Genomic DNA, 56884 nt, shown 5'->3' on the forward strand with positions numbered 1-56884 from the left:
GCGATGGTTTCAGCGGTCATACATCACATCACCTTCTGCCGCGTCGCCGTCGACGCGCGACCCGAATCGGTGCCGGGTTACGGGCTGATCTGGCACGTCGGTTGATCTGGTCTGTCGAGAGGGGCGGGACTCAACGAATGGTTAGCTGAGATAATTTCCCACTCAGACTCTCAGTGATGAGGGTAGACCGGACGGCGAAGCGGGCACAACAGCCGGAAGTCCGAACCGGACCATGCGGTGCCGGTCCGGACCCCACTACTCCCGGGACGATTGGTCCCGCAGCCGAGCCAATGTTTTCGTGAGAATGCGCGAGACATGCATCTGGGAAATCCCCATCTGCTGCGCGATCTGCGTCTGCGTCATCGACTCGAAGAACCGCATGGTCAAGATCCGGCGCTCCCGCTCCGGCAGCCCGGCCAGCAGCGGCCGGATCGCCACATACTCCTCGACCCGGTCGAACTGCGCTTCCTCCTCGCCGAGGGTGTCGAGCAGCGACGCGTCGGTATCGCGGCCGACCGACGCCGCGTCGATCGACGTCGGCTGGTAGGCATTCCCGGCGATCACCGCCTGGGTCACCTCGTCCGGATCGACATCGAGTTCGGCCGCGATTTCCTTGGCCGTCGGGGAACGGCCCAGCGATTGCGACAGCGAATCCACTGCCGCCCCGATCCGCAGATGGGTTTCCTTCACCCGGCGCGGCACCCGCATCGCCCAGGTGTTGTCCCGGAAGTACCGGCGCACCTCGCCCATGATGGTGGGCACCGCGAACGACAGGAAATTCGAGCCACGCGACACATCGAAACGGTCCACCGCGTGCACCAGTCCCACCCGGGCCACCTGGGTCAGATCGTCGAACGGCTCCCCGCGGCCACTGAACTTACGGGCGATATGGTCGGCCAGCGGGATGCAGCGACCGATCAGCTGGTTCCGGAGGGTGACGTGCTCGGCCGAATCCGGTTCCGCGGCCGCCAACTGGACGAACAGCCCCGCGACATCGTCGTACCCGCTGACCTGTGGAGCGTCCTCGAGCTCGTCCTCGGAATCGGTATCCGCGGCCGTACCCGGATCGCCACCGCCGTCACCGTCCCGGTCGACAGCGGTCTCCTTATCCGCACCGTCACCCGGGTCGGGCACGGCATCGGGAGATTCGAGCGGTTTATCCTGTTCGGTCACGCTTTCCCCCGGACCCGACGGAATTCGACCGCTGTCGGATATCCGGAAACCTGCTGGTCGAAGGACTCCTGCCGGGCGTCCACGGCATCGGTGAGGGTACGCAGAACATGCCAGCCGAAGCTGTGCGAATCGGGCAGACCCTCGCGCCCGGCCACCCCGGCGACGCGCACCCGCAGATCGGTCTCACCGATGGTGAACACACAATCCAGGCTGGTATCGGGCGCGGCCAAACCGATCAGGGTGGAACAGGCCTCGTCCACCGCCAGCCGGATATCGGCGACCTCGTCCAGGGTGAAATCGCTGAGTAGGACCAGAGTTTCGGCGAGACCGCGAACGATCGGCAGCTGCGTCACCGTAGCCGCCACCCGAATCTCCACCGGGGAGCCGTGAATCCCCTCTTCCGCCGAAGTATTGATCACGCCTGGCAGGCTACTGTGTTTTTGGCGCGCTGGCGCGCGCGGGGGTTTTGGCCCCCTTGGGCCCTACCGGGCCAAAACCTTCAAGGGCCTCGCTGAACTCGGCGCCGCCGCTGGGCACGTTCGAGCGGGACTGGTCCAGAACCTCGGGCGCCACCTGGGGACGTTCTGTCCGGCGGGTGCTGCAATCCGTCGACGGCCCACCGGTCTCGGTGGTGCGCTGGGTGCATTCAAGGGAGCCGACGGCGGCCATTAGACTGCGGCGCTGTGACTGCGTCCGAGCCCACGTTCACCCGTCCGGCTGCCCCGATGATCGCTCCGTCCATTCTTTCCGCGGATTTCGCGCGGCTGGCCGAGGAGGCCGGGGCAGTGGCGAGTGCGGATTGGCTGCATGTCGATGTCATGGACGCGCATTTCGTACCGAATCTGACCCTGGGGCTCCCGGTCGTGCAGAGCCTGCTGAAGGCCACCGATATTCCGCTGGACTGCCACCTGATGATCGAGGATCCGGCCCGGTGGGCGCCGCCGTACGCCGAGGCGGGCGCCTACAACGTGACATTCCATGCCGAGGCCACCGACGATCCGGTGGCGGTGGCGCGGGATATCCGGGCGGCCGGGGCCAAGGCCGGGTTGTCGGTGAAGCCGAATACCCCGATCGAGCCGTATCTGGAGATCCTCCGGAATTTCGACACGTTGCTGGTGATGAGTGTCGAGCCCGGCTTCGGTGGTCAGTCGTTCATTCCCGACGTGCTGGAGAAGGCGCGCGTCGTACGCCGGCTGGTCGATGCCGGGGAGTTGCGGCTGGTGGTGGAGATCGACGGCGGGATCAATGCCGAAACGATCGAACAGGCCGCGGAGGCCGGGATCGACTGTTTCGTGGCCGGGTCGGCCGTGTACAACACCGCCGACCCCGGCGCGACCGTGGAGACACTGCGCAGCCAGGCGGCTGCCGCGCGGTCGGCGCACCACGCCGCGCACTGACGCGGGCTGCAGCGACTCCGGGCACCGGGCCGCGCGTTCAGCGGCCGCGGCGCCCCGCCTCGCATACCGCGTCGATCACCGCCTGTTGCGGCGGCCGCGTGCCGAGCGCGTCCGGCCCGGCCACCCACAGGCGATACCCGCTGAGTTCGTCCTCGGCCGAGGGCAGCACGATCTGGCTCCCGGTGCCGGCCACGGTGGTATAGCGGCGGAACAGTTCGGCCGCGGCGGTGGCCGGGAATTCATCGTGCCGGGTGGGGCCGGTGAGGAACGTCCAGCGCAGCGCCCGCGGATGGGCGAAGACGGGACCGGCGATCCCGGCGACCCGCAATCGTTGCAGTACCGACTCGCCGAGTTCGGTGGGCATGGTGACGGCGCCATAGGCGGCGCCGATATGCAGCATGATCCGCCGCGACAGTGGATCGACCACGGCAGGTAACAGATCCTTCTCCCGGTACCGCCGGCAGTGCCGCTCCAAGGTGGACTCGGTGAATGTGGTCATTGAGGGGGTTCGGCTTCCTCGAGTGAATGGACGTGCCTGGCGGGGGCGCGGACTTCCGGGGCAGGTGGAGGTCGCACGGATCCGTTCGCGCTGTCACCGCGGGATCCGATGCCCGGACAACACTGTCGCTGGGCCGAGGGACACCGGATCGCCGACCCGCCGCGGACCCGGGCGGCCCTCGGCGTAGGTCTGATCCAGTTGTTCGTGAAGGCTTGTGGCGCACGGTCTTCCGCGGCGGTGGCCGTCATCGTGGGAACGCTGCGCCCGGCTGCGCCGCCCGCTGTCGAGGTCGGTGAACCGGTCACCTCACAATATTGCGTTAGCCGGTGTGAGCGTGCAAATCGAGCAACATTTCGGGTTTCGATGCGATCTCGGCCGGGAAAAGCGGAGGTTTCCTGGACTGGTCCGTACCAGGTACGGGCCGGTCGGAGGGTGTTCTGCCGGTTTTTGCGGGAATGTGATGACAATCGCCTGATCGGAAAATTTCCGGATCGATGCGGATCGTGACGGCCTCCGGCGAGGCGGGCCGGGTTGCCGGAGCCAGCCGTGTTCCACACACCGGGTGACGGCGTGGTTGTGCGCCGCGGGCGCCCACTAGTCTGGCTGTGGACGGCGAACTGGGAATATTCGGTACCGCTCCCGCCGTTCCGGATGCGGAACACCGATGCGAACGGGAGAAGGCATGTTCACAGGCATTGTCGAGGAACTGGGTGAGATCGTCGCCTGCGAACAGTTGACCGACGCGGCTCGGCTGACGATCCGCGGCAAGCTGGTCACCTCCGATGCGGGGCACGGCGATTCGATCGCGGTCAACGGGGTGTGCCTGACAGTTGTCGATGTTGTCGACGATGCTTTCACCGTCGATGTGATGGGGGAAACGCTGCGCCGGTCGAGCATCGGGGGCCTCGGTCCGGGCGCGCGGGTCAATCTCGAACGTGCCGCCGCCGTGAACAGCCGTCTCGGCGGCCATATCGTCCAGGGACATGTGGACGGCACCGGCATCATCCTCACCCGGACGCCCGGCGAGAACTGGGAAGTGGTCCGGGTCTCGCTGCCCGATGCGATCGCCAAGTATGTGGTGGAGAAGGGTTCCATCACGGTCAACGGCATCTCACTGACCGTGTCCGGGCTCGGCCGCGCCGAAACACCGGCCGCCGACGGTACCCGTGACTGGTTCGAGATCTCGCTCATCCCGACCACGCTGAGCCTCACCGACCTGGGTGCGGCCACCCCGGGGGCCGTCGTCAACCTCGAAGTCGATGTGATCGCCAAGTACGTCGAGCGCCTCCGGCAACGCGGCTGATACCTCCGGCCGCGCCCGGACGGGACGGGCCTACCCAGTAGTGTGATCAGGACCAATCGAGATGGAGCAGTGCAGACGTGACCAGGTTCGACAGCATCGAGCGCGCGGTCGCCGATATCGCGGCCGGTAAACCGGTCGTCGTGGTCGACGACGAGGACCGGGAGAACGAGGGCGACCTCATCTTCGCCGCGGAGAAAGCCACCCCGGAACTCGTGGCCTTCATGATCCGCTACACCTCGGGTTACATCTGCGCACCGCTCACCGGCGACGACTGCGACCGTCTGGGCCTCCCCCCGATGTACGCGGTGAACCAGGACAAACACGGTACCGCCTACACCGTCTCGGTCGATGCCAGAGAAGGCGTCACCACCGGTATCTCCGGCGCCGACCGCGCCACCACGATCCGCCTGCTCGCCGATATGGACGCCAAACCCAACGATTTCACCCGGCCGGGGCATGTGGTGCCGCTGCGCGCCAAGGACGGCGGAGTGCTGCGCCGCCCCGGGCATACCGAAGCCGCGGTGGACCTGGCCAGAATGGCCGGGCTGCGCCCCGCGGGCGTGATCTGCGAGATCGTCAGTCAGAAGGAAGACGGGCATATGGCCCGCACCGATGAGCTGCGGGTCTTCGCCGACGAACACGAACTGGCGCTGATCTCGATTGCCGAGATGATCGCCTGGCGGCGTAAGCACGAGAAGCATGTGGTGCGGGTCGCGCAGGCGCGTATCCCCACCGTGCACGGCGAGTTCACCGCTGTCGGCTATCAGAGCATCTACGACGACGTCGAACATGTCGCGCTGGTCCGCGGCGATATCGGCGAGGGCGAGGACGTTCTGGTGCGGGTGCATTCGGAATGCCTGACCGGCGATGTCTTCGGATCGCTGCGCTGCGATTGCGGGCCGCAACTGGATGCCGCCATGGAAATGGTGGCCGCCGAGGGCCGGGGCGTGGTGCTGTACATGCGCGGGCATGAGGGTCGCGGTATCGGCCTGATGCACAAGCTGCAGGCCTACCAGCTGCAGGATTCCGGACACGATACGGTCGACGCCAATATCGAGCTCGGTCTGCCCGCCGATGCCCGCGACTACGGCACCGGGGCCCAGATCCTGGTCGATCTCGGACTGCGGTCGATGCGGCTGCTCACCAACAACCCGGCGAAGCGGGTCGGGCTCGACGGTTACGGACTGCGGATCACCGAACGGGTGCCGATGCCGGTCCGGGCCAACGCCGAAAACTTGCGTTATCTGCGCACCAAACGCGATCGGATGGGCCACGACCTGGTGGGGTTGGACGATCTGGACCTCGGGGAGACGGCGCAATGACCGTGGCCGTATCGAAAGGCGGAAACCGATGAGCGGCACCGGAGTACCGGATTTCGCGCTGGCCGACGCTCAGGGCCTGCGCCTGGCGATCGTCGCCTCCCGCTGGCATACCGAGATCTGCGACACCCTGGTCGCCAATGCCGAACGGGTGGCCGCGGGCGCCGGGGTGCGGCACGTCACCGTCGCGCGCTGTGCCGGTGCCATGGAATTGCCGGTGCTGGCGCAGGAGTTGGCCCGCACCCATGACGCGGTGGTGGCGCTCGGTGTGGTGATCCGCGGTGACACCCCGCACTTCGAGTACGTCTGTGACGCGGTGACCGCGGGCTTGACCAGGGTGTCTCTGGACGAGAGCACACCGGTCGCGAACGGCGTGCTCACCACGAACAACGAGCAGCAAGCGCTGGACCGGGCGGGCCTGCCGGATTCGGTGGAGAACAAAGGCGAACAGGCGGCCGCGGCCGCGCTGGACGCCGCCCTGACCTTGCGCGGGCTCCGCGCGGCGGGCTGAGTCATGCCGGTGGGACGGATCCTGCGGCGCGGGGCGAGCCCCGCGCCGGCGAAGCGGGCCGAATCCGCGGTGCCGGAGCCGGCCGGGTGGGAGTTCGAGGTCCGGCCGCGTAAGGCGCGCCGGACCGCGGTGATCGTGGCCATCTTCCTGGTGGTGTCGTTCGTCCTGCTCGGGGTGTTCCTGCGGGTGGACTACACCGGGGTGAATTTCCGGGTGGTGGACCAGTTCGCGATGGCGGCCATCGGTATCTTCGGCGCCGCGGCGGTCCTGCTGCTCACCCGGCCGCGGGTGCGCGCCGGTGAGCGGGGCGTGGTGGTGCGTAATGTGCTCGGGGACAACGAATTCGAGTGGAAACATGTTCGGGGCGTGTCCTTTCCGGACCACAAGGCCTGGGCCCGGCTGGAACTGGTGAACGACGATTACGTGCCCATGCTGGCCATCCGCTCCAACGACGGTGACCGCGCCGCGGCAGCGCTCGACCGGCTCCGCGAACTGGGCGCGAAATATACCGAAAGCGACTGAACCCTTCTCGCCCGGAACGCGTCGACAAGGGCGCGCTGTCGGCCGAGCCCGAGATCCGGGAGCGCACCGGGCGGCCACCGCCCAGCCGCGCTTCCCGGCACGACGGTACACGGCGGAAGCACCGGGCGAGGCCGCCGGAGCGGTGCTTCCGGCGGCCCCGGGCGATCAGTGCGCGAGTTTGAGCCCGACCACTCCCGCGATGATCATCACCAGGAAGACGGCTTTGAGAACGGTGACCGGTTCTTCCCCGGTGGCCATGGCGTAGACAACGGTAAGCACCGCGCCGATACCCACCCATACCGAGTACGCGGTGCCCACCGGAAGATCGCGCATGGCGTAGGCGAGCCCGGCCATACTGGCGATCAGCGCGCCGACGAACAGGACGGTGGGCGGCCATTTGGAAAAGCCCTCGGTCTTTCCCAGGGCGGTGGCCCAAACTGCTTCCAGAACCCCGGACACGATGAGCACGACCCACGAGAACGACATGACGACCTCCGTGGGTCGTCTTGTCGCACGCCGGGTACGACCCTCTCGTCCGGAAGCCCGCCGCATCGCGGGCTCTGATTCCAAAATCGCACACCCGCTACCGCGTGGCAACTTTCCCTGCGTCTCCGGCGAGGTAGGTCACAACCGGCCGGCGGTCTCCGTAGCCGAGCCGAGTCCCCAGGTCACCGGGTGTCGCCGAGTACCTCGCCTTCGCGCCGCGGATCGGCGCCGCCCACCCAGCCGATTTCGCCGTCGCGGGCCAGCACGCTGAGCCCACTGGTCTGTGGGGCCACCGATACCTGATGGCCCCGTTCCCGTAGTCCGGTGACCAGCGGGTCGTGGGCGCCGTCGTCGCTCGTATCGATCGCCGGATGCTCGCCGCCGACGCCCGTGACCGGGGTGTTCGCGGCACCGAACGACACCGCGGACACCGCCTGCTGCGGATCCAGGCCCCAATCCAGCATGCCGACAAGGGTTTTCACCACGAACTGGATGATCACCGACCCGCCGGGGGAGCCGACCACATGGGTGAGCGCGCCCGGCCCGGTGCCGTCACCGCGTTCGAAGACCAGGGTCGGGCTCATGGAACTGCGCGGGCGTTTGCCCGGTTCGACCCGATTGGCCACCGGCGCGCCGTCGGCGCCGAGCGGGTCGGCGGCGAAATCGGTGAGCTGATTGTTCAGCAGGAAACCGTCGACCATATGGAACGAACCGAATGCCGATTCCACAGTGGTGGTCATGGCCGCGGCATTGCCGTACGAGTCGACCACCGAAATATGGCTGGTGCCGTGCTCGGGTTGCTGCGGCCCGGCACCCAGCGGAGACGTTCCGAAATCACCGGGCTGCGCGGTGCCCATACTGCGACCGGGATCGATCAGACCGGCCCGCTCCCGCAAGTACTGCGGATCGACGAGCGTATCCGGCGAATTACCCGGCAGCGGCACATAATCCGGGTCGGCGATGTACTTGTCCCGGTCGGCGTAGGCGAGCCGCTCGGCCTCCGCGATCAGATGCGCGGCCTCGGCGGGCGGGACTCCGCCGTTGCGGTCCACCCGCTCCGGGGGCAGGGCGGGGATATCGAAATTCGCCAGAATGCCCAGGGTCGCGGCCACCGTGATACCACCGGACGACGGTCCGGGCATTCCGCAGATCTCGTGCTCGCGGTAATCGGTGCACAGCGGCGTCCGCTTCACCGCTCGATAGGCATCGAGATCGGCGGCCGTCAGCGCGCCGGGAGTGCGCCCGCCGGTGCTCGTACCGGCCGCGGCGACGATGTCCTGGGCGAGTGGGCCGGTGTAGAACGCGTCGGCTCCCTCGGTGGCGAGGGTGCCGAGGGTTTTGGACAGCGCCGGGTTCGTGAGCATTGTGCCCGCGGCCCGGGGGGAGCCGTCCGGGTTCAGGAAGTACTCGGCGGCGCCCGGATCCCGCGCCAGCTCCGACGCGGATTCGGCGATCTGGCCGGCCAGCCGGGGACTGATCTCGAAACCCTGGTCCGCCAGCGCGACGGCGGCGTCGAACAGCTCACGCCACTCGGTGTGGCCGTGGTCGGCATGCACCATGCCGAGCATGCGCACCACCCCCGGGACTCCGATGGACCGCCCGCTGGCCCGTGCGTCCGGGCGCGGTTCCGTGCGGTCGGTATCGCTGATCCAGCGCAGATAGTTCTCCGTCGCGGCGGCCGGGGCGGTCTCCCGGCCGTCGTAGGCCTCGACCGTCTCGTTCTCCGCGTTGTAGTACAGCAGGAACGCCCCGCCGCCGAGACCGGACGCCTGCGGTTCGGTGAGCCCGAGCACCGTCTGCGCGGTGATCAGCGCGTCCGCCGCCGTACCGCCCGCGCGCAGCACCTCGCAGGCGGCCCGGGTCGCGTGCGAGTTCGCGGTGGATACCGCGTATCCGGTGGTGCGCACGGCGGCCATATCGCTGCGGTAGCCCGAGGCGATCTCCGGGTTGGTCGCCAGATCGCGAGTGGCGGGTGCCGCGGTGCCGGGCCCCGGGGCCGTGGTGACCGGGGTTCCGTTCGGCGCCGGTACGCACGGCCCGGCGGCGCCGGTTTCGTCCCCGCATCCGCTGAGTGAACCTGCCACGAGCAGCGCCGAAACCGCCAGCGCGTACCGAATCCGTTGTATCGGGCGCATATTCCGCACTGTAGCGGTCCGGGGCGACATATGAAGGCGAACCACCGGGCGCGGTTTCGCTGGTACCCCTGGCCTGTGATCCGGGCCTGTTCCGGTCGCCGCGACCACCGGAACAGGCCGGGCGCTGCGCAGCGCGACCACAGGCGACCCTGGTGCTCCTTGCCATCGACGAGTGCTCGACGAGGCGTCCGTTGACCGGGCGCCGGCCGTATCCGCCGGTACGGAGTACCCACAGCCTGTCCGAACTACAAGCCGGAGCCGCGCGCCGTCGTGTTGTCCGGCTCGGTCGCCGCGGGCGCAGCCCGCCAGTGGTGGACCTGTTGTGGGGAGGGCGGGAAGCCGCCGGGGGCACGCTGCGGGCCGTCCCGGCCGGCAGGAACCGCACCGACCGCCGACCGGCGGCGGAGTCTGTCCGAGGCCGCTACTACGCTGGATGCGTGGCAGATCCCGCGACGTACCGGCCGCAGCCGGGCAGTATTCCGCTCGAACCCGGCGTCTACAAATTCCGGGACTCCTACGGGCAGGTCATCTACGTCGGCAAGGCGAAAAGTCTGCGCAACCGGCTCAACTCGTATTTCGCCGATGTGGCCGCATTGCATCCGCGGACGCGGCAGATGGTCACCACCGCCGGGAGTGTGGAATGGACCGTGGTCTCCACCGAGGTGGAAGCGCTACAGCTGGAATACAACTGGATCAAGGAATTCGATCCCCGGTTCAATGTGCGCTATCGCGACGATAAGTCCTATCCGGTGCTGGCCGTCACGCTGAACGAGGAATATCCGCGGCTTTTCGTCTATCGGGGCGCGCGCAAGAAAGGGGTCCGCTATTTCGGGCCCTATGCGCATGCCTGGGCGATCCGGGAGACGCTCGATCTGCTGCTCCGGGTCTTCCCGGCCCGCACCTGTTCGGCCGGGGTGTTCAAACGGCACGGGCAGATCGGCCGCCCCTGCCTGCTCGGCTATATCGACAAATGTTCGGCGCCCTGTGTGGACCGGGTATCGGCGGCCGAGCACCGGCGCATCGTCGACGATTTCTGCGACTTTCTGGCCGGGCGCACCGACCGGCTGGTCAAGGAACTGGAACGCCGGATGCACGTCGCGTCCGGGGACCTGGATTTCGAGACCGCGGCGCGGCTGCGCGACGATGTGCAGGCCCTGCGCCGGGCGCTGGAGAAACAGGCCGTCGTCCTCGGTGACGGGACCGATGCCGATGTGATCGCCTTCGCCGGTGACGACCTGGAGGTCGCGGTGCAGGTTTTCCATGTGCGCGACGGCCGGGTACGCGGTCAGCGCGGCTGGGTGGTGGACAAATCCGGCGATGCGGCGGATACCCCGGAACCGGGGGGTGAACTCGCCGCGCTGGTCGAGCAGTTCCTCACCCAGTTCTACGGCGAGCAGGCCGCGGTCGCCGCGCAGACCGCCGGGGATCAGCCGGCGGCGGTGGTACCGCGGGAGGTCCTGGTTCCGGAACTGCCCGCCGATGCCGACGAGGTGCAGCGCTGGCTGTCGCAGCTGCGGGGTGGTTCCGTGCGGCTGCGGGTCCCGCAGCGCGGCGACAAGAAAGCCCTCGCCGATACCGTCACCCGCAATGCTGCGGAGGCCCTCGCCCAGCACAAACTCCGCCGGGCCGGCGATCTCACCTCGCGGTCGGTGGCCTTGCAGGATATCCAGGACGCGCTCGATCTCGATACCGCTCCGCTGCGGATCGAATGTGTCGATATCAGTCATGTGCAGGGCACCGATGTGGTGGCGTCGCTGGTGGTGTTCGAGGACGGTCTGCCCAAGAAATCCGACTACCGGCACTATGCGATCAAGGAGGCCGCGGGCGAGGGCCGTTCCGATGATGTCGCCAGTATCGCCGAGGTGACCAGGCGCCGGTTCCTGCGGTTGCGCCGGGAACGGGATGCCGCCGAACAGGCCGATCTCGCCGGGACGGCGCCGGTGCCGGACTTCGAGGTCGCGGGAGTCGCGGCGGATCTCGGGGAGGAGGAGGAGCTCATCTCGCGTCCCGGGATCGACCCGAGGACCGGACGGCCCCGGAAATTCGCCTACCCGCCGAACTTGTATGTCGTCGACGGCGGCGCGCCGCAGGTGGCGGCCGCGGCGGAGGTGCTCGACGAACTGGGCATCACCGATGTCGCCGTCGTGGGCCTGGCCAAACGACTCGAAGAGGTCTGGGTGCCGGGCGAACCGGACCCGGTGGTGTTACCGCGCACCAGCGAGGCTCTCTACCTGCTGCAACGGGTACGTGACGAAGCCCACCGATTCGCCATCACCTTCCATCGCAGTAAGCGATCCCGCCGGATGACCGCATCGGCGCTGGACTCGGTGCGCGGGCTCGGCGCGGCCCGGCGGACCGCGCTGGTCACGCATTTCGGCTCGGTGGCCCGGCTGAAAGAGGCCACCGTCGACCAGATCATCGAGGTGCCCGGGATCGGCCGGGCGACCGCGGAGGCGGTACTGGCCGCCCTGCACGACCGATAGCGTCCGGCGCGGCGTTCGGTGCAACGGCGCGGTGATCGGCCCGGGTCACGTACGTTTGTTCCTGCGCCCCCGTGGCAGCGAGCGGGTGCAGGCCTACAGCTGGGTGACCGACAACGCATTCCCGAACAAGATCCGGGTGGTACATGACTCGCGTCGAATCGAACAACAGTACGAAAGTGGTGCCGGGTGGGGACCCGGGCTCGGCAACCCCGGTCGAGGTTGTGCTGGTGACCGGACTCTCCGGTGCCGGGCGGGGGACCGCCGCGCGGGTCTTGGAGGATCTCGGCTGGTACGTGACCGACAATCTGCCGCCCGAGCTGATCGGCCGGATGGTGGAGCTCGGGGCCTCGGCGGATCCGCCGATCCGGCGGCTGGCGATCGTGATGGATGTGCGGAGCCGTTTCTTCACCGGCGATCTGCCCGCGGTCACCGAACAGTTGCGGACCCGCGGTGTGCCCACCCGGATCCTGTTCCTGGAAGCGTCCGACGATGTGCTGATCCGCCGTTTCGGCTTCGCCCGGCGGCGCCACCCCTTGCAGAACGACAGCGCCGACGGAACCCTGTCCGCGGGGATCGCCGCCGAACGGGTCCGGCTCGCCGGGGTGAAATCCGCGGCCGATGTGGTCATCGACACCACGGAGCTGTCGATCCACCAGTTGCACCGCAAACTCGAAGAGGTCTACGGGGGCGGCACGCCCGTCGCACTGCAGCTGACGGTCCAATCGTTCGGATTCAAGTACGGTGTCCCGCTGGACGCGGACATGGTGCTGGATGTGCGGTTTCTGCCCAATCCGCACTGGGTACCGGAACTTCGGCAGCACACCGGTCAGGAAGCGGTGGTCAGTGACTATGTGCTGTCGCGTCCGGGTGCGGAGGACTATCTGCGGACCTGCGACCACCTGATCGAGCTGACCACCCAGGGTTACCGCCAAGAGGGGAAGCGATACATGACCGTCGCAGTGGGCTGTACCGGCGGCAGACATCGCAGTGTCGCGATCGCCGAGGCCCTCGGTGAACTCACCGGCACCAAGATCGACAATGGTGAGGACGGCCCGGTGGACGCGGTTCGTGTGCTGCACCGGGATCTGGGGCGCGAATGAGCAGCTCCGGCGCCGATCCCGCACAACCCTCCGGTCCCGCTGTCGTCGCGCTCGGCGGCGGCCACGGCCTCTACGCCACCCTGTCCGCGGTGCGCCGGTTCACCCGGCGGATCAGCGCGGTGGTGACCGTCGCCGACGACGGCGGATCCTCCGGCCGGCTCCGCCGGGAACTGGGCGTTCCGCCGCCCGGCGATCTGCGCATGGCGCTGGCCGCACTCGCCGCCGATGCCGACGGCGTCCTCACCCGCACCGTGCAGCACCGCTTCGGCGGCACCGGTGCGCTGGCCGGGCATTCCGTCGGCAATCTGCTGCTGGCCGGCCTCACCGAGGTACTCGGCGATCCGGTGGCTGCCCTCGACAAGGTCGGCGAACTACTCGGTATCAGCGGCCGGGTGCTCCCCATGTCGACCATCCCGCTGGATATCGAAGCCGACGTCTCGGGTCTGGAAGCGGACCCGCGAGTGAGCCGCTGTATCCGCGGGCAGGTGGCCGTGGCCACAACCCCCGGCAAGGTCCGCCGGGTGCGCCTGCTGCCCGCGGACCCGCCCGCGTGCGCCGAGGCCACCGCGGCCATCGACCGGGCGGACGCGGTGATCCTCGGACCGGGGTCGTGGTTCACCAGTGTCATCCCGCATCTGCTGGTGCCCGGCCTGCGGGACGCGCTCGTCTACACCCGGGCGCGTAAGGTGCTGATCCTGAACCTCGTCGCGCAGCCCGGCGAGACGGCGGGTTTCTCCGCCGAACGGCATCTGCATGTATTGTCCCAGCACGCACCGGATTTCGCGGTCGACGAAGTCCTGGTCGATTCCGGGTGCGTGCCGGAAGGGCGGGAGCGTGAACATGTCGCCAGGGCTGCGGGGCAATTGCGGGCGCGAGTAGTCTTTTCCGATGTCGCCGACGCGGGAACGGCCCGGCACGATGCCGGAAAGCTCGCCGCCGCACTGGATCAACTGATCCACGAGCCCCGGCCGGCTTTGCCGGGGCTTCGAGTCGAGGGCCGGCACATGGGTCAGGATGTGCGGTCAGGGTTGGGTGGAAAGGAGCACGTCTCGTGGCGATGACAGCCGAAGTGAAAGACGAGCTGAGCCGGCTCGCCGTTACACAGGTGAGTGCGCGCAAAGCCGAACTGTCCGCCCTGCTGCGTTTCGCCGGCGGTCTGCATATCGTCGGTGGGCGGGTGATCGTCGAAGCCGAAGTCGATATGGGATCCACTGCGCGGCGGCTGCGGCGGGAGATCTTCGAACTCTATGGATACGGGTCGGATGTGCATGTGCTCAGCGCCGGCGGCCTGCGCAAATCCTCCCGGTACGTGGTCCGGGTCGCCAAGGAGGGCGAGGCCCTGGCCCGCCAGACCGGGCTGCTCGACGTCCGCGGCCGGCCGGTGCGCGGCCTGCCCGCCCAGGTGGTGGGCGGCAGCGTCGCCGATGCGGAAGCCGCCTGGCGCGGGGCCTTCCTGGCCCACGGCTCGCTCACCGAACCCGGTCGCTCTTCCGCCCTCGAGGTGAGCTGCCCCGGGCCGGAAGCGGCGTTGGCCCTGGTAGGGGCGGCACGCCGGCTCGGCATCTCGGCGAAGGCGCGCGAGGTCCGCGGTACCGACCGGGTGGTGGTCCGCGACGGTGAGGCGATCGGCGCGCTGCTCACCCGGATGGGGGCCCAGGACACCCGGCTCACCTGGGAAGAACGGCGGATGCGGCGTGAGGTCCGCGCCACCGCCAATCGGCTCGCCAACTTCGACGATGCGAACCTGCGCCGGTCCGCGCGGGCTGCGGTCGCGGCGGCAGCGCGCGTAGAGCGGGCCCTGGAACTCCTCGGCGACGATGTGCCCGATCATCTGGCGGCAGCGGGAAAGCTGCGCGTCGAGCATCGGCAGGCATCCCTGGAAGAACTCGGGCAGCTCGCCGATCCGCCGATGACAAAGGACGCCGTGGCCGGCCGGATCCGGCGTCTGCTGTCGATGGCGGACCGGCGGGCCAAGGAGCTGGGGGTCCCGGATACGGAGTCGGCGGTGACGGCGGAGCTGCTCGACGACGCGTAAGCGAGGGCTGCCGACGATCAGACGGTTGGCGTCAGCAGCCGACCCGACCGAAGGCTCGTTCGATCTTCAGCCAGGTATATCTTTCGATATACTTCGCATGTGGTGACGAGTGGGAGATCTACGTCGTCGACGAGGTGCTCGAGTGGATCGATGGTCTCGATCCGGCCGCGCATGCGCGCGTTGTGCACGCATTGGATGCGTTGGCCGAGGGAGGGCCGGGGCTCGGGCGTCCTCTCGTCGATGGGATCACAGGGTCGGCGCTGAAGAACCTGAAAGAGTTGCGGGCCGGCACCACGAGAATTCTGTTCGCATTCGATCCCTGGCGTTCGAGTGTCCTGCTCGTTGCGGGGGATAAGCGAAATCGCTGGAGCGAGTGGTATGTGGATGCCATACCTCTTGCTGAACGGCGGTACGCCGACTATGTCAAGACCCGTACAGAGGAGGATGCGCTATGACGGGTTACCGACGCTGGAAAGATATCCGTTCCGAACATGTCGAACGAGCCGGCGGCGAAGCGGCCGTTGCGGAAGGAAAAAGACAGCTCCTGGCCGAGGTGCTCGGACAGCGTCTGGCCGAAATACGGCGGTCCCGAGGGCTGACACAAGAACAGGTCGCGGAGCGGATGGGGGTCACCAAAGGCCGGGTTTCCCATATCGAGCAGGGCGACATCTCTGGACAAGAGGTGCTCACCCGTTATGCCGCCGCGCTGGGTGGCGAGCTGCATCAGGCCATCTACTTCGACAACGGGGATATCGCGGCAATCGCGTGAATACCGCGGCGGCCGAGGTGGCTGTCGGGGCGGTGACCCGAAGGCATTAGTGTGAGTGGAGCATCGGAATCATCCGCTTGACAGCTGAGGAGCGAGAAACGTGACTGTCCGGGTAGGTATCAACGGCTTCGGTCGTATCGGACGTAACTTCTTCCGGGCGGTGGAGGCGCAGAAAGCGCTCGGCACCACCGATATCGAGATCGTGGCGGTCAACGACCTCACCGACAACGCGACCCTCGCCACGCTGCTGAAGTACGACTCGATCCTGGGCCGGCTGCCCCAGGATGTGTCGCTGGACGGCGAGGACACCATCGTGGTCGGTGACCAGCGCATCAAGGCGCTGGCCATCAAGGAGGGCCCGGCGGCGCTGCCGTGGGGCGATCTGGGTGTCGATGTCGTGGTCGAGTCCACCGGTATCTTCACCGACGCCACCAAGGCCAAGGGGCACCTGGCTGCGGGCGCCAAGAAGGTCATCATCTCCGCGCCCGCCAAGGGCGAGGACATCACCATCGTGATGGGTGTCAACGACGACAAGTACGACGGCAGCCAGAACATCATCTCCAACGCGTCCTGCACCACGAACTGCCTGGGCCCGCTGGCGAAGGTGCTGAACGACGAGTTCGGCATCGTCAAGGGGCTGATGACCACCATCCACGCCTACACGCAGGATCAGAACCTGCAGGACGGCCCGCACAAGGATCTGCGCCGGGCTCGTGCCGCGGCGGTGAACATCGTGCCGACGAGCACCGGTGCGGCCAAGGCCATCGGCCTGGTGCTGCCGGAACTCAACGGCAAGCTCGACGGCTACTCGCTGCGGGTGCCGATTCCCACCGGCTCGATCACCGACCTGACCGCGGACCTGGCCAAGAAGGCGACGGTCGACGAGATCAACGCGGCGTTCAAGGCGGCTGCCGAGGGTCCGCTGAAGGGCATCCTGAAGTACAGCGTCGACCCGATCGTCTCCAGCGATATCGTCACCGATCCGCACTCCTCGATCTACGACGCGCCGCTGACCAAGGTGATCGACGACCAGGTGAAGGTCTACTCCTGGTACGACAACGAGTGGGGCTACTCCAACCGCCTCGCCGACCTCATCGGCCTCGTCGGCAAGTCCCTGTAGGTCCGGCGTGAGCATCAAAACTCTGGACGATCTCCTCGCCGAGGGCGTCGAGGGCCGCGGCGTCCTGGTGCGCTCCGACCTCAACGTGCCCCTCGACAACGGCGAGATCACCGATCCGGGCCGGATCATCGCCTCGGTGCCGACGATCCGCGCGCTGGTGGAAGCCGGCGCCAAGGTCGTCGTCACCGCCCATCTGGGCCGCCCGAAGGGCGCACCGGATCCCGCGCTGTCGCTGGCCCCGGTGGCTACCCGGCTCGCGGCCGAACTGGGCCGGAATGTGCAGCTCGCCGGTGACGTGGTGGGGCAGGACGCGCTGGCCCGGTCCGAGGGTCTCACCGACGGTGATGTGCTGCTGCTCGAGAACATCCGCTTCGATCCGCGCGAGACCAGCAAGGACGACGCGGAGCGGGCGAAGCTGGCGGCCGCCCTGGTGGAACTGGTCGGCGACGACGGTGCGTTCGTCTCCGACGGGTTCGGTGTGGTGCATCGCAAGCAGGCGTCGGTGTACGACGTCGCGAAGGCGCTGCCGCATTACGCCGGCGGACTCGTCGCGGCCGAGGCCGATGTGCTGGCGAAGCTCACCGAATCCACCGACCGCCCGTACGCGGTGGTGCTCGGCGGGTCGAAGGTATCGGACAAGCTGGCCGTGATCGAAGCGCTGGCCCCCAAGGTCGACACCCTGGTCATCGGTGGCGGGATGTGCTTCACCTTCCTCGCCGCCCAAGGTCTGCCGGTCGGTTCCTCGCTGCTGCAGGAGGAGATGATCGATACCTGCAAGGGCCTGCTGGACCGCTACGCCGATGTGATCCATCTGCCCCGCGATATCGTCGTCGCCGATTCCTTCTCCGCCACCGCGGAATCGAAGATCGTGCCGGCCCACGAGATTCCCGACGGCTGGATGGGCCTGGATATCGGTCCCGAATCGGTGCAGCGCTTCGCCGCGCTGCTCACCGAGGCGCGGACGGTGTTCTGGAACGGCCCGATGGGTGTGTTCGAGTTCGACAAGTTCGCGGCGGGCACCCGCGGCGTGGCCGAGGCCATCGCGGCGGCCACCGGTAAGGGCGCGTTCACGGTCGTCGGCGGTGGTGATTCGGCCGCGGCCGTGCGTGCGCTCGGTATCCCGGAGGGCGATTTCTCGCATATCTCCACCGGTGGCGGCGCCTCGCTGGAGTACCTGGAAGGTAAGACGCTGCCCGGTATCAGCGTGCTCGACGACGCTGAGGAGTCCTAGATGGCCCGGAAACCGCTCATCGCGGGCAACTGGAAGATGAACCTCAATCATCTCGAGGCCATCGCCCTGGTGCAGAAGATCGCGTTCGCGCTGCCCGACAAGTACTTCGACAAGGTCGATGTGACGGTGATCCCGCCGTTCGTCGATCTGCGTAGCGTGCAGACGCTGGTCGAAGGCGACAAACTGCGGATCACCTACGGTGCGCAGGACGTGTCGGTGCACGAATCCGGCGCCTACACCGGTGAGGTCAGCGCGGCCATGCTGGCGAAGCTGGGTTGCGCGTTCGCGGTGGTCGGGCATTCCGAGCGCCGCCAGTACCACAACGAGGACGATGCCACGGTGCTCGCCAAGGCGAAGCAGGCGCTGAAGCACGGGGTCACCCCGATTGTCTGCATCGGTGAGGGCCTGAACGTCCGGGAGGCCGGCACCCATGTCGAGTACAACCTCGAGCAGTTGCGGGGTTCGCTGAAGGGGCTGAAGTCCGAGGAGATCGCGAAGGTCGTCATCGCCTACGAGCCCGTCTGGGCGATCGGCACCGGGAAGGTCGCCACCCCGGCCGATGCGCAGGAGGTCTGCGGGGCCATCCGCGGTGAGCTGGCGCAGCTGGCCGGCCCGGAGGTCGCCGAGACCGTGCGGGTGCTCTACGGCGGTTCGGTGAACGCCAAGAATGTCGGCGAGCTGACCAAGCAGACCGATATCGACGGCGCCCTCGTCGGCGGCGCCTCGCTCAAGGGCGACGAGTTCGCCACCCTGTCCGCGATCGCCGCGGGCGGGCCCCTGCCCTGAGCAGGTGAACGAAACGAGGCCCGCCGGGTTCCGGCCCGGCGGGCCTCGTCGTGTCCTGGTGCCCGGAAGCCGAAGGCCGCAGCGCCCAGCAAGCTGATGATCGCGAGCGTGAAGGCGGTGTGGTGCAGGCTGAGGAGACCCGATCGGTTCGGGTGGCTCGAGCATCGCCCGCGGGTGGCGATTTCGCCACCCGGTCTGCGCTTGCCGTCGCTGGGCGTTCCTGAGCTACGGACCGCGACGGGCCCATCGACGGGCGGTGTGGGCCGGCTACCGGAGTTTCGGCCGGCTATCCGGAATACTGCGGTGCTGGACGTGAGCAGCCTGCAACTCCGACGAGAGGAAGCGCACGTGCGATATATCGTCGAAACCCTGGGCGCCGTCACCGCCGGCGCGGCGATCGCGCTCACCGTGACGGCCGGGGCCCACGCGGCCCCCGGCGAATTCGTCTACCGCTCGCAGATCGGTGGCCCGTCCGTGCTGAACGATCTGGACTCCGACCGGTGCTACAACACCCCCGGCGCCGCCGGGGTCCTCACCAACGACACCGATATGCACGTGGCGGCATTCCCCGGCCCGAACTGTGAGGGCGTGCCCATGGACGCGGAGACCGGGGCGTTCGAGAGCGTGGTATTCAGCCGCTAGACCTGGGCGCGCAGCGTCAGACCGTGGCCGTTCGGGTTGCGGAGGGTGAGGACATCGGCGTCGACGGTGGCCTGTGCGGTGCCGTCCAGGGTGGCGAGGACCGCCTGCTCCACCTCCATGACCTCGGGTGCGCACATCATCCGGGTGGTGGCGGCGGTGAAGGCGATATCGGCGCCGGCGGGAGTGTCGGTGACGACGGCGCGACCCGTGATGCGGTTACAGCCGGCGAATCCGGTGAGACCGTCGTCCTCAGCGATGGAGAGCGTGGGCCGGACCTCGTCTATCGTGCGGGACTGGATCCGCGCATCCGGTGTCAGCAGTGTGGTGACGACCCATTCGGTGCCGCGAATCGGCCGGTCCGGCTGGACGACCTTCTTGTCGGTGAGCACCACAGTCGACTTCTTGCCGAACAAGGTGAGCCGGTCGCGGTCGAGCTCCCAGGTCGGGTCCCCGCGCAGGAGATCGCCCACCCAGGCATCGGCGTCCGCGCGTTCACCGGGACAGGCGGCGAGAGTGCTCGCCAGTTCGGCGACGTGCAGCACGTGGTCGCGCAGGTCCACCGCACCGCTGTGGGTGTTGCATCCGGCGTCCGCGGTGATCCGGCCGTCCGCGAAATCGAGCGTGAGCGGCCCGCCGCCGGGAATCGGGGTGCCGGTCACCTCGGTCGAGAGATAGGTCGTGCCCATCGGGCTCGCCTCGGATTCCGGGGTGGTGGAATCGCCGTTCCCGCACGCTGACGACACCAGCAGGATCAGCGATAAGGCCGCACCGAATCGGAGTGCTCGTCCCGGCATGACGGCGATGCTACCCGGAGCACGAGGGCGACCCGGGTGGCGACATCCGGTCCGGGCCGCCTCGGATCTCGCTGATTTCAACCCTGCCGGCGTGCACCGTCCCGCCCTATCCTCACCCGTCGAGTCGCTGCCGTACCGAAGGGGACACCATGTCGTTGCTGGACACCGCGGCGGCGCCCGGCCGCACGGCGGACTCGGCCGAGCACGCCGACAGCCGGCTCGCCGCCGCCGATACCAGAAAAGCTGTGGTGGCGAGCCTCATCGGGACCACCGTCGAGTGGTACGACTTCTTCCTCTACTCCACCGCGGCGGGCATCGTTTTCGACAAACTGTTCTTCCCGGACAACAGTGCGTTCGTCGGGACCATGCTGTCGTTCGCGACCTTCGCCGTCGGTTTTCTGATGCGGCCGGTCGGCGGACTCGTATTCGGCCATATCGGCGATCGGATCGGCCGGAAGCGAACGCTCGCCTTGACGATGGCGATCATGGGCGGCTCCACCGCCCTGATGGGTGTACTGCCCACCGCTGCCGCGATCGGTGTCGCCGCGCCTATCCTGCTGCTGCTGTTGCGCATGCTGCAGGGTTTCGCGCTCGGCGGGGAATGGGCCGGCGCGGTGCTGCTGGCCGTCGAGCACAGCCCACGGCGGAAAGTGGGGTTGTTCGGTAGTTATCCGCAGGTCGGGCTCGCCCTGGGCCTCGCGCTGGGTACCGGTGTGTTCGCGCTGCTGCGGACGGTGTTGAGCGAAGATGATTTTCTGAACTACGGGTGGCGGATCGCCTTCGGCGCCAGCGTGGTGCTCGTGCTGATCGGGCTGGTGGTGCGGCTGAAGATCGACGAGACGCCCGCGTTCCGCGAGGTGGACCGGCTCAACCGGATATCGAAAGTGCCTGTCGTCGAGTTGTTCCGCAACGCTCGTGCCCGGCGCAATACTGTTCTCGGGTTGCTGTCGCGCTGGGGCGAGGGCGCGGCGTTCAATACCTGGGGTGTGTTCGCGATCAGTTTCGCGACCGGACAGCTGGGCTTCGAACAGGTTCCGGTGCTGCTGGCCGTCACCCTGGCGGCCGTGGTGATGGCCGTGCTGATCCCGGTGTCCGGCCTGCTCACCGATCGTTTCGGGCCGCGCCGGGTCTATATCGCCGGGATAGCGGCCTACGGGGTGCTGGTGTACCCGGTCTTCCTGCTCTTCGAGACCGGGAACATCGTGGTGTTCACTCTCGCGATCGTCGCGGTGTTCGGGGTGGCGCATGCGTTGTTCTACGGGGCGCAGGGCACGTTGTACGCCGGCCTGTATCCGCCCGAGGTGCGATATACGGGACTGTCGTTCGTCTACCAGTTCTCCGGGATCTACGCCTCGGGCCTGACCCCGATGATCGTCACAGCATTGATCGCGGCCGGCGGTTCGGCACCCTGGCTCGCCTGCGGGTACCTGGTGGCCACTGCGGTGGTGAGCGTGATCGCCACGGTGTTCATCAGTGAAAAAGACCGGCTCACAGTGTAAGCGGGCAGTGCCGGGGGCCCCGTCCGGCGGACCGGCGGATCGCCGCCCGGTGACATCCAGCGCCCCGGACCCGGTGCGCCCGCAGTGGACTCCCCGGCCCCGCTCCGCGGCCCTTCGCCGCGAGTCCGGTCAGAGCGCGACGCTATGCTGTGCCGAGTGACCACAGCCGCGCCGAAACCAGTTTCCACATGGGCGCCGCTACGTTCCCCGGTCTATCGCGCGCTGTGGATCGCCCAGCTGGTATCCAATCTCGGCACCTGGATGCAGATGGTCGGGGCGCAGTGGGTTCTCGTCGACGAACCGAATGCGGCCGCGCTGGTCTCGTTCGTGCAGACCGCGACGACGCTGCCGGTGATGATCCTGTCCATCCCGTCCGGCGTGCTGGCCGATCTGCTGGACCGCCGGCGGTTGCTGCTGGGCGCGCAATGCACCATGGCAATGTTGGCGTCGGTCCTCGCGATCGCTACCGCCACCGGGCACACCACCCCCTCGGTGCTGCTCACGCTGTTGTTCCTGCTCGGGTGCGGTCAAGCTGTGGTCGCTCCCTCCTGGCAGGCGATCCAGCCGGAACTGGTCCCGCGTGACCAGATTCCGTCCGCCGCGGCGCTGGGCAGTATGAACATGAACATCGGACGTGCGGTGGGACCGGCGATCGCGGGCGTGCTGGTCGCGCTGTCGGGACCGGCCCTGGTGTTCACTCTCAACGCCTTCTCCTTCTGCGCCATCGTCGCCGCGCTCCTGCTCTGGCGAAGGCCGAAAGTAGATCGCGAGTTCCCGAGCGAACGGCCCCTGGCGGCACTGCAGGCGGGAACCCGGTTCATCAAGTCGGCACCGGCCATCCGGCGGGTGCTGCTGCGCACGATCCTGTTCGTCGCGCCCGGCAGCGCGCTGTGGGCGCTGCTCCCGGTGATCGCGCGTGATCGGCTGGGCCTCGGATCCTCGGGCTACGGCATCATGCTCGGGGCGCTCGGAGTGGGCGCGGTGCTCGGCGCGGTCAGCCTGGCGCGGGTGCGGGCCCTGCTCACCCCGACCCAGCAGGTGGCCGCCGCCGCGCTGATGTTCGGGATCGCGACCTGTGGGACAGCCCTGCTGCGGACCGAGGCGCTGGTGCTGATCCTGCTGGTCTTCGCGGGTGCGGCGTGGCTGCTGACCCTCTCGACCATGAATGCCACGATGCAGCTGCTGCTCCCCGGATGGGTGCGGGCGCGCGGACTGTCGGTGTACATGCTGGTCTTCATGGCCGGCCAGGCGATCGGCTCGGTGGTGTGGGGTCTGATCGCCGGTGCCTTCGGTGCGGTGACGGCCCTGCTGGTCGCCGGCGCACTGCTCGGGGTATGCGCGCTGAGCGCGGTCTGGCTGCCCATGCGCCAGTTCGCCGCCGGTTTCGACCTCACACCGCACGCCTATTGGCCCGAACCGCAGCTGGTGGTCGAACCCGAGCCGGACGACGGCCCGGTGCTGGTCCTGAAGGATTACGACGTGCCACCGTCGAAGGTGCCGGAGTTCCTGGCGGCGATGGGGTTCGTGGGCCGGTCCCGGCAGCGCACGGGCGCGATGGAGTGGCGGCTGTACCGGGACGTGGGCGCCGAGGACCGCTACGTCGAGGCGTTCGTGGTGCGCTCGTGGTCGGAACATATGCAGCAGCACAAGGTGCGGCTCACCGCCCAGGACCTGATGCGTGAACGCGCGGTCGCCGAGTTCGCGCACGACGAGACGCTCACCCACCTGGTGTCAGTGGATCCCCGGGCATAGGCGTACCTCCGCCTCCGCTGCGGCCGTGCGCGTTGTGCGTAGCTCCGCCTCCGCTGCGGCCGTGTGCAGACCTGATGGGCTCCGCCCAGCAGCACCCTTTAGACTGTCCGGCATGCGGATGTTCCTGGATATCCTCCTGATCGTCACCAGCCTGCTGCTGGTGCTGATGGTGCTGTTGCACCGCGCCAAGGGCGGAGGTCTGTCCAGCCTGTTCGGCGGTGGGACGCAGTCGGCGCTGTCCGGCTCGACCGTTGCCGAGAAGAACTTGAACCGCATCACCGTCTTCACCGGGCTGGTCTGGTTCATCGCGATCCTGGGTATCGGGCTCGAGATCAAGTTCGCCTGACGGTCAGTCGTGCCGCGGCACGCGCCCGTCGATATCCGTGAACCCGTAGTCCGCGGCCAGATCGGCCACCTTCCAGGCTTTCCCGGTGCGCTTCTGCCGATTCGAATCGGCGGCCAGCGCGACCACCGCGCGGCCGGCGAAGCGCGGAGTCTCGGCCTCGTCCAGATCGAAGCTGCCCTCACCGGGCAGGGTGACCACACGCTTGCCCTCGGCGTCGGCGGGTACCAGCTGCAGGAGTTCGGTGGCCACGATGCCCGGCCAGATCGACACGGCGGTGACCTCGGTATCGGCCAGATCGTGCGCGAGGTCCGCGGTGAGCCGGTCGAGCGCGGTTTTCGCGACACCGTAGACGGCGTTGTGCATATAGCGCTGTGAACCGGGCGAGGACACATTGACGATCAGCCCACCCGTTTCGAGGAGCAGCGGCGCCGCGTACACACTGGCCACGTAATGCGACCGCACCCCGATCTGGAATGTTTCGTCCCAGGCCTTCGGCGGTACCTCCCAGAACTTGCGTCCCAGCCAGCGCGCGGCGGCGGGGGAGTTGTAGACGTTGTTGACCAGCACATCGAGCCGGCCCTGTTCGGTGGCTATCTGCTCGAAGAGCGCCGCCGTCGCGTCGTCGTCGCCGTGATCGCAGACAACGGGGATACCGGTGCCGCCGAGCTCGTCGATCTGTGCGGCGGTTTCGGCCACGGTGCCGGGGAGCTTGCCGCGTTGCTGCGATCGTCCGGTCACGTAGACGGTCGCGCCGGCCGCGCCCAATTCCAGTGCGATGCCCTTGCCGATCCCGCGGCTCGCGCCGGTGACCACTGCGATTCGGTCCTTCAGGGGGTGTGGTATTCCGCTCACAGTCCCGGGACGTTACCGTGAAACTGTAACGCGTTCTAGTACTCGGGAGGTTCCGTGGCGCCGACACATCGGTTCGTCGACACCGGGGGCGTGCGCATGCACATCGCCGAACAGGGCGGGGGTCATCCGGTGATCTTCTGTCACGGGTTCCCGCACACCGGATACGTCTGGCATCGTCAGGTCACCGCGCTGTCGGCGGCGGGCTACCGGGCGATCGCCCCCGATCTCCGCGGCGCCGGCCGCACCGACGCACCGGAATCGATCGACGAGTACACGAACGAGGCCGTGATCGGCGATCTGCTGGCGCTGCTCGACGATATCGACGCCGATCAGGCAGTATTCGTGGGCGTCGATTTCGGTGCGGCGCTGCTCTGGGAGCTGGCGTTGCGCGCACCGGAACGGGTACGCGGCCTGGTCGTGCTGAACAACCCCTTCGCCCCCCGCGCCCCGAAGCCACCCGGGTACTACTGGGCGAAAATGGCCGAACGGCATTTCCTGCACCTGCAGTACTTCCAGGAACCGGGCGTCGCCGACGTGCACCTCGCCGAGCAGCCTCGCGAATTCCTCTCCCGCGTGTATTACGCGCTGAGCGGGGATTTCCACTATCTCGACGTCTGGCAGCACCCGCCCGGAATCCGCTATATCGATGCCCTGCCGCAGGCGCCCCAACTACCGTGGCCCTGGCTCTCGACTGCCGAATTCGACACCCTCGCCGCGGATTTCGAACGCGCCGGGTTCACCGGCGGGCTGAACTGGTATCGCGCCATCGACCGCAACTGGGAACTCACGGCGGACTACGCGGGCGCCGCGCCGACGGTGCCGGTGTATTTCGTCTACGGCGAAAACGACCCGGATATGGAGGGATTCAGCGGTCGCGACCCGCTCGACACCATGCGTGCCGCGCTGCCCGATCTGCGCGCCGTCCGGCGCGTACCCGGGGCGGGCCATCTGGTGCAGCTGGAGGCTACCGATGCGGTGAACGCGTTCCTGCTGGAAAGTCTCGCCGAACTCACCCGATGAGCGACGCGGCCCAGGGTGGCCTGCTGTTCGCGTCCTCATCGGCGCATCCGGAGACTGCGGATGTGCTCGACCCCGGCGCGGGCCGGACGACCGTTCACCCGCGCGTTCCGGAGCATCCGTAGCCTGGCCGGCATGACAGTTCACGGTGTTCTGTTCGACTTCTCCGGCACCCTGTTCCGCTTCGAACCGGTGCTCGATGCGTTGACCGGTCACGACGGAGAGCCCCTGGCCGGCGACGCCCAGGCCGAGGTGATGCGCCGGATGACGGCGCCCGTAGGGCAGCCGGGTGGGTTGCCGGAACAGCTGCGCGACGCGTGGGGCCGGCGGGATCTGGACCCGCCGCTGCATCGCGAACTGTATCGGGCGGTGCTCCGCGGTTCCGGAGTCGGCAATCCCGGATATCTGTACGAGCAGTTGCTGTCGGCCGAAGCGTGGCGCCCGTTCCCGGATACCGCGGCGGCCCTGCGTACGGTGGCGGCGGCCGGGATACCGACCGCGGTCATCAGCAATATCGCCTGGGATATCCGGCCGGTGTTCGAACTGGCCGGGGTCGCCGAGCATGTGAAGGAATTCGTGCTGTCGTATGCGGAGGGTGCGGTCAAACCGGACCCTCGGCTGTTCGAGACCGCCTGTCACCGTATCGGTATCGCGCCTGCCGAGGTGCTGATGATCGGGGACAGTCGTGCGGCCGACGGCGCCGCCGCCGAAATCGGTTGTGCGGTGGCCCTCGTGGAACCCCTGCCGGTCGAGCAGCGGCCGCACGCACTACTCGATGCGCTGGCCGAGCACGGGATCGGCTGACAGTACCCGTCGATCTTCCCCGGCCGCGGCAGTGGCACACTCGTCCCTGAACGGGAGGATTCTCATGACACAGGTCGTTGTCGCCGGTGGCGGCACCGTCGGTCTCGCCACCGCTGTTCTCCTGGCCCATCACGGGGTGCCGGCGCAGGTATTCGAAAGCCGGGAGGCGCCTTCGGTCCATCCGCGCGCGCTCGGGCTCAGCCCCCGGACCCTCGAAATCTTCCGCGAGGTCGGGCTCGGAAAAGCGCTGGACCAGGCAGCTGTGCAATCGGCCCTGCCCTGGAAAGCGGACGCGCGCACCGTCGCCGAGATCGACCGCGACCATATTCCGCCCCGTCCCGCCATGTTCGACGCGACCGTGGCGGAGCAACCGCGCGGCCACTACCCGCAGGACCGGATCGATGCCGTACTCCTGCCGGCGGCCCGCGAGCGCGGCGCGACGGTGGAATTCGGCGTCGCGGTCACCGATATCACGCAGGACGACGCCGCAGTCGACGTGACGCTGTCGGACGGGCGCGTCGTGCGCGCGGACTACCTGATCGGCGCGGACGGGCTGCGCAGCACCGTGCGGGAACGGCTGGGGATCGCCACCACCGGTCCGGGCCGGATCGGCGAGCCCACGATGAACATCCTGTTCGAGGCCGACCTCGTCGGATACTTCGGCTCCATGCCGACGATGACCGAGATCGGTCACCCGGACGTCCAGGGCATGTTGCTGGCGGTCGGCGAGCATCGCTGGGTGATCCATGTGCCCACGGCGCATATCGGGGATATCGGCGCGACGATACGTACCGCGCTCGGCGCCGAGGTGCCGGTGGAGATCATCGGAGCGGTCGAATGGCGGGCGACCGTTCTGATGGCCGAGGAGTTCCGCTGCGGCCGGGTGTTCCTCGCCGGCGACGCGGCCCGGTCCGTCTCGCCGCTGGGCGCGTTCGGCCTCAACACCGGACTCGCGGACGCCCACAACCTGGCGTGGAAGATCGCGATGGTGCTGTCCGGGCAAGCGGGCCCCGCGCTGCTGGACAGCTACCACGACGAGCGGCACGCGGTGGCGGAGTTCGTCACCCGCCAGGCGCTGCTGCGGTGGGAGAACCCGCGCCTGCACTGGGATCCGCGCGCGGTCGCCGAGCGTGCCGCGGTGAGCGCGTGGAACGCGCCCATGGTGACCATGGGCTATCGCTACGACTCGGGCGCGATCATCGGGCCGGTCCCGCCCGTACCGTCCACGGAGGATGTCGTGGCGAGTCTCGACGGTGCTCCGGGCTCCCGCCTACCGCACCGCTGGCTGGACGAACCCGAACTGTCCACGCTCGACGTGAACGAGTCGGGATTCGCCGTACTGACCGGACCCGCGGGCCGCCACTGGCGCACCGCCGCCGGTGATCTGGGTGTACGGGCCGTCGAATTGCCCGCGGACTGGCCCGCTTCCGTCGGGATCTCCGCCGAGGGCGCGCTCCTCGTCCGCCCGGACGGCTTCATCGCCTGGCGCACGACCGGCCCCGCCGGCGATCTTGCGGAGGTCTACGCGACGGTCACCGGCCGGTGAGGGACGCGGTGGCGGCGAGGGTGGTGTAGGGCATGGTGAAACCGCCGCCGATTCTGTCGATGGCGGCGCCGACGCTGTCGAGCACGATCGCGAGGTGGTCCGGTGCGAGGCGGGTGAGGGCGCCGGTGGTGGGCAGGTGGTCCAGCCACTGGTCCCGGCTGTAGGACTGCTCCCAGTCGAAGCGCCATTGTTCCGGTTCGCCGAACGCGTCCGTCCGGCGCATGCTGTCGGCGGCTGCGGCGAACATCTCCTGGTAGGTCTCCAGTGCGGATTTCGCGTGGGCGGTCGCCCGGGCGAAGGGGGAATCGGGTGCGACCTTCTCGTAGGCTGCCACGAGTGCGTCGGTGACCTCGGCGGGAGCGTCGAAAGCATGCCCGAACACGGCAATCCGGCCGTTCGGGCGCAGAATCTGTGCCGCCTTGGCGGGGCCGGCGACCGGGTCCACCCAGTGCCAGGCCTGACCCGCGACCACCGCGTCGTAGGTGCGGCCGGCGGGATCCCAGGATTCGAAGGTGCCGACCTCGACCTCGACCCCGGTGCTCCGGGCGAATTCGGCCATCCGCTCGTCCGGATCGACCCCGAGAACCGTGCACCCGGCCTGCTGGAACTGCCGGGCTTCGATTCCGGTGCCGCAGCCGATATCGAGAATGTGCCGGCCGGGACTCGTGGCCATGATCCGTGCCACGAGGGCATCGGGGTAGCGGGGGCGTGCTCGGTCGTAGCGTTGCGGGTCGACGCCGAACGATTCGGCGACCTCACGGTGCCGGTGTGACTCCTGGCCGGAAGCAGGTGTGGGCTGCGGCGATATAGTGGGCATGCGCCCATGCTAGTGGGCGCTTGCCCACTAGGCAATCGGTGGGCTCGGCGACAAGTGGAGGGACGAACTCGGTGCCGACCGGTGTGCATATCCGTGACGCGCGTCAGCAGCTGTTCGACGCGGCCGAACGTATCCTGTTGCGGGACGGGGCGAACGCGCTCACCAGCCGAGCGGTCACCACGGAAGCGGGGGTCGCCAAGGGAGTCCTGCACCGGTACTTCGCCGACTTCGACGCCTTCCTCGTCGAACTCGTCCACGATCGTGTGGCACGGCTCGGCGAGCAGGCGGCCACGCTGCGCGCTGCCGCCGGTACCGGCACAGTGACCGGCAATCTCACCCGTGCGCTACTCGAACTGTTCGACCCGGTGGCAGTGGCGATCGTCGGCCTCGTCATCTTCCGGAACGAACTCCGGACCCGATTGCGGACGGCGACGCCCGGCCCCGGTATTCCGATCCTCACCGAGGCCGGCGCGATGATCGCCGCGTATCTCACCGAGGAATGCGCCCTCGGCCGTATCGCGGCCGACGCAGATATCGACTCGCTCGCACTCTCGCTGATCGGCGCCGGCCATCTGCTGTTCGCGGGGGCTGCCGAGCCGCCGGACGCCGCCGCGGTCGGCAAGATGGTGGACACGATCACGGCCGACGTCGTACAGCGGCGCCTGCTGTAGCGGTAACCACCTTGCCGCTCGTGGCTGGAGCGAGGCCGCAATCGGTGCGGTGCTCGGCGGTAACTTCCTGCGGGTCGCCCGGGTGACCTGGCGATGAGTTCCGGCTGGTCGTCGCGTCTGTACTACCACCACAGGCGGAAGGGACTCATCGGATGACTACGGGCGAGGTGCTGCTCGACGGGATCGTGTTCGGCGAATCGCCGCGCTGGCGGGAGGGGCGGTTGTGGTTCTCGGACTGGGGCGCGCATCAGGTGATCGCGCTCGACGGTGCCGGTCGTGCCGAGGTGATGGCGACGGTCGAGTCGTTTCCGATGTGCATCGATTTCCTGCCCGACGGCCGGCTGCTGATCGTGGATTCGGCGCACGGGCGGTTGTTGCGCCGTGAACCCGGTGGGTCGCTGGTGACGCATGCCGATCTCACGTCGCTGACCGACGGACCGTGGAATGACATCGTGGTCGACGCGCACGGGAATGCGTATGTGAACAGCATCGGGTTCGATTTTCCCGGCGGCGCGTTCGCGCCGGGGTTCGTCGTGGTGGTGACGCCGGCGGGCGAGGTGCGCCGGGTCGCCGGGGATCTCGCGTTTCCGAACGGTATGGCCGTCACCCCGGACGGCACCACGTTGATCGTGGCCGAATCCTATGCCGAGCAGCTCACCGCCTACGAGATCGCCGGCTCGGGCGAACTGGGCGGGCACCGCGTCTGGGCGCCGACCCCCGGCGACCATCCGGACGGCATCTGCCTCGATACCGAGGGTGCGGTGTGGTACGCCGACGTCGGCAATCGGCGGTGTGTCCGAGTGGCGGAGGGCGGCGCGGTGCTCGGCACGGTCGAACTCGACCGGGGAGCGTTCGCCTGCGCACTCAGCCGCGGTCGCGACCCCGGCTCTTCGTCGTCGGCCAGGAATTCGGCGAAGCGGAAACACTCGAACCGACAGGCCGGGTCGTGGCGTTCGCGGCACCCGCGCCGGGTGCGGGTGACCCGTGATGTTCCGGGGAGACGGGGTGGGACTCCTGCTCCGGAGTCCCATCCCGTAGCCCGAGACTGCCATAGCGTGTCGGCGCTGATCGCGAATCATGACCCCGGTCGGGTCACCAGGACATGGGGACCCAGTGGTCGAAGAGCCAGAAGCCGTGGCCGCCCGGGTGCTGCTGCGGGGCCGGGTTGTTGTGCTGCGGGCCTTGGTTGTGCTGGGGGCCTTGGTTGTGCTGGGGGCCGGGGACCGGACCCGGGCCCGGCTGGGCGCTGGCCGCGCCCGCGCCGAGGCCGACCATTCCCAGTCCGGCGCCGCCGACCACGGCGGCCTTCGCGAGCTTCGACTTCATCATCTGCATTGCGAGATATTCCTCCTCTGCGTGCGGCCTGACGTTCAGGCCGTCGGACAGGGTCGGCCCCTGCCCGATATCGCCATCGTGTTCGGCCCGGCTCGAGGCGACCTTCCAACAACCTGCGAATCAGCTGGCAACCATTGTTTTCCCAGTTCAGGGGAGAAAATGGCGGCGGTAGACCGGTTTCAGTCGCCGCAGGTCGCCCGATTACCAGGGTTCTCCCAGCGAGGGCCCAGGGGAGGGGGAGGATGGCGGCCGATCGTGGTCGTCATGACCGAGAACTCGAGCAATACCGCCGCGCGCCCGGCGCGCGCACCCGGCCTGGACGCGGCCGGACTCGGCACCGGCGCGAGCCCCGGGAGGGTGCGATGACCACGCTGACCACGCTCCGTCCGGCGCCGACGATGCCGGCGCCGCCGCAGGGGCGGCGAATTCCGTGGGAGAAGATCGGGCTCGCGGTGCTGCTGGTGGGGACCGCGGCGGCATACTTCTGGAATCTGACCGCTAACGGGTTCGCCAACTCGTTCTACGCGGCTGCGGTGCAATCGGGCGCCAAATCCTGGGAGGCGTTCTTCTTCGGCTCCTCGGATTGGTCCAATGCGATCACCGTGGACAAGACACCGGCCTCGTTGTGGCCGATGGAACTGTCGGCCCGGGTGTTCGGATTCGGCAGCTGGAGCATGCTGGCGCCGCAGGTGCTGATGGCCGTCGCCTCGGTGGCCCTGCTGTCGGCGACCGTGCGGCGATCCTTCGGAACGACGGCCGGATTGCTCTCGGGGCTGGTGCTGGCGGTGACTCCGGTCGCCGCACTTATGTTCCGGTTCAACAATCCCGACGCGTTGCTGGTGCTGTTGATGATCGCCGCGGTGTGGGCGATGACCCGGGCCGTCGAGGACGGCCGCTGGCGCTGGCTGGTGCTGTGCGGGACATTCATCGGCTTCGGGTTCCTGGCCAAACAGTTGCAGGTGATCCTGGTATTGCCCGCGCTGGCAGTGGTCTACCTGTTCGCCGGCCCGCCGAAACTCGGTAAGCGTATTGCGCAATTGCTCGCCGCGGGTGTCGCGATGGTGGTCGCGGCGGGCTGGTGGATCCTGATCGCCCAGTTGTGGCCCGCGGATTCGCGACCGTATTTCGGTGGGTCGGAGAATAATTCGATCATCGAACTGACCCTCGGATACAACGGGCTCGACCGGCTCAGCTCCTCTGGTGGCCCGGGTGGCGGATTCGGCAGCGATGCCGGGATCACCCGGTTGTTCGGTGCGTCGATCGGCGGCCAGATCGCCTGGTTGATCCCGGCGGCGCTGATTCTGCTGGTCGCCGCAACGGTGTTGCGTGGCAAGGCTGCCCGCACCGATCGGCAACGGGCGACGTTGGTGCTGTTCGGCGGCTGGGGGCTGGTCACCGGATCGGTGTTCAGCCTGATGACCGGCACGTTCCACCAGTACTACACGGTGGCACTGGCTCCGGCGGTCGCGGTGGTCGCCGGAGCGGGCGGGGTCGCCGTATGGCGGGAACGGGACCGGTTGTGGGTTCGTCTCGTCCTCGCGCTGACGGTAGCGCTGACCGCGGTGACGGCGTGGGTATTCCTGGGCCGGACCGAGGATTTCGTGCCGTGGCTGCGCTGGGTGGTACTCGCCGTCGGGACCGCGGCCACGGTGGTCGTCGCGTTCCCGCTGACCCGCAAGCTCGCGGTGGTTTCGGTACTGGCGGTGCTGTTCGTCGGTCTGGCCGGACCGGTCGCCTACACCGTCGACACCCTGGCCACCCCGCATTCCGGCTCGATCGTGCTGGCCGGTCCGAGCACCGGCGCGGGCGGGCCTGGAGGTATGGGTGGACCGCCGCCCGGCACCGACGGTGGATCCCCCGGCGGAGCAGCCCTCGGCGATGGTTCCGCGGCAGGGGGCGGCGGTGCAGCCACGGGTGACGGCGGGCCCGGCGGTGCTGCCGGCGATGGACAGGGATCACCGGGTTCTGTTCCGGGAGCTCGAGCCGGCGGAAAGCCGGACGGTCGCGGGGCGGCGGGTGCACCGGGGCAGGGCGGTGGCCCCGGGTCCGGTGGAAGCAGCGAGGCCGTCACGGGGCTGCTGGAAGAGAACGGGAGTTCGTTCCGGTGGGCCGCAGCCACGATCAGTTCGATGAATGCCGCGGACTATCAGCTGGCCTCGGATACGCCGGTGATGTCGATCGGCGGATTCGGTGGCGGCGATCCGTCCCCGACGCTGGAACAGTTCCAGCAGTATGTGGCCGACGGTGCGATCCACTACTTCATCGCCGGGGGCCACGACGGCGGCCCGGGATCGGCGTCGGAATCGGAGGCGTCGAAGATCAGCCAATGGGTGGCGGACACCTTCACCGCCACTCAGGTCGACGGTGTCACCGTGTACGACCTCACGACGGTCACCTGACACCGACCACTCGAACGCGATGCCCGGCCGCCGCCCGCGGCCGGGCATCGGGCTGTGCCGGAGCGCCGAGTGCCGAGCCGGATGAATTCCGCCGTACAGCCCACGGATGCCACCGGCATCGCGTCGTTCACCACGATCTTCCCGGGCTGGTACACCGGCCGCACACCCATATCCACGTGAAGGTGCATATCGACAAGAAGACGGTGCTGACCACCCAGCTCTATTTCGACGACGAAACCAAGACGGCGGTGTACGCCACCGCGCCGTACACCGATCACCCCGGCTGGGAAGAGAACACCCAGAACACGGACGATTTCATCTTCGACGAGTCCGGAATGTTCGCGCTCGCGCGGCAGGGCGAGGGCTATCTCGCGGCGATCAACCTCGGGATCGATATCTGAACGGCAGCGGTCGATCCGGCACCGGGTGCGCGGGAGTCATCCCGGCCGGTGCTCCCCGGTGCCGGTGACCAACCGGTGCGCGGCCGCTTCGATATCGGCCTCGCTCAGCAGAACCGACGCGGCGGCCGGCCCGAGCGGGACGAAGCTGTCCGCACTGGTCACCCGGGCCTGGGGGCCGGTGAATCCGGCGTCCACCAGTGCCGTGCACACCGATTCGCTGACTCCGCCGCTGCGCCGGGTTTCGTCGGCGATCAGCACTCGGCCGGTGGCTTCGGCGTGCCGGAGCAGATCGTCGAGCGGCAGCGGGGACAGCCAGCGGAGGTCGAGCACACGGGCGGTGATCCCGCACTGCGTCAGCCGGTGGGCGACCCGCAGGCTCATGGGTACGGAATTGGCGAAGGCGACGATCGTCAGATCGGTTCCCGTGCCGTACACGCGGGCCCGCCCGATGGGCACGTGGGTATCGGTGAGCGCGGTGGCCCACTGCTCGTCCCCGGGGTCGTACAGGTCGCGGGTGTGATACAGCGCGATGGGTTCGAGGAACACACAGACCCGCCCATCCACTCGGGCCGCCGAAACGCAGGTGCGGAGCACGGCCGCTGCATCGTCGGGGCGGGACGGGGAGGCCACTACGATTCCGGGGATATCGCGCAGCGCGGCAACGGAATTGTCGTTGTGGAAATGCCCGCCGAAACCCCGCTGGTACCCGTAGCCGGCGATCCGCACCACCATCGGATTGCGGTAGCGGCCGGCCGAGAAGAACGACAGGGTGGCCGCCTCGCCGCGTAGTTGGTCCAGGGCATTGTGCACGTAGGCCAGGTACTGGATCTCCGGAATCGGGACGAAACCCGCGAGCCCGGCGCCGAGGGCGGTCCCGAGAATGCTCTGCTCGTCGAGCAGGGTGTCGAATACCCGGCGCGGCCCGAATCGTTTCTGCAGCCCCTTGGTGACCCCGTAGACGCCGCCTTTGCGTCCGACATCCTCGCCGAAAACGAGCACATCGGGGTCGCGGGCGAGCATTTCGGCGAGGGTCCGGTTGAGTGCCTGCGCCAGCGTCACCGCGTCCGCCGGCGTCGTCGCGGTGTGTCCAGGGCCGGTTTTCGGGGACCTGTCCTGCTCCGGATCCGGGGATTCGTGGTGAGTGGTTTCCGTATGCGTGTCCAGCCCGGTTACCAGGGATGGTTCGTGCCCGGACCTCAGGGGCTTATCGACCCCCGGTGTGCGGCCGATGGCCGGGGCGGAGTGGTCCACGGTTGCGAGGAAGGCGTCACGGCCGCCGTTCGGAGGGTGCGGCGTGGACCTGCGTGCAGGCGGCCGCGCCGCCGGGCTCGGGCGTACGACATCGGCGCGTACCGATTCCGGGCGGTCCGGCGCAAGGGGCGCGATCACCTCCGCCGATGACCCGAGTTTCGGCTCCCGGCATACGTCTTCGGCCGTGGCGGCCACATGCCCGGCCAGCCGGTCGTACCGGTCGAGTATCTCCCGTGGTGTGCAGATGCCGGTGGTGACCAGCCGGCGAGCGGTGGCGGTGACCGGGTCGCGGGCCTGATCGGCGGCAATCGCGGGACTGTCGCGATAGGCGGATTCCACATCGGAACCGGCGTGGCCGAACAACCGCACCGTGCGCAAGCGCAGGAACGCGGGCCGCCGGTGCAGGCGCACCCACGCCACGGCGGCGGATGCGGTGGTGACGGCATCCAGGAGATCGCAGCCGTCCGCGCTGGAATAGCGCAGGCCCGGCCGGTGACCGTACGCTTGCTCGATCCAATCCGGCGGCGTGGGGACACTGATCCCGATCCCGTTGTCCTCGCAGATGAACAGCACCGGAACCGCTACCCCGAGGTGCGCCGTATGCACGGCGGCGTTGATCGCACCGGCGGCGGTGGAATGATTGGCCGAGGCGTCGCCGAAACCGCACAGCACCACCGCATCCGATGGCCAGGGGCACCCGACACCGAGCCGGGCGGCACGGTCGATCGCGAACGCGAGTCCCACCGCGCGCGGTAGCTGGGAGGCGATGGTCGACGTCTGCGGGATGATGTGGGCGCTCGCGCTGCCGAACACCTTGTGCCGCCCGCCGGAAATCGGGTCCGTGGCCGAGGCAACCACCCCGAGCAGCAGATCCCGCACGGGATCCGTACCCCCGGCCCGGCGCACGCGCTCGGCGAACAGAGCACCGGAACGGTAGTGCGGCAGCAGCGGATCGGTCACTCGGCTCGCCACGGCAAGCGCCACATTCCCCTCGTGCCCCGACGAGCCGATGCTGTAGTACCCCTGTCCGCTCGCGCCCAGCCGCCGGGCGGCCAGATCGGCCTGTCGGCTCAGCACCTGCGCGGTGAACAGGTCGAGGAAGTCCGTGCCGGTCAGCCCCGGCGCGAGTTCTCGTTCGGGTACGGTCACCGCAGCAGGCAGCAGCGCCGCGATCTCGGCACGGAACCGCTGTTCGGCCTCGTCGATATTCACCGGACCCTCACCGCTACCAGCTTAAACGCGACTGCTGAGGGTCCCGGTGCCCCGGCGCGGCAAGTCGCCGCGGAACCCGAGCGCGCCCGCTCGCGGGTGGCCACCGGTCGCATTCTGTCGCAGCGTGTTCCGTACCGATCCAGGACCGCCCGCCATGACCGACGAGATGGGCTCAGTGCAGCGCGGCGGCCGCGTCCTGATCCAGGAGCCAGAGGGTGGATTCCGTCCCGTGAGCGCCTGCGGCGGGGATCTCGAGGGGGTCGGCGCCGGCCAGCGCGGCCGCGGCGGGCTCGGCTTTGTTCGCGCCCGACACCACGAGGACCACATGCCGGGACCGGCGGATCGCCGGGTAGGTCAGGGTGACCCGGACCGGGGGTGGTTTGGGGGAATCAGTGACCGCGACCGCCGGTTCGCGCTGTTCGCCGACGGTGTCGGCGTGCCCGGGGAACAGGGAATTGATATGCCCGTCGGGGCCCATCCCCAGCAGGTGCAGGTCGAAACCGCCGTACGCGGCCCAGTGGGCCCGGACCGCGGTGGCATATTCGGCGGCGGCTTCGACCGGGTCGGGGTATTCGCCGTCGGAGGTGGCGACGGTGTGCACGCGGGCGGGGTCCACCGGGACGTGGTCGAGCAGCGCCCGGTGTGCCTGGAGTTCGTTGCGTTCGGGATCGCCCGCGGGGACGAAGCGCTCGTCACCCCAGAAGAAGTCGAGCTTCGACCAGTCCAGCTCGCCCGGGTCGGCGCGGACCTTCTCCAGCAGACTGATACCCGTACCGCCACCGGTCAGCACGACCGAAGCGGTGCCGCGCTCGGCCTGCGCGGCGACCAGGATCTCGACGAACCGCCGGGCGGCGGCCGTTGTCAGCGCGTCGCTGTCGGTGTGCACATCCACGGTGGCGGCGGGGGAGGCCGCATTACTGCTGGTGGTCATAGGTCACCCTTTCGATTCCGGCCAGGGCCTCGGCGTAGATCTCGTCCGCGTCCAGCCGGCGCAGTTCCTCGGCCAGGCAGTCACGGGTTTCCCGGCGGGCCAGCGCTATCCGCTGCACCGGCTCGCCGGTGCGGGTGAGGGTGGCAGTGACCCCTGTCTGCGGGCGCTCGATGGCGATGGATACCGACGGGCGGTGCAGTTCGACCCGCAGATTCCCGGTTTTCCGGACCACGGTGCAGCCGAGCCGCCCGGCCAGCCAGCCGGCGAGAATATCGAGGGCGGGTTCTTCGCGCAGGCCCGAGACGGTGACCGATTCCACCGGTTCGAACGGGGGCTCGTCCATGGCCGCGGCCAGCAACGCCCGCCAGTAGGTGATCCGGCTCCACGCCAGATCGGAATCGCCGACGGCATAGGAATCGTGACGTTTCTTGATGGTCGCCTGCGGGTCCGGCGCGAAGGTGGCGTCGGTGATGCGTCGGGTCGCCAGCCGGCCGACCGAATCCCTGGAGGGGAACTCCGGGGCGCCGCGCGGCCACCACGCGACCACCGGGGTATCGGGCAGGAGGAACGGAATCACCACACTGCTCTCGTGGCTCACCAATTCCCCCTGTAAGCGCAGCACGATCACCTCGGCGGCACCGGCGTCGCCGCCGACCCGGATCTGCGCGTCCAGCCGGGTGGCCGCGAAACGGTCACCCCGCGCCAGCACTACCACCCGGCAAGGGTGTTCCCGGCTGGCGTCGTTGGCGGCGTCGATGGCGTCCTCGGCTTCGGAACTGTCCAGGGTGCAGACCACCAGCGTCAGGACCCGGCCCATGGTGATCACGCCGTTGCTCTCGCGCAGCTGCACCAGGCGTTTGGTGACGGCGCCGGTGGTGGTGTCGGGGATATCGATGATCACGGCCGCCGCCATTCCCGGCCGGTGCGGGCCAGCATCTCGGCGGCGGAGTCCGGGCCCCAGGTGCCGGCCTCGTACTGTTCGGGTTTACCGTCATCGGCCCACCGGGCCAGAACGGGATCCAGGATGCGCCAGGACAATTCGACCTCCGCATTGACCGGGAAGAGTGAGGGTTCGCCGAGTAGCACGTCGAGGATGAGCCGTTCGTAGGCCTCCGGCGAGGATTCGGTGAACGATTCGCCGTAACTGAAATCCATGTTCACGTCGCGGACTTCCATGGATGATCCGGGAACCTTCGAACCGAAGCGCATGGTGATGCCCTCGTCCGGCTGCACCCGGATGACGAGCGCGTTCTCGCCGAGTTCCTCGGTCATGGTCTGGTCGAACGGGAGGTGCGGTGCCCGTTTGAACACCACCGCGATCTCGGTGACCCGGCGCCCGAGACGTTTACCGGTCCGCAGGTAGAACGGAACGCCGGCCCAGCGCCGGGTGTCCACTTCCAGCGTCAGCGCGGCGTAGGTTTCGGTCCGCGACTGCGGGTCGAAACCCTCTTCGTCGAGTAGCCCCACCACTTCCTGACCGCCCTGCCAGCCGGCCGCGTATTGGCCACGGGCCGTGGTCTCGTCCAGGGGTTCGACCAGTTTGGTGGCGGACAGGACCTTGATCTTCTCCATCTGCAGCTGCCGCGGTTCGAAGCTGATCGGCTCCTCCATGGCGGTGAGCGCGAGGAGTTGCAGGAGATGGTTCTGGATCACATCGCGGGCGGCGCCGATACCGTCGTAATAGCCGGCCCGCCCACCCAGGCCGATATCCTCGGCCATGGTGATCTGCACGTGGTCGACGTAGTTGGCGTTCCAGATCGGGTCGAACAGCTGGTTGGCGAAGCGCAACGCCAGGATGTTCTGCACCGTCTCCTTGCCGAGATAGTGGTCGATCCGGAAGACGGTCTCCTCCGGGAACACTCGGTTGACCAGCGCGTTGAGCTCGCGCGCGCTGTCCAGATCGTGCCCGAACGGTTTCTCGATCACTACCCGCCGCCACGGTGCGCGGCCGTCCGCCGTGTCCTGGCGGGTGAGCCGGTGCCGGTGCAGCTGGTCGAGCACGACGGGAAAGCTGTTCGGCGGGATCGACAGGTAGAACGCGTGATTCCCACCGGTACCGCGTTCGGCATCGAGCCGGGCGAGGGTTTCGGCGAGGTGGGCGAAGGCGTCGTCGTCCTCGAAAGTGCCCTGGACGAACCGGAACCCTTCGGCCAGATGATCCCAGACCTCTTGCCGGAACGGGGTCCGCGCGTGTGCGCGGACGGCCTCGTGGACGATATCGCCGAAATCCCGGTCCGACATCTCCCGCCGGGCGAAACCGACCAGTGCGAAACCCGGGGGCAGCAGCCCCCGGTTCGCGAGGTCGTAGATGGCCGGCATGAGCTTGCGCCGGGAGAGATCTCCGGTGACACCGAAGATCACCATGCTGCACGGGCCCGCGATACGCGGAATCCGTTTGTCCCGGTTGTCCCGCAGCGGATTACGCCACGGGGTGCCGGATGCCGTCTGCGTGCTCTCCGGGGCGCCGGCCATCGGGGTCAGTTACCTCCTGCTGACTGGAGCTCGGCGGTGGTTGCCTCCAGCAGTTCCTCCCAGGACTTCTCGAACTTGTCCACACCCTCGCGTTCCAGCACGGCGAAGACGTCGTCGAGGTCGATCCCGGCCGCCCGCAGCTGTTCGAAGACTCCCGCCGCTTCGTCGGCGGTACCCGAGATCGTGTCCCCGCGGACCTCACCGTGATCGGCGACGGCCTCGAGTGTCTTCTCCGGCAGCGTGTTCACCGTATTCGTGGCGACCAGCTCGGTGACGTAGAGAGTGTCCGGGTAATCCGGGTTCTTCACCCCGGTCGAGGCCCACAGCGGCCGCTGCCGGTTGGCGCCGGCAGAGGCCAGATGGCTGTAGGTCGAGGCATGGTCGCCGCCGGAGCCGAAGACGTCCAGGTATTCGGCGTAGGCGAGCCGGGCATTGGCCACGGCCGCTTTACCGCGCAGCGCCAGGGCCTCGGGTGTGCCGATCGCCTCGAGCCGCTGATCGATCTCGGTGTCCACCCGGGAGACGAAGAACGACGCCACCGAATGGATCTTGGCCAGGTCGTGTCCGGCGACCCGTGCCTTGCGCAGCCCGTCCAGATAGGCGCCCATCACCGCGCGATACCGCTGCACCGAGAAGATCAGGGTCACATTGACACTGATGCCCTCCTCGATCACCGCGGTGATGGCCGGCAGGCCCGCCTCGGTGGCCGGGATCTTGATGAACAGGTTGGGCCGGTCGACGATCTTCCACAGTTCCACCGCCTGGGCGACGGTCTTGTCGGCGTCGAAGGCCAGCCGGGGATCGACCTCGATGGAGACCCGGCCGTCCACGCCACCGGTCTGCTCGAACACCGGGGCCAGCACATCGCAGGCCGCGCGGACATCGTCGGTGGTGATGGTGCGGATCGCGGCCTCGGTATCGGCGCCGCGGGCGGCCAGCTCCCGGACCTGCGCGTCGTAGGCGTGCCCCTTGCTCAGGGCGCCCTGGAAGATGGTCGGGTTGGTGGTGATGCCGACAACCCCGCGGGTGGCGATCAGTTCGGCGAGGTTGCCGGAGTTGATCCGGTCGCGTGACAGGTCGTCCAGCCACACCGACACTCCGGCCGCGGCCAGGGCGGCGACGTTCTCGTTCTGTGCCATGAACCCTTATCCCTTCACATTGTCGAGCGTGCGCTGCGCAGCGGCCACCACAGCCTCCGGCGTGAAGCCGAACTCGCGGAACAAGGTCTTGTAATCGGCCGAGGCGCCGAAATGCTCGATCGACACGATCTCGCCCGCGTCGCCGGTGAACCGGTACCACGGCATGGCGATACCGGCTTCGACCACGACCCGCGCGGCGACCGCCGGGGGCAGCACCTCGTCGCGATAGGCCTTGTCCTGCGCGTCGAACCACTCCACGCACGGCATCGAGACCACCCGGGTGCCGATACCCTGCTCCTCCAGCGTAGTGCGCGCGGCGACGGCGAGCTGGAGCTCGGAGCCCGTGCCGACCAGAATTACCTGCGGGACACCGGTGGATGCCTCGGCGAGGATGTAACCGCCCTTGGTGACGCCCTCGAGGCTGGTGCCCTCCAGCACCGGCAGATCCTGGCGGGTCAGCGCCAGCGCGGCCGGGCCGCCGGTGCCCACGGCATCGCTGGAGACGAACGGCGAATTGTGCTTACCGCTGTGCTTCTCGATCACGGCGCGCCAGGCGTAGGCGGTTTCGTTGGCGTCACCGGGACGCACCACCGACAGGCCCGGGATGGCGCGCAGCGCGGCGAGATGTTCGATCGGCTGGTGGGTGGGGCCGTCCTCGCCGAGTCCGATCGAATCGTGCGTCCAGACGTAGGTCACCGGAATCCGCATCAGCGCGGCCAGGCGGACCGCCGGGCGCATGTAGTCGCTGAACACCAGGAAGGTGCCGCCGTAAGGGCGGGTGGGGCCGTGCAGCGCGATGCCGTTGAGGATCGAGCCCATCGCATGCTCGCGGACACCGAAGTGCAGGGTGCGACCGTACGGGTTCGCCTTCCACATCCCGGTGGAGATGGCTTCGGGGCCGAAGCTGAGCGAATCGGGGATGGTGGTGTTGTTCGACTCGGCGAGGTCGGCCGAACCGCCCCACAGTTCCGGCAGCACCGGCCCGACGGCGGCGAGCACCTTGGCCGAGGCCTTACGAGTGGCCACGCCCTTGGCGTCCGGTTCCCAGGTGGGCAGGCCGTCGGTCCACCCCTGTGGCAGCTGACCGTTGAACAGCCGATCGAACAGGGCCTTGGCCTCCGGGGCGCGCTGCGCCCAGGCGTCGAATTCGACGGTCCACTCGGCGTGCGCCCGGGCACCTCGCTCGGCAGCCTTGCGGGTGTGCGCGATGACATCGTCGTCGACCTGGAAGCTTTGCTCGGGGTCGAAGCCGAGGGCGCGCTTGGTACCGGCCACTTCGTCCGCGCCGAGGGCGGCCCCGTGCGCGGCGCCGGTGTTCATCTTGTTCGGCGCGGGATAACCGATGATGGTGCGCAGCAGGATCAGCGACGGTTTGCCGGTCTCGGCCTTGGCCGCCGCCAGCGCGGCTTCGATCGCGACGACATCCTCGCCGCCCTCCACCACCTGGACATGCCAGCCGTAGGCCGCGTAGCGGGCCGCCACGTCCTCGGTGAAGGCGATGGTGGTGTCGTCCTCGATGGAGATCTTGTTGTCGTCGTAGATCACCACCAGGTTGCCCAGCTGCTGGGTGCCGGCGATCGAGGAGGCCTCGGAGGTGACGCCCTCCTCCATATCGCCGTCGGAGGCGACCACGTAGATGTGGTGGTCGAACGGGCTCGCCCCGGTCTCGGCCGCCGGATCGAACAGGCCGCGTTCGCGGCGGGCCGCCATCGCCATACCCACGGCGGAGGCCAGGCCCTGGCCCAGCGGGCCCGTGGTGATCTCGACACCCTTGGTGTGCCGGTACTCCGGATGGCCCGGGGTCAGCGAACCCCATTTGCGCAGATTGCGCAGGTCATCGAGTTCGAGCCCGAAACCGGCCAGGTACAGCTGGATGTAGAGGGTCAGGCTGGAATGACCGCAGGACAGGACGAACCGGTCCCGGCCGACCCACTCCGGATCGGCGGGGTCGTGCCGCATGGTGCGCTGGAACAGGGTGTACGCCAGCGGCGCCAGGCTCATCGCAGTGCCCGGGTGGCCGTTGCCTGCGGCCTGCACGGCGTCGGCGGCCAGGACACGGACCGTATCGACGGCCTTGGTGTCGAGGTCCGTCCAGTCGTCCGGGAGGTTCGGCTGGGTGAGGGCGCGGATGTCGTCTGTCACTGACACGACCGTGTTTCTCCTGACATTTTCGAGGCGTCGAAAAGGGGCGGGCGGGTGGTGGCGAACCGGTGCGGCCGCGGTGACGATCGCGCCGCGTACCCCCAATACCCTAATGGGCGCTATAGGGCGAAGCCCATCCGACGTCCGCGCACGGCCGGAGCAAAGGCGGAGGTGCGCCTGGGCGTCTTCGTGCACGGCCCCCGGACAGGCCGGACGCGCCGGTTTCGCGGGGTGTCTTCGCCGGGGTTGTGGCGTGGCGACCGGCCTGCGCGACCCCGGCGCGTGGGCGAGGTCGCAGGGGCGAGCGGCGGGGCGTACCGGTCGTGGGTCTACCATCGTCTGTAGTAGTAGTAGCCGCGTCGCAGCCGCGCGCTGCTCGCCCGCGAACCGGATGCGATGCGCAGCGGCCTCCGGCTCCGTCCCGGCCGGTGTGGCTGCGGGCGACCGGTGTCCGGCTGCGTCCGTTCGACAGCGTACGAGGAGAGACAGTGCGGATCGGTCATGACACGGGGGTCGGCGGTGCCCACGATTCCGCGCCGGCGCCCGCGGACCGCGTCCTCGGTAGCGAGAAACTCGCCCGGATCGCCCGGCGTCCGCTGGCCTATATCGCACTGACCAAACCTCGCGTGATCGAACTGCTGTTGGTGGCCACCATTCCCACCATGCTGCTGGCCGATCGCGGCGAGGTCGATATCCGGCTCATCCTGGCGACCCTGTTCGGTGGCTGGATGGGCGCGGCGAGCGCGAACACCTTGAACTGCGTTGCCGACGCCGATATCGACAAGGTGATGAAGCGGACCGCCAAACGCCCGCTGGCCCGCGATGCCGTACCGACCTCGCACGCCTTCGTCTTCGGGGTGGTCCTGGGGATCGGTTCGTTCGCCTGGTTGTGGTGGCAGGCGAACCTGCTCAGCGGCGCGCTGGTGGTCGCGACCATCCTGTTCTACGTCTTCGTCTACACCCTCGGCCTCAAACGCCGCACCTCGCAGAACGTGGTGTGGGGCGGCGCTGCGGGTTGTATGCCCGCGCTTGTCGGATGGTCCGCGGTGACCGGGACCATCGGCTGGCCGGCGCTGGCCCTGTTCGGCGTGATCTTCTTCTGGACGCCGCCGCATACGTGGGCGCTGGCCATGCGGTACAAGGAGGACTACCGCGCGGCCGGGGTGCCGATGCTGCCGGTGGTGGCGACCGAACAGGCCGTGACCAAGCAGATCGTCGTCTACACCTGGCTGACGGTGCTCACCACCTTGGCGCTGGTCCCGGCCACCGGGGTCATCTACGCGGCCGTGGCGCTGGTGGCCGGGGCCTGGTTCCTGCTCATGGCGCATCAGCTCTACTCGGGTGTGCGCCGCGGCGAATCGGTGAAACCGTTGCGCCTGTTCCTGCAGTCCAACAACTACCTCGCGGTGGTATTCTGCGGCTTGGCCGTCGATTCCGTCCTGGGCTGGACCACTCTCGGGGACGTCTTCTTCGGCTGACGAACGGCCCGCGCCGGGCGATATCGCCGGATAGACGCCACCGGCCGCCGGGGTACGTGTGGCCGCACTGTCTTCCGGGTCCGCCCGCCGTCGGTCACCCGACACCGTACGTCCGGCATCGGGTGACTGTGCGGCAGTTCGGTCGCGGACGCTATCGGGGATTGGCCGCGATCAGGGAGCGATGCCGAGGTAGCCATCCGGCCGCACCAGGATGCGCGTTCCGTCGACAGCGTTGTAGGCGGTATGGGCGTGGCCGTCCACATCGACCAGGTCGCCCTGGGAAGCCGGCGCGCCGGGGCGTACCACGGTGACCGTGCGGGCACCCGGAACCGGCGGCCGTCCTGCGCCGCACCCGAAACACAGGAGGGTGGCGTGTGGTCCACGGAAGAGGTCGAACAGCCGAACGGGCTGCCCCTCGGCGTTCTTCAGCGGAGCATCGGGTGCGCGGTCGCCGGAGGCGATCCGGCGGGCGTCGGCGGGATCGCGATAGGTGATATCGAGCTGGTATGTTTCCGTCCCGCGGTTCATCGCGTCTTCGGCGCCGTCGGTCAGTTCGGCCAGCAGTTCGGTGCTGATCCCGAGCACCCGGGCCGCGACCCCGGCGCTCCGGTTCGTAGCTGTCCAGCGGCAGCTCGTCGCCGGCCAGCGCGGCGGCAAGTTTCCAGCCCAGGTTGTAGGCATCCTGGATGCCGGTGTTCATTCCTTGGCCGCCGGTCGGCGGGTGGACATGCGCGGCATCGCCGATCAGGAGGACCCGGTCCACCCGGAACCGTTCGGCCAGCCCGGATGTTGGGCCGCCACACGGTGGCCCAGGCGAGGTCGGTCAGGGCGACATCCGCTGCGCCCGCCAGGCGGTCCAGATGGCTCTGCAGACTCGTGACCGTGGCCTCGGTATCGCCGGGATGCGGTGCCGCGAACTGGAAGTGGGCGCACCCGGCAGCGGTGAGAGGGCGATCCCGTCCATGGGCTTCTCGGCGGTGGCGAACCAGTATCCGAAATCGTGGTCTAGCGCGTCAGCGCGGATATCGCCGAGCAGCATCCGGATCGATTCGTCGGTCGTACCCGTGAAGGCGATACCGAGTGTCTTGCGGACAGTACTGCGTCCGCCGTCGGCGCCGATGAGATGCGGCGACCGCACGGTCTCGGTCCCGTGCGGACCCGACAGTCGCGCGGTGACCCCGCCGGCATCCTGATCGAACGATTCGAGCGCGGTGCCCAGTTCGACCCGGACCCCGAGCCCGGCCAGCCGCTCGCGCAGGATCGCCTCGGTCTGCGCCTGGCCGAGGACCCACGGGTTCGGATAGGGGATGGCCGGCGTCGGCTCGGCGGGTTCGCTCATCCGGAACTCACCGGCCCACTGCCCGCTGATACAAGCCCTGGTCACAGCGGGTGGTGCCCCGGCGGAGCGGACCGCGTCCAGGACGCCGAGATCGTCGAACACCTCGAGCGTACGGGGGCTGGATTCCGTCGCCGCGGGAACCGGCCGCGAACTCGGTGGCCCGGTCGATGAGGCGCACGGCGATGTTCCGGCGGGCGAGGTCGATGGCGAGGGTGAGGCCGGCGGGCCCGGCGCCGGCAATGAGGATCTACTGCGGGCACTGCTGGCCGACCTCGATGCAGCGAGCGACGAACAGGCCGGGCAAGCAGCGCACAATCCGGACTTCAGCGATCCGGAGGCCGTGCGGTTCCACCTTGCCGCCTACTGGCGTTTTTCCCGGGAGCATGCCGTCGTCCTGCGGGCGATGAACCAGGCCGCGTTGGTCAACGAAGAATTCGGCCGCGAGCTGGCGCAGTTCGGCAGTGAGCAGCGCCTCGATATCGCCGACCATCTGGACGGTCCGATAACTCGGATGGGTTACCGGACAGCGCATTTCTCGGGCGTCGCGTGGCCTGCCTACGCCAGGGCCTGCAGGGGTGAGGCCCGAGCTGAGTACCGCGCCGGGTCGCCTCAGGGGAGCAGAACGATCGAGCCCGTGGTCTTGCGGCTCTCCAGATCGCGATGCGCCTGCGCGGCCTCGGCGAGCGGATAGGTGGCGCCGATCCGGACGGTGAGGGATCCATCGGCGACCGCCTCGAAGATATCGCCCGCGCGCCAATCGAGTTCGGTGCGATCGCGCGTGTAGTGGGCGATATTGGGCCGGGTCACGAACACCGACCCCGCCGCGTTCAAACGCTGCAGATCGACCGGCGGGACGGGTCCGCTGGCCGCCCCGAACAAGGCCAGCATCCCGCGTACGCGCAGGGCGTCGAGACTCGCGTCGAACGTCGCCGCGCCGACGCCGTCGTACACCGCCGCCACGCCGGTACCGCCGGTCAGTTCGCGGACCCGGTCGGCCAGATCGTCCCCGTAGCGCAACACTTCCCAGGCCCCGGCGCCGCGGGACAGGGTCTCCTTCTCGTCCGAGGACACCGTGGTGATCACTCGGATATCGCGGGCCGCCGCCAACTGTGTGAGCAGCAGCCCGACCCCGCCGGCGCCCGCGTGCACGAGGACCGTTTCACCCGGTTCCGGCCGGTAGACCGATTCGATCAGATAGTGGGCGGTCATTCCCTGCAGTAGTGCCGAGGCGGCGATCGGTGGGTCGACGCCCTCGGGTACGGCCACCGCGACGGCTTCGTCGATCACGGCCCGCGGTGCGTAGCTGTTCGGTCCGGCGGCCCACGCCACCCGGTCGCCGACGGCGAATTCGGTGACCTCCGAACCTGTTTCGGCCACCACCCCGGTACCCTCGGAACCTGGAATGTAGGGCACCGGCCGCGGATAGGTGCCGGTGCGGAAATAGGTGTCGATGAAATTGACACCGATGGCGTCGACCTCGACCAGTAGCTGCTTCGATCCGGGTTGCGGGTCGGCAACTTCGGCGAGAGTCAGTACCTCCGGACCACCGTGGCGGTCTACCTGGATGGCGCGCATGGTCCAGTTCTACACGGGCGCCCGGAGGCGCGGCACGCGGGTTCGGCCGATTCGCCGCCGCCGGCTGCCGCCGGCCGGGCGGGTGGCCCCGGGGCGGCGGTCCTACTCGTCGGTAAACTCCGGAATATGAGTGCAGAAACCGCTACCGTCACCGTTCGCGCGCCGAAAGAGACCGTCGAATCGGTGCGCAAGTTCGTCGCCGCGCACGGCGGATCGGCCGAGGCCGTGCTGCAGCCGGTGGGACGCCTCGGCGTCCGGATCACGCTGGTCGGCGCCGACGGGGTGCTCGGCGACCGGATGGTGGCAGACCTCGCCACCGCGCAGGCCGTGATCGATGCCGTGGATGGGGTGACGGCCACCGAGGGCTGGGAGCGGGAACTGGTGGCCAAGACCACCCCGCGCGCCGGGCACTGGGCCAAGATGGCGGGCTGGGTCGCCGGGCAGACTCGCTTCCCGAAGGCGCGCAACGAGAAGTGAGGCGTCGCGGGCGGTCTGTGCGTGCTCACAGGTCGCCTACCCGGGTTTCAGGTAGCGCGAACAGTTTCCTCGACAAAAACTACTGACGAGTAACCACTTCACGCTACGGTTAGGGCTTCGAGCGTCAGCCCGGGGGTAGAAGGAGCCGATATGGCGGTCAGTAGTCCGACTCGTTCCCGACTTACAATGTCCGGCCGTCCGATTTCGAACCATCTCCGCGATGTTTCGTCCCTCTCACGTCAGATGGTCGGCCATTTCGTCGAGAACGTGGCGCCGTGCGGAACACTGCCCGGCGATGCGCTGCAGGGCGATGTCACCGCCGTGACCCGCCTCTGTCTCGAACTCACGCTCAACCGGCTCGACGGCCGCGAACTTCCGCAAGAGATCCAGCTGGTGCGTGAAGCCGCGGCCGAATGGGCGCGCGAGGGTATTCCGATCGACACCATCAACCACGCCATCCACGAGGGATTCAAACTCGGTTTCGACCACATCATGTCCACCGCCGGCCCGGCCGATTCGTCGTCACTGGTGGCCACCGCGCGCCGGATGCTGGAAATCCTGGACACGATCACCTCGGAAGTCGCCCTGGCCTACGTGAGCGAATACCGGGGTGTGGTCTCCGAACACCACACCGCCGTGCACACACTGACCTCCGCGCTGCTCGGCGGGCACAGCACCGCAACCATGGCCCGGGAATGCGGGATCGAGATCGCGGAGTCGTATCAGGTCCTGGCCCTGGCGCTGCCGCCGCATCCGGACGAATCGGCGCCGCGGGTCGACGGTCGCATCGTGGCGCGGCGCAAACTACGCCGGGTGCAGGCCGAGCTGGCCCGCAGTTGCGGCGAACGGGCGCTGTCGCTGCTCAGTATCGACGGTGGCACCGTGCTGCTGCCGGCGCGCGCCTTCCCCGACGAATCGCTCGACGAACTGATCGCCCGGCTGTCGCAGGCCGCGCAGGTCGCGATCACCGGCACCGTGGTCACCGCGGTCACCGCGGATATCCCCGGGGCGACCGACCGCGCCCATGAACTCCTGGATATCGTCGCGCGCATCACCGACGGCGGTGGGCTGCACCGGTTCTCGGATCTGGCACTGGAGTTCCAGATCACCCGGCCGGGCCCGGCCCGGGAACATCTCAGCGCCATCCTGGACCCGCTGGACGAACATCCCGAACTCCTGGAAACCCTGCGCCAGCACATCGCCAACAATTTCAACCGCCAGCGCACGGCCCGGCTCATGCATATGCACACCAATACGCTCGACTACCGGCTCAAACGGGTCCGGTTGCTCACCGGCTTCGATCCGGCGATACCGACCGGGCTGTGGTATCTGACCTCGGCACTGGTCGCCCGGAGCTATCAGACCGGGCCCGCCGGGAGCCGGCGGGCCGAGGCGGCCGGCTGATCGTCGCTCAGGCTGCAGGCACGCGATGTGCTGGTCCTGCGTGCCGCCGGGCGGGTGTGGTAACTCGGGATCTGCGAGATGTACCGCCACGCCGACCGCGGCCGACGGGGCCGTAGCTCGTCCGAGTACGGCGCTCAGGCCGGTTGGGTCCGCGGTTCCGCGGCCGCGACCGGCAGCGATTCCCGGGTGCGCAACGACGCCCACAGCGTTGCGGTGGCGGCCGTGCACAGCGCCGCGCCGCCCACATGGATCGCGACCAGTGCGGCGGGGACGTCGGTGAAGTACTGGACGATCCCGACCAGGGATTGCGCGAGAACCAGGCCGAGCAGGACGAACAACCGGTCCCGTACCGGTTTGGTGATGCCGGTGGCGAACAGGCCGAACGCCAGGCCGATCAGCAGCGCCAGATAGCCGATGAGCAACTGCGAATGCAGATGCACCAGGGTGACGATCTCCACCTCGAGCCGGGCCACCGGGCGGTCGATACTCTTGTCACCCGCGTGGGGTCCGGCGCCGGTGACCAATGTGCCCGCGACGAGAACCCCGGCCAGCGCCACACCGCTGAGCGCGGTGAGCCGGCGCAGGGGCGCGGGCGCACGGACCGTATCCACCCCGTCGTCGGGTGCGGCGATCTTGGCGTACATCACGGCGGCCACCCACACCATCAGCATGGATGCCAGCAGATGCAGGGCGACGGTCCACCACAGCAGCCCGGACAGGACGGTGATACCGCCGACGATCGCCTGCAGGACCGTCCCGGCGGGCATCAGCCACGCGTAGATCAGCACCTCGCGGCGCCGCCGGGCGCGGGTGACCGCGATAACGATGAGGGCGGCGCAGAGGGTGACCAGGAAGACGAGCATCCGGTTGCCGAATTCCACCGCCTGATGGATGCCCGGTACCTCCGAGACCCCGACCGGGGTGAAACTGCCCGGGAAACACTGCGGCCAGGTGGGGCAGCCGAGCCCGGAGGCGGTGACCCGCACGATCGCACCGGTCACCGCGATCCCGGCCTGGGTGCCGAGGACCGACAGGGCGATCAGTAGCTGGGCGCGCCGGGAGGGCAGGGGAAGCCGGTCCACGAGTCGCAGGAATCCGCGATAGAGCACGTCACGATGGTAGCGGGCGGCCCGGACCCGGCCGCAGCCGGTCTACTACAAGTTGTCGTGATCGTTGGCGCGCCTCCGCGCGGGGGTTTCGGCCCCATGGACGAGCCAAGACCTTTCAGGGTCTCGCTGGGCTCGGCGTCGCCGCTGGGCAGGTAAGGACGGAGGTCGGCCGAATCCTCGGTGTGGCTCGCTGAGCCGGCGCGGCTGCTGGGCATGTGGGTTCAACAGTGCCGAGAACTTCCAGGGGCTCGAAGAGTTCCGCGCAGTCGGGCATCGATCGGGGGTGCGGGACCTTCGAGGGCCCGGTGATCGCCTCGGCGGTGTTCTGGGCGGGTTGGGGCCGCGCGGGCCCGGACCCCCTGTTCGAAACTGCTTATTCGAAGCGGAACCAGCGTGCGGCGAGTAGCCCGGCGACGGTTCCCCAGACGAGCAGCACCACCACGCCCAGCCAGTCGACCCCGCCGTTGAGCGCATGCTCCAGGGCGACTGCCAGCGCCCCCGAGGGCACCAGCCGGACCAGGGTGTGCACGATCTCGGGTAGCTCCTCGGAGGCGAACACCACGCTGGCGATACCCAGCATGACGAACCAGAGGATATTGGCCAGCGCCAGTACGACCTCGGCCTTGAGTGTGCCGCCGAGCAGCAGCCCCATCGCCGCGAAGGTGGCGGTCCCGAGCGCGATCAGCAGCGCGCCCAGTGCCAGCCCGGCCGGGCCCGGCCGCCAGCCCAGCGCGACGCCGATCAGTCCGAGGAGTACGGCCTGCAGGATCACCACCAGCAGGACCGCACCGCTCTTCCCGGCCACGATTCCCCAGCGGGGCAGGGGAGTGGCGCCCAGTCGTTTCAGTGCGCCGTAGCGCCGGTCGAATCCGACGGCGATGGCCTGCCCGGTGAAGGCGGTCGACATCACGGCCACCATCATCACCGCGGGCACGATCTTGTCGATCTTGTCCGCGCCCATGTCCCCGAAGGGCAGAACCGCGAGGCCGATCAGCAGGGTGATCGGGATGAACATGGTGAGCAGCAGTTGCTCCCCGTTGCGCAGCAGCAGCACCAGGTCGAGACGGGTCTGCGCGATCAGCATGGCGATCCGCGCCGCCGGCCGGGGCGCGGGAGCGAAGGTACCCGGTTCGAACCGGTTGGCCGTGAGATCCGGCTTTGTCATCGAGCCTCCCTCCAAGCTTGTACACGTGGTCGGCGGAGGCCGGAGCGGAGGTATCGCATCATGCGCGTAGATCCCGTCCGGTGAGTTCCAGGAAAACGTCCTCCAGCCGGCGCTGATCGATGCGGATATCGGTGGCGAGGACATTCACCCGGGCGCACCACGCCGTCACCGTCGCCAGCACCTGCGGGTTGATCTCGCCCTCCACCAGGTAGGAGCCGGGACTGGTTTCGGTGGGTGCGAACCCTTCCGGCAGCGCCCGCTGCAACAGCTTCAGATCGAGGCGTGGTGGTGCCGCGAACCGCAGCTGACCCGCCGCGCCGTGCGCGGTGACCTCCGCCGGCGTCCCGGAGGCGACGATCCGTCCGTGGTCGATGATGACCAGATGGTCGGCCAGTTCTTCGGCCTCGTCCATCAGGTGGGTGGTCAGCAGCACGCTCACCCCGTCGCGGCGCAGCGCGTCGATCAGCTCCCACACCATGATCCGGGCCTGCGCGTCCATCCCCGCGGTCGGTTCGTCGAGGAAGACGATCTCCGGCCGGCCCACCAGCGCGCAGGCGAGCGAGAGACGCTGCTGCTGGCCTCCCGACAACCGGCGGTACGGGGTGCGGCGACTGTCGGACAGGCCCAGCACACCCAGCAGCCAATCGGGGTCCAGCGGATTCGCCGAATACGAGGCGACCAGGTCCAGCATCTCGCCGGCGCGGGCCCCCGGATACGCGCCGCCACCCTGCAGCATCACGCCGATCCGGGGCCGTAGCCGCTCGGAATCGGCCAGGGGGTCGAGTCCCAGGACACGCACCGTGCCCGCGTCGGGGCGCACGAATCCTTCGCACATCTCCACCGTGGTGGTCTTGCCGGCACCGTTCGGACCGAGCAGCGCGAATACCTGTGCCGGTTCGACGGTGAAACCGATACCGTCCACCGCGACGGTTTCGCCGTAGCGTTTGGCGACGTGGTCCACCTGAACGGCGGGTACACGGGTAGCGGTCACGAGGTCCCACCGTATGCCCCGGCCGGCTGTGACGGGGCCGACACCCCCTGCTGCGCCCGCCACGGTAAAGCGTTCCGGGTGACCACGATGAACAGCACCGCGATGATCACCGTCGCGACAGCCGAGCCCACGATCTGGAACACTTCGAGGTCGGCGCCGCGCGGCATGAGGATCACGCTGACCACCGCGGAGACACCGATGGCCGGTATCCGGAACACCGGCTGGGTGGCCCAGGCCGCCATCGGAACGATCGCCCACAGCAGGTACCAGGGCTGGACCACCGGGAACAGCAGCACGATCGCACCGAGTGACACGCCCAGCGCACCCACCGGATGCATCCGGCCGGTCCAGGTGGCGACGAGCATCCGCACCGTGATGAAGGCCGCGACGGCTGCGGCAATGGGACGGGTGATGCTCAGCAGCGCGGTGGTGTGGTCGCCCAGGCCGAGGAGGACACCGCCGAATCCGGTGACGATACCCAGCGCTGTCGGCAGCGACATCCAGCTTCGCACCGCGCTCGCGGTGTTGAGCGTGTTCAGCCAGCCGAACCCCAGCCCGCTCGCCGTGCTGATCACCAGGGTGGTCAGTGCCGCGACGAATCCGAGCAGCGCCGCGGCGGCGAGAACGGGGCGTATCCCCGGGCCCCAGCGCCGCGCCAGGGCCATGCCCGCGAAACCCAGCGCGATGATCGAGGTGACCTTGACCGACGAGGACAGGCTGATGGTGACGGCGCCCCCGATCAGGAGTGCCCAGGCCCGGCCGTCCAGTGGTGGTGGCCCGCCGTCGCCGGGCAGGCCGTGAATCGCGCGCAGCATGAATTCCAGCCCGGCCAGCATCAGGCCGAGCATCAGCGCGTCGTTGTGCACCCCGCCGACCAGATGGAACAGCACCAGCGGGTTGGCCACTCCCAGCCACAGTGCGCTCACCGGCGCCACCCCGCACCGCACCGACAGGCGCGGCAGCGCCCAGACGATCAGCGCGACACCGGCGAGTGCGAGCAACCGGTGCACCCAGACACCGGCCAGGATGTTCTCACCGGTGATCTGGGCGATTCCGTGACCTATCCACAGGAACAGGGGCCCGTATGGTGCCGGGGTTTCGCGCCAGATGTTGGGCACGTTGTTGGTGAGCACATTGTCGATGCCCAGTCCCGCGACCGGGCCTTCCAGATAGGGGTCGATGCCGCGAGCCGCGATTTCGCTCTGCGCCAGATACGAATAGACATCGTTGCTGAACATCGGCGGTGCGACACAGAGCGGAATGATCCACAGCAGCAGTGTGCGGTCCAGTTGGCGCCGGGTCAGGCGGTGCCGTGGTGACCCGCCGAGACTGCCCACGGCGAACCGGCCCAGCAGGAGCCAGGCCAGGACGACGGTTACCGTGCCGACCATGCACATGGCCAGCGACCCGGTGTGCGCGCGGGCGAAGATACCGAGGACCCGCATTCCGGAGGTCGGGTTCTGATGGACCGGTTGCGCGCCGATACCCAGCGCGCTGATCGCCATCAGCACGGTGCCGGTCGCGCCCATCAGCCGGATCCGGTCCAGCTGCCGGCGCTCCCGGCGATCGAGCCCCGGGACCTCGGATTCATCGCTGTGCAGCACCGCGATGGTGTGATCCGGGGTCTTGATGTCCAGTCCGAGGGCGCGCCGCACCGGTTTCAGCGCTCGCTGCCCGAGCGACGCCGATGCGCCCGGGGCGCCTGCCTGTCCTGTCACGGGCATCGACACTAGTTCGCCGGATCCGCGCGCGGACCCCAGGCCGTGGGAGCGCGCGCGACGGGTCGGCGCGGACCGGCCTCCGGGGTCGTTGCGGCGCGCGTCCGGTGCGGGCGGAATCCGGGTCCGGGCACCGTTCAGCTACTGCTGACCTGTTGGCCCGGTTCCGGTACTCTGCCGGACGGCACAGGGAGCGGTACCGCCTCGTGAGCACTGTGTTCCTTGTCGCGGCCGGCCGGCCACCCGCTCCGCGCAGCCAGGTAGCAAACCTCGACGCTTCCGGCCGGTGCCGGCCGGGAGAGTGAAGCAGATCACTGTGCGACTTCACGCGGGCCGCGATGATCGGGACTTTCTCGGTGGAGCAGGGGTTTCCGACGCTCGGCCCGATTCGGGGCCGCCGCCGGGACCCTCCTGGTCAGGGCACCCTTATTAGATTTCGGGAACGAATTCCGCCACACTGATGTTGTGAAAACTGTGGGTTTGCCGAACGTGGACGAAAGGGCTGGTCACCGGGCCGGTACCGGGTCTGTCGGCGTGCCCGTGACCGAGGGCCATACCCGCGCCGCGATCGTCCGCCTCCTCTTGGAAGAGGGGCCCATCACCGCCACCGCGATCGGTAGTGCGCTGGGCTTGGCACCCGCGGGGGTGCGGCGGCATCTGGACGCGCTCATCGAATCCGGGCAGGCGCGCGCCGGTCGCTCGGCGCCCTGGCAGCAGAAGGGTCGCGGCCGGCCGGCCAAGCAGTATCAGCTCACCGCGGCCGGACGCGGAATGCTCGGTCACGCCTACGACGATCTCGCCGGTGCGGCCATCCGGCAACTGCGGGAGATCGGCGGCGAGGCAGCGGTCACCGAATTCGCGCGGCAACGGGCCCGCACCCTGGTCGACGGTATCGAGGCACTGCCCGCCGCGGACCGGGACGAGATCTCCTCCACGCCCGCGGACGCGGACGGCCGGTCCGGGACGGCCGCCAAAGCCGAGGAAATCGCTACCGCCCTGTCGGACGCGGGATTCGCGGCCAGTACCCGCAAGGTGGGCGCCGGCGTACAGATATGCCAGCATCACTGCCCGGTCTCGCATGTGGCCGAGGAATTCCCCGAACTGTGCGAGGCCGAACTCGAGGCCTTCCGGGAAGTGCTCGGAACCCATGTGCAACGGCTGGCCACCATCGCCAACGGCGACTGCGCCTGCACCACCCACGTACCCCTGACGGTGCTGCCGACCCCGGCCGCCGTCCGACCGGACACCGCTTCACCATCAACCGTTGCACAGCCCGCAACGGACGCAACGAACGACTCCGGAAGGAGCGCCGAATGACGACCACCACCGATCAGGTGCCACCGCTCACCCAGGAGGAGGCGATCGCCTCACTGGGTAAGTACGGCTACGGCTGGGCCGACTCGGACGTGGCGGGCGCCAGCGCGCAGCGTGGCCTGTCCGAGGAGGTCGTCCGCGATATCTCGGACAAGAAGAGCGAGCCGGTCTGGATGCTGGAGAACCGGCTCAAGGCCCTGCGGATCTTCGACCGTAAGCCGATGCCGAACTGGGGCTCCAACCTCGACGGAATCGACTTCGACAACATCAAGTACTTCGTGCGCTCGACCGAGAAGCAGGCCGAGAGCTGGGAAGATCTGCCCGAGGACATCAAGAACACCTACGACAAGCTGGGCATCCCGGAGGCGGAGAAGCAGCGGCTGGTGTCGGGTGTCGCCGCGCAATACGAGAGCGAAGTCGTCTACCACCAGATCCGTGAGGATCTGGAACAGCAGGGCGTTATCTTCCTCGACACCGATACGGCGCTGAAGGAGCACCCGGAGATCTTCCGCGAGTACTTCGGCTCCGTGATCCCCGCCGGGGACAACAAGTTCTCCGCACTGAACACCGCGGTCTGGTCGGGTGGTTCCTTCATCTACGTGCCGCCGGGCGTGCACGTGGATATCCCGCTGCAGGCCTACTTCCGGATCAACACCGAGAACATGGGCCAGTTCGAGCGCACCCTGATCATCGTCGACGAGGGCGCCTATGTGCACTACGTCGAGGGCTGCACCGCGCCGATCTACAAGTCCGATTCGCTGCACTCGGCCGTGGTCGAGATCATCGTGAAGAAGGGCGGCCGCTGCCGCTACACCACCATCCAGAACTGGTCGAACAACGTCTACAACCTGGTCACCAAGCGGGCCAAGGCCGAGGCGGGCGCGACCATGGAGTGGATCGACGGCAATATCGGTTCCAAGGTCACCATGAAGTACCCGGCCGTGTGGATGACCGGTGAGCACGCCAAGGGCGAGGTGCTCTCGGTCGCGTTCGCCGGTGAGGGCCAGCATCAGGACACCGGTTCCAAGATGGTGCACCTGGCCCCGCACACCTCCTCGAACATCATCTCCAAGTCGGTGGCCCGCGGCGGTGGCCGGGCGTCCTACCGAGGCCTGGTCCAGATCAACAAGGGCGCGTACGGGTCCAAGTCGACGGTGAAATGCGATGCGCTGCTGGTGGACACCATCAGCCGGTCCGATACCTACCCCTACGTCGATATCCGCGAGGACGACGTGACGATGGGTCACGAGGCGACCGTGTCGAAGGTGTCCGAGGATCAGCTGTTCTACCTGATGAGCCGCGGTATGACCGAGGACGAGGCGATGGCGATGGTGGTGCGCGGATTCGTCGAGCCCATCGCCAAGGAACTCCCGATGGAGTACGCGCTCGAACTCAACCGCCTGATCGAACTGCAGATGGAAGG

54 protein-coding genes, 2 pseudogenes and 1 riboswitch (2 of these 57 running past the window's edge) are annotated in these 56884 nt (G+C 68.5%); of the genes and pseudogenes, 31 read left to right on the top strand and 25 right to left on the bottom strand.

All coding sequences use genetic code 11. The features are described 5' to 3' along the window. The 3 genes from ACIA75_RS14685 to ACIA75_RS14695 all read right to left on the bottom strand — a co-directional run. On the bottom strand, positions 1–20 hold the 5' end (the start) of the coding sequence (locus ACIA75_RS14685) for a molybdopterin oxidoreductase family protein (protein ID WP_397103908.1). It extends 2143 nt beyond the left edge of the window; only the first 20 of its 2163 coding nucleotides appear in the window; it begins with the start codon at positions 18–20; the stop codon falls past the left edge of the window. Positions 21–255: 235 nt separating this feature from the next. Beyond that, entirely contained in the window at positions 256–1173 is a 918-nt protein-coding gene (locus ACIA75_RS14690) for a SigB/SigF/SigG family RNA polymerase sigma factor (protein WP_397103910.1), read from the bottom strand. Further along, the gene (locus ACIA75_RS14695; RefSeq protein ID WP_397103912.1) at positions 1170–1592 is read right to left on the bottom strand and encodes an ATP-binding protein; all 423 of its coding nucleotides are present in this window, start codon (positions 1590–1592) and stop codon (positions 1170–1172) included. Before ACIA75_RS14695 ends, ACIA75_RS14690 begins: the two co-directional genes overlap by 4 nt. A gap of 306 nt (positions 1593–1898) precedes the next feature. Here ACIA75_RS14695 and rpe point away from each other — a divergent pair, with 306 nt between their 5' ends. Then, positions 1899–2570 (top strand): ribulose-phosphate 3-epimerase, encoded by a 672-nt coding sequence (gene rpe, locus ACIA75_RS14700; protein ID WP_397105315.1) that lies wholly within the window; start codon positions 1899–1901, stop codon positions 2568–2570. 37 nt (positions 2571–2607) lie between these two features. On the opposite strand, the gene ACIA75_RS14705 is transcribed toward rpe, so the two are convergent. Next, positions 2608–3069, bottom strand: a complete 462-nt coding sequence (locus ACIA75_RS14705) for a hypothetical protein (protein WP_397103914.1) — start codon at positions 3067–3069, stop codon at positions 2608–2610. A 682-nt stretch (positions 3070–3751) separates the two neighbouring features. On the opposite strand from ACIA75_RS14705, the gene ACIA75_RS14710 reads away from it, so the two are divergent. From ACIA75_RS14710 to ACIA75_RS14725, 4 genes are all read left to right on the top strand, one after another. Next, the gene (locus ACIA75_RS14710) at positions 3752–4372 is read left to right on the top strand and encodes a riboflavin synthase (RefSeq protein ID WP_397103916.1); all 621 of its coding nucleotides are present in this window, start codon (positions 3752–3754) and stop codon (positions 4370–4372) included. Between the two features lie 77 nt (positions 4373–4449). After that, positions 4450–5694 carry a bifunctional 3,4-dihydroxy-2-butanone-4-phosphate synthase/GTP cyclohydrolase II gene (locus tag ACIA75_RS14715; protein WP_397103917.1) on the top strand — a complete coding sequence of 415 codons (1245 nt, stop codon included), beginning with the start codon at positions 4450–4452 and terminating at the stop codon, positions 5692–5694. A 28-nt stretch (positions 5695–5722) separates the two neighbouring features. Further along, a complete protein-coding gene (gene ribH / locus ACIA75_RS14720; protein ID WP_397103919.1) occupies positions 5723–6202 on the top strand; it encodes a 6,7-dimethyl-8-ribityllumazine synthase in 480 nt (159 codons plus the stop codon). A gap of 3 nt (positions 6203–6205) precedes the next feature. After that, positions 6206–6724 carry a PH domain-containing protein gene (locus tag ACIA75_RS14725; RefSeq protein ID WP_397103921.1) on the top strand — a complete coding sequence of 173 codons (519 nt, stop codon included), beginning with the start codon at positions 6206–6208 and terminating at the stop codon, positions 6722–6724. 165 nt (positions 6725–6889) lie between these two features. Here ACIA75_RS14725 and ACIA75_RS14730 read toward each other — a convergent pair whose 3' ends face one another. Both ACIA75_RS14730 and ACIA75_RS14735 read right to left on the bottom strand, forming a co-directional pair. Further along, positions 6890–7210, bottom strand: a complete 321-nt coding sequence (locus tag ACIA75_RS14730; RefSeq protein WP_397103923.1) for a DMT family transporter — start codon at positions 7208–7210, stop codon at positions 6890–6892. Between the two features lie 9 nt (positions 7211–7219). Continuing rightward, positions 7220–7288: riboswitch (guanidine-III (ykkC-III) riboswitch) on the bottom strand. 104 nt (positions 7289–7392) lie between these two features. Next, positions 7393–9345 (bottom strand): gamma-glutamyltransferase family protein, encoded by a 1953-nt coding sequence (locus ACIA75_RS14735; protein WP_397103925.1) that lies wholly within the window; start codon positions 9343–9345, stop codon positions 7393–7395. A 437-nt stretch (positions 9346–9782) separates the two neighbouring features. On the opposite strand from ACIA75_RS14735, the gene uvrC reads away from it, so the two are divergent. The 10 genes from uvrC (at position 9783) to ACIA75_RS14785 (ending at position 19511) form a co-directional block, all read left to right on the top strand. Then, positions 9783–11828: an excinuclease ABC subunit UvrC gene (gene uvrC, locus ACIA75_RS14740; protein WP_397103927.1), complete on the top strand. Its 2046-nt coding sequence runs from the start codon at positions 9783–9785 to the stop codon at positions 11826–11828. 143 nt (positions 11829–11971) lie between these two features. Beyond that, positions 11972–12928 carry an RNase adapter RapZ gene (rapZ, locus tag ACIA75_RS14745; protein WP_397103929.1) on the top strand — a complete coding sequence of 319 codons (957 nt, stop codon included), beginning with the start codon at positions 11972–11974 and terminating at the stop codon, positions 12926–12928. Further along, the gene (gene yvcK / locus ACIA75_RS14750; protein WP_397103930.1) at positions 12925–13989 is read left to right on the top strand and encodes a uridine diphosphate-N-acetylglucosamine-binding protein YvcK; all 1065 of its coding nucleotides are present in this window, start codon (positions 12925–12927) and stop codon (positions 13987–13989) included. The genes rapZ and yvcK overlap by 4 nt, the downstream gene beginning before the upstream one ends. Beyond that, complete coding sequence (gene whiA / locus ACIA75_RS14755; RefSeq protein ID WP_397103932.1) at positions 13986–14963, top strand: DNA-binding protein WhiA; 978 nt, start codon at positions 13986–13988, stop codon at positions 14961–14963. Before yvcK ends, whiA begins: the two co-directional genes overlap by 4 nt. Before the next feature lie 134 nt (positions 14964–15097). Then, entirely contained in the window at positions 15098–15418 is a 321-nt protein-coding gene (locus ACIA75_RS14760; protein WP_397103934.1) for a type II toxin-antitoxin system RelE/ParE family toxin, read from the top strand. Then, complete coding sequence (locus tag ACIA75_RS14765; protein ID WP_397103936.1) at positions 15415–15732, top strand: helix-turn-helix domain-containing protein; 318 nt, start codon at positions 15415–15417, stop codon at positions 15730–15732. The genes ACIA75_RS14760 and ACIA75_RS14765 overlap by 4 nt, the downstream gene beginning before the upstream one ends. A gap of 100 nt (positions 15733–15832) precedes the next feature. Further along, on the top strand, positions 15833–16852 hold the full coding sequence (gene gap, locus ACIA75_RS14770; RefSeq protein ID WP_063038914.1) for a type I glyceraldehyde-3-phosphate dehydrogenase: 1020 nt from the start codon (positions 15833–15835) through the stop codon (positions 16850–16852). A gap of 7 nt (positions 16853–16859) precedes the next feature. Next, positions 16860–18083 (top strand): phosphoglycerate kinase, encoded by a 1224-nt coding sequence (locus ACIA75_RS14775; protein ID WP_397103938.1) that lies wholly within the window; start codon positions 16860–16862, stop codon positions 18081–18083. Then, on the top strand, positions 18084–18869 hold the full coding sequence (gene tpiA / locus ACIA75_RS14780) for a triose-phosphate isomerase (protein ID WP_397103940.1): 786 nt from the start codon (positions 18084–18086) through the stop codon (positions 18867–18869). A 348-nt stretch (positions 18870–19217) separates the two neighbouring features. Further along, entirely contained in the window at positions 19218–19511 is a 294-nt protein-coding gene (locus tag ACIA75_RS14785) for a hypothetical protein (RefSeq protein WP_397103942.1), read from the top strand. Here the strand turns inward: ACIA75_RS14785 and ACIA75_RS14790 are convergent. Continuing rightward, the gene (locus ACIA75_RS14790; protein ID WP_397103944.1) at positions 19508–20305 is read right to left on the bottom strand and encodes an META domain-containing protein; all 798 of its coding nucleotides are present in this window, start codon (positions 20303–20305) and stop codon (positions 19508–19510) included. The genes ACIA75_RS14785 and ACIA75_RS14790 overlap by 4 nt on opposite strands. Positions 20306–20454: 149 nt before the next feature. On the opposite strand from ACIA75_RS14790, the gene ACIA75_RS14795 reads away from it, so the two are divergent. The 3 genes from ACIA75_RS14795 (at position 20455) to secG (ending at position 23902) form a co-directional block, all read left to right on the top strand. Further along, on the top strand, positions 20455–21804 hold the full coding sequence (locus ACIA75_RS14795; RefSeq protein ID WP_397103945.1) for an MFS transporter: 1350 nt from the start codon (positions 20455–20457) through the stop codon (positions 21802–21804). A 144-nt stretch (positions 21805–21948) separates the two neighbouring features. Beyond that, on the top strand, positions 21949–23556 hold the full coding sequence (locus ACIA75_RS14800; RefSeq protein WP_397103947.1) for an MFS transporter: 1608 nt from the start codon (positions 21949–21951) through the stop codon (positions 23554–23556). Between the two features lie 112 nt (positions 23557–23668). Beyond that, positions 23669–23902 carry a preprotein translocase subunit SecG gene (gene secG, locus ACIA75_RS14805; RefSeq protein WP_033241645.1) on the top strand — a complete coding sequence of 78 codons (234 nt, stop codon included), beginning with the start codon at positions 23669–23671 and terminating at the stop codon, positions 23900–23902. Between the two features lie 3 nt (positions 23903–23905). On the opposite strand, the gene ACIA75_RS14810 is transcribed toward secG, so the two are convergent. Further along, positions 23906–24754, bottom strand: a complete 849-nt coding sequence (locus ACIA75_RS14810) for an SDR family NAD(P)-dependent oxidoreductase (RefSeq protein ID WP_397103950.1) — start codon at positions 24752–24754, stop codon at positions 23906–23908. A 54-nt stretch (positions 24755–24808) separates the two neighbouring features. On the opposite strand from ACIA75_RS14810, the gene ACIA75_RS14815 reads away from it, so the two are divergent. The 4 genes from ACIA75_RS14815 to ACIA75_RS14830 all read left to right on the top strand — a co-directional run bounded on the left by ACIA75_RS14815 (position 24809) and on the right by ACIA75_RS14830 (position 28121). Beyond that, on the top strand, positions 24809–25774 hold the full coding sequence (locus tag ACIA75_RS14815; RefSeq protein WP_397103952.1) for an alpha/beta fold hydrolase: 966 nt from the start codon (positions 24809–24811) through the stop codon (positions 25772–25774). Continuing rightward, positions 25771–25896, top strand: coding sequence for a hypothetical protein (locus tag ACIA75_RS14820; RefSeq protein ID WP_397103954.1), 126 nt, complete (start codon positions 25771–25773; stop codon positions 25894–25896). Before ACIA75_RS14815 ends, ACIA75_RS14820 begins: the two co-directional genes overlap by 4 nt. A 10-nt stretch (positions 25897–25906) precedes the next feature. After that, complete coding sequence (locus ACIA75_RS14825; RefSeq protein ID WP_397103956.1) at positions 25907–26575, top strand: HAD family hydrolase; 669 nt, start codon at positions 25907–25909, stop codon at positions 26573–26575. A gap of 64 nt (positions 26576–26639) precedes the next feature. After that, positions 26640–28121: an FAD-dependent monooxygenase gene (locus tag ACIA75_RS14830; protein WP_397103958.1), complete on the top strand. Its 1482-nt coding sequence runs from the start codon at positions 26640–26642 to the stop codon at positions 28119–28121. Here ACIA75_RS14830 and ACIA75_RS14835 read toward each other — a convergent pair. Further along, entirely contained in the window at positions 28108–28938 is an 831-nt protein-coding gene (locus ACIA75_RS14835) for a class I SAM-dependent methyltransferase (RefSeq protein WP_397103959.1), read from the bottom strand. The two genes, ACIA75_RS14830 and ACIA75_RS14835, sit on opposite strands and share 14 nt — an antisense overlap. A gap of 71 nt (positions 28939–29009) precedes the next feature. On the opposite strand from ACIA75_RS14835, the gene ACIA75_RS14840 reads away from it, so the two are divergent. Both ACIA75_RS14840 and ACIA75_RS14845 read left to right on the top strand, forming a co-directional pair. Beyond that, on the top strand, positions 29010–29609 hold the full coding sequence (locus tag ACIA75_RS14840) for a TetR/AcrR family transcriptional regulator (RefSeq protein ID WP_397103961.1): 600 nt from the start codon (positions 29010–29012) through the stop codon (positions 29607–29609). 152 nt (positions 29610–29761) lie between these two features. Next, positions 29762–30412 (top strand): annotated as a pseudogene (locus tag ACIA75_RS14845) (SMP-30/gluconolactonase/LRE family protein); the annotation flags it as partial. A 289-nt stretch (positions 30413–30701) separates the two neighbouring features. On the opposite strand, the gene ACIA75_RS14850 reads toward ACIA75_RS14845, so the two are convergent. Beyond that, positions 30702–30944 (bottom strand): hypothetical protein, encoded by a 243-nt coding sequence (locus ACIA75_RS14850; protein WP_397103963.1) that lies wholly within the window; start codon positions 30942–30944, stop codon positions 30702–30704. A gap of 362 nt (positions 30945–31306) precedes the next feature. On the opposite strand from ACIA75_RS14850, the gene ACIA75_RS14855 reads away from it, so the two are divergent. Next, on the top strand, positions 31307–33343 hold the full coding sequence (locus ACIA75_RS14855; protein ID WP_397103965.1) for a glycosyltransferase family 39 protein: 2037 nt from the start codon (positions 31307–31309) through the stop codon (positions 33341–33343). Between the two features lie 96 nt (positions 33344–33439). Beyond that, a pseudogene (locus ACIA75_RS14860) lies at positions 33440–33744 on the top strand (protocatechuate dioxygenase); the annotation flags it as partial. A gap of 36 nt (positions 33745–33780) precedes the next feature. On the opposite strand, the gene ACIA75_RS14865 reads toward ACIA75_RS14860, so the two are convergent. From ACIA75_RS14865 to tkt, 6 genes are all read right to left on the bottom strand, one after another. Then, on the bottom strand, positions 33781–36144 hold the full coding sequence (locus tag ACIA75_RS14865; RefSeq protein ID WP_397105317.1) for a thiamine pyrophosphate-dependent enzyme: 2364 nt from the start codon (positions 36142–36144) through the stop codon (positions 33781–33783). A gap of 235 nt (positions 36145–36379) precedes the next feature. Further along, complete coding sequence (pgl, locus tag ACIA75_RS14870) at positions 36380–37138, bottom strand: 6-phosphogluconolactonase (protein WP_397103967.1); 759 nt, start codon at positions 37136–37138, stop codon at positions 36380–36382. Beyond that, entirely contained in the window at positions 37122–38039 is a 918-nt protein-coding gene (gene opcA / locus ACIA75_RS14875) for a glucose-6-phosphate dehydrogenase assembly protein OpcA (protein WP_397105319.1), read from the bottom strand. Before opcA ends, pgl begins: the two co-directional genes overlap by 17 nt. Then, positions 38036–39610 carry a glucose-6-phosphate dehydrogenase gene (zwf, locus tag ACIA75_RS14880; protein ID WP_397103969.1) on the bottom strand — a complete coding sequence of 525 codons (1575 nt, stop codon included), beginning with the start codon at positions 39608–39610 and terminating at the stop codon, positions 38036–38038. Before zwf ends, opcA begins: the two co-directional genes overlap by 4 nt. A gap of 5 nt (positions 39611–39615) precedes the next feature. Next, positions 39616–40749: a transaldolase gene (gene tal, locus ACIA75_RS14885; RefSeq protein WP_397103970.1), complete on the bottom strand. Its 1134-nt coding sequence runs from the start codon at positions 40747–40749 to the stop codon at positions 39616–39618. Positions 40750–40755: 6 nt separating this feature from the next. Continuing rightward, the gene (gene tkt, locus ACIA75_RS14890) at positions 40756–42897 is read right to left on the bottom strand and encodes a transketolase (protein WP_397103972.1); all 2142 of its coding nucleotides are present in this window, start codon (positions 42895–42897) and stop codon (positions 40756–40758) included. A gap of 482 nt (positions 42898–43379) precedes the next feature. Between tkt and ACIA75_RS14895 the strand changes: the two genes are divergently transcribed. Then, complete coding sequence (locus tag ACIA75_RS14895) at positions 43380–44369, top strand: heme o synthase (protein WP_397103974.1); 990 nt, start codon at positions 43380–43382, stop codon at positions 44367–44369. Between the two features lie 151 nt (positions 44370–44520). On the opposite strand, the gene ACIA75_RS14900 is transcribed toward ACIA75_RS14895, so the two are convergent. The 5 genes from ACIA75_RS14900 to ACIA75_RS14920 form a co-directional block, all read right to left on the bottom strand. After that, on the bottom strand, positions 44521–45132 hold the full coding sequence (locus ACIA75_RS14900; protein ID WP_397103976.1) for an FAD-dependent monooxygenase: 612 nt from the start codon (positions 45130–45132) through the stop codon (positions 44521–44523). 60 nt (positions 45133–45192) lie between these two features. Further along, on the bottom strand, positions 45193–45810 hold the full coding sequence (locus ACIA75_RS14905) for an FAD-dependent monooxygenase (protein WP_397103978.1): 618 nt from the start codon (positions 45808–45810) through the stop codon (positions 45193–45195). Further along, positions 45716–45955, bottom strand: coding sequence for an FAD-dependent monooxygenase (locus tag ACIA75_RS14910; RefSeq protein WP_397105321.1), 240 nt, complete (start codon positions 45953–45955; stop codon positions 45716–45718). The genes ACIA75_RS14905 and ACIA75_RS14910 overlap by 95 nt, the downstream gene beginning before the upstream one ends. Next, the gene (locus ACIA75_RS14915; protein WP_397103980.1) at positions 45956–46198 is read right to left on the bottom strand and encodes a hypothetical protein; all 243 of its coding nucleotides are present in this window, start codon (positions 46196–46198) and stop codon (positions 45956–45958) included. 119 nt (positions 46199–46317) lie between these two features. Further along, positions 46318–47283, bottom strand: a complete 966-nt coding sequence (locus tag ACIA75_RS14920) for a quinone oxidoreductase family protein (RefSeq protein WP_397103982.1) — start codon at positions 47281–47283, stop codon at positions 46318–46320. A 126-nt stretch (positions 47284–47409) separates the two neighbouring features. Here ACIA75_RS14920 and ACIA75_RS14925 point away from each other — a divergent pair, with 126 nt between their 5' ends. After that, positions 47410–47760, top strand: a complete 351-nt coding sequence (locus tag ACIA75_RS14925) for a hypothetical protein (protein ID WP_397103984.1) — start codon at positions 47410–47412, stop codon at positions 47758–47760. A 150-nt stretch (positions 47761–47910) separates the two neighbouring features. Further along, positions 47911–49164, top strand: a complete 1254-nt coding sequence (locus tag ACIA75_RS14930; RefSeq protein ID WP_397103986.1) for a PucR family transcriptional regulator — start codon at positions 47911–47913, stop codon at positions 49162–49164. Between the two features lie 134 nt (positions 49165–49298). Here ACIA75_RS14930 and ACIA75_RS14935 read toward each other — a convergent pair whose 3' ends face one another. The 4 genes from ACIA75_RS14935 to mptB form a co-directional block, all read right to left on the bottom strand. Further along, positions 49299–50273 (bottom strand): heme A synthase, encoded by a 975-nt coding sequence (locus ACIA75_RS14935; protein ID WP_397103988.1) that lies wholly within the window; start codon positions 50271–50273, stop codon positions 49299–49301. A 373-nt stretch (positions 50274–50646) separates the two neighbouring features. Then, entirely contained in the window at positions 50647–51438 is a 792-nt protein-coding gene (locus ACIA75_RS14940; RefSeq protein ID WP_397103990.1) for an ABC transporter permease, read from the bottom strand. Positions 51439–51496: 58 nt separating this feature from the next. After that, the gene (locus ACIA75_RS14945; RefSeq protein ID WP_397103992.1) at positions 51497–52429 is read right to left on the bottom strand and encodes an ABC transporter ATP-binding protein; all 933 of its coding nucleotides are present in this window, start codon (positions 52427–52429) and stop codon (positions 51497–51499) included. Then, a complete protein-coding gene (gene mptB / locus ACIA75_RS14950; RefSeq protein ID WP_397103994.1) occupies positions 52426–54153 on the bottom strand; it encodes a polyprenol phosphomannose-dependent alpha 1,6 mannosyltransferase MptB in 1728 nt (575 codons plus the stop codon). The genes ACIA75_RS14945 and mptB overlap by 4 nt, the downstream gene beginning before the upstream one ends. Positions 54154–54612: 459 nt before the next feature. Here mptB and ACIA75_RS14955 point away from each other — a divergent pair, with 459 nt between their 5' ends. Both ACIA75_RS14955 and sufB read left to right on the top strand, forming a co-directional pair. Further along, positions 54613–55464, top strand: coding sequence for a helix-turn-helix transcriptional regulator (locus ACIA75_RS14955; protein ID WP_397103996.1), 852 nt, complete (start codon positions 54613–54615; stop codon positions 55462–55464). Beyond that, a protein-coding gene (gene sufB, locus ACIA75_RS14960) for a Fe-S cluster assembly protein SufB (protein ID WP_397103998.1) crosses the window boundary here: on the top strand, positions 55461–56884 show its 5' portion. The gene runs 13 nt beyond the window's last position; only the first 1424 of its 1437 coding nucleotides appear in the window; its start codon is at positions 55461–55463; its stop codon lies beyond the right edge, outside the window. The genes ACIA75_RS14955 and sufB overlap by 4 nt, the downstream gene beginning before the upstream one ends.

It is taken from the genome of Nocardia sp. NPDC051750 (assembly GCF_044453135.1).
In the GTDB taxonomy this organism is placed as follows: domain Bacteria; phylum Actinomycetota; class Actinomycetes; order Mycobacteriales; family Mycobacteriaceae; genus Nocardia.

Bases quoted from the DNA above. Each gene is read 5' to 3' on its own strand.
- rpe (WP_397105315.1), top strand. From the start codon at position 1,899: ATGATCGCTCCGTCCATTCTTTCCGCGGATTTCGCGCGGCTGGCCGAG.
- ACIA75_RS14705 (WP_397103914.1), bottom strand. From the start codon at position 3,069: ATGACCACATTCACCGAGTCCACCTTGGAGCGGCACTGCCGGCGGTAC.
- ACIA75_RS14710 (WP_397103916.1), top strand. From the start codon at position 3,752: ATGTTCACAGGCATTGTCGAGGAACTGGGTGAGATCGTCGCCTGCGAA.
- ribH (WP_397103919.1), top strand. From the start codon at position 5,723: ATGAGCGGCACCGGAGTACCGGATTTCGCGCTGGCCGACGCTCAGGGC.
- ACIA75_RS14725 (WP_397103921.1), top strand. From the start codon at position 6,206: ATGCCGGTGGGACGGATCCTGCGGCGCGGGGCGAGCCCCGCGCCGGCG.
- ACIA75_RS14730 (WP_397103923.1), bottom strand. From the start codon at position 7,210: ATGTCGTTCTCGTGGGTCGTGCTCATCGTGTCCGGGGTTCTGGAAGCA.
- ACIA75_RS14735 (WP_397103925.1), bottom strand. From the start codon at position 9,345: ATGCGCCCGATACAACGGATTCGGTACGCGCTGGCGGTTTCGGCGCTG.
- rapZ (WP_397103929.1), top strand. From the start codon at position 11,972: ATGACTCGCGTCGAATCGAACAACAGTACGAAAGTGGTGCCGGGTGGG.
- yvcK (WP_397103930.1), top strand. From the start codon at position 12,925: ATGAGCAGCTCCGGCGCCGATCCCGCACAACCCTCCGGTCCCGCTGTC.
- whiA (WP_397103932.1), top strand. From the start codon at position 13,986: ATGACAGCCGAAGTGAAAGACGAGCTGAGCCGGCTCGCCGTTACACAG.
- ACIA75_RS14765 (WP_397103936.1), top strand. From the start codon at position 15,415: ATGACGGGTTACCGACGCTGGAAAGATATCCGTTCCGAACATGTCGAA.
- tpiA (WP_397103940.1), top strand. From the start codon at position 18,084: ATGGCCCGGAAACCGCTCATCGCGGGCAACTGGAAGATGAACCTCAAT.
- ACIA75_RS14790 (WP_397103944.1), bottom strand. From the start codon at position 20,305: ATGCCGGGACGAGCACTCCGATTCGGTGCGGCCTTATCGCTGATCCTG.
- ACIA75_RS14795 (WP_397103945.1), top strand. From the start codon at position 20,455: ATGTCGTTGCTGGACACCGCGGCGGCGCCCGGCCGCACGGCGGACTCG.
- ACIA75_RS14800 (WP_397103947.1), top strand. From the start codon at position 21,949: ATGCTGTGCCGAGTGACCACAGCCGCGCCGAAACCAGTTTCCACATGG.
- secG (WP_033241645.1), top strand. From the start codon at position 23,669: ATGCGGATGTTCCTGGATATCCTCCTGATCGTCACCAGCCTGCTGCTG.
- ACIA75_RS14820 (WP_397103954.1), top strand. From the start codon at position 25,771: ATGAGCGACGCGGCCCAGGGTGGCCTGCTGTTCGCGTCCTCATCGGCG.
- ACIA75_RS14825 (WP_397103956.1), top strand. From the start codon at position 25,907: ATGACAGTTCACGGTGTTCTGTTCGACTTCTCCGGCACCCTGTTCCGC.
- ACIA75_RS14830 (WP_397103958.1), top strand. From the start codon at position 26,640: ATGACACAGGTCGTTGTCGCCGGTGGCGGCACCGTCGGTCTCGCCACC.
- ACIA75_RS14835 (WP_397103959.1), bottom strand. From the start codon at position 28,938: ATGCCCACTATATCGCCGCAGCCCACACCTGCTTCCGGCCAGGAGTCA.
- ACIA75_RS14850 (WP_397103963.1), bottom strand. From the start codon at position 30,944: ATGCAGATGATGAAGTCGAAGCTCGCGAAGGCCGCCGTGGTCGGCGGC.
- ACIA75_RS14855 (WP_397103965.1), top strand. From the start codon at position 31,307: ATGACCACGCTGACCACGCTCCGTCCGGCGCCGACGATGCCGGCGCCG.
- pgl (WP_397103967.1), bottom strand. From the start codon at position 37,138: ATGACCACCAGCAGTAATGCGGCCTCCCCCGCCGCCACCGTGGATGTG.
- zwf (WP_397103969.1), bottom strand. From the start codon at position 39,610: ATGGCCGGCGCCCCGGAGAGCACGCAGACGGCATCCGGCACCCCGTGG.
- tal (WP_397103970.1), bottom strand. From the start codon at position 40,749: ATGGCACAGAACGAGAACGTCGCCGCCCTGGCCGCGGCCGGAGTGTCG.
- ACIA75_RS14915 (WP_397103980.1), bottom strand. From the start codon at position 46,198: ATGGTCGGCGATATCGAGGCGCTGCTCACTGCCGAACTGCGCCAGCTC.
- ACIA75_RS14920 (WP_397103982.1), bottom strand. From the start codon at position 47,283: ATGCGCGCCATCCAGGTAGACCGCCACGGTGGTCCGGAGGTACTGACT.
- ACIA75_RS14925 (WP_397103984.1), top strand. From the start codon at position 47,410: ATGAGTGCAGAAACCGCTACCGTCACCGTTCGCGCGCCGAAAGAGACC.
- ACIA75_RS14930 (WP_397103986.1), top strand. From the start codon at position 47,911: ATGGCGGTCAGTAGTCCGACTCGTTCCCGACTTACAATGTCCGGCCGT.
- ACIA75_RS14940 (WP_397103990.1), bottom strand. From the start codon at position 51,438: ATGACAAAGCCGGATCTCACGGCCAACCGGTTCGAACCGGGTACCTTC.
- mptB (WP_397103994.1), bottom strand. From the start codon at position 54,153: ATGCCCGTGACAGGACAGGCAGGCGCCCCGGGCGCATCGGCGTCGCTC.